The following is a 57,671-nucleotide window of genomic DNA, read 5'->3' on the forward strand; positions in this document are numbered from 1 at the left end:
ATCCAGCGAAAGCGGCCCGATGGCCGCTTTTTCTTCGCCGACGATGCAGGCCACGACCTTGCTGTCTTGCCGTCGCCGCAGTTGGCCGCTTGCCGCCTACCTGCTTTTCAGCCCTGTTGCCATGATGCCTGTCAGCCCTAGCTTCGCAGCAGCGGGTGGGCCGCAGATTCAGCGCCTGAGCCTGGCAGCCGGCCAGGCTCAGCAAGAGCTTTTGTTTGAGGTCACGGGTGAGCCGGGCGGCGGGGAGAGTCGCCTGGTCTTCGCCGCCTTGCGCAGCACCGTGGCCTTGGCCGCGATCGAGTTATTGGACCCTGAGCAGCGTCGCGTCTGGCGCCGCACGCCTGCTCAGCTGGGCTTCACGCCGCAGGCACTGGCCCAACACCCCGAGTTGGGTGATGCGATCGGCCTGCCCGAACTGCGTCGGCCCCAGCCTGGCCGCTGGCGATTGAGGCTTGAGCGGGCCCAGCCCTTGCGCCAGGCCGGGCAGCTCTTGTTTTCGTTCCGTCAACTGCCCCGGTTTGAGCTCAGCCTCACGGCCCTCAGTGCCGAGCCGGCCGTGGGCCAGGTGCAGAACTATGTGCTGCGCCCGGCCGACTTTGGGGCGCCGATCTTGGGCCTGGGTGCCCTGGCCCTGGTCTTGCAGGACGCGGCCGGACAATCGTTTCCCGTACCTGCTGCACAAGAGCAGCTGCGCAGCCCGGCCGGGCTTTTGATCAGCGACGAGCCCGGCGCCTATATCAGCCGCTTCGCTTTGCCCGCTCCTGGCGAGTACCGCGTGCGAGCGCGTCAGCAGTTCCCTGGCGGCCAGTTCGCCGAGGCCGAGATCAAGCTGGTGGCACGCGGCGTTGCGGCCTTGGCGGGCTCACCCCTGCGTTTGGAAGGCATCCGTTTTGAGCGCCAGGCGGGCTGCTTGCAGGCCGCGGTGCTGGAACTCGGCCTGGACATCGCCAGCCCCGGGCTGTATGCCGTGACTGTGCAGTTGGTGCTGGGCGCCAACTCGCGCCAGCTCAGTCGCTCCGCCCAGCTGCAAGCCGGCAAGGCCAGTTTGCAGCTGGCCCTGCCCGCCAGCACTTTGCGCGAATTGGGTGGCGCGCCCAAGCGCATTGCTCGCCTAGGCCTGCTTCGCTTTGGGCCCGACAAAGCCGGTCCGGTGGCGGAGTTGCTGGACATTGCCCTCAGCGCCGAGCAGCAAGCGCAATTGATATCGCTGTGCGCCGGCTGATCGGGTCTACAAGCCAAGAAGGGTGGCCATGAAAAAAGCCCCTTGCGGGGCTTGCTTCAACTCTCAATTCTTGGGGCAGTTGGGCGCGGTGCAGGCCTTCAGGATCAAGAGTCGGGAGTCCTGCAGATCGATCTTGCCGTCACCGTTGAGGTCGCGCCTATCGCCAGGGATCAGCGGGCTTTGACTGCGGTACTGCAAGAGCAGATCGCGGTCGGCCGAGTTGACACTGCCATCGCCGTTCAGGTCACCGGTGATGGTGGGAAAGATCTGCCAGCGTGACAAGCTGCTGCCGCTGACCGGGATGCGTGAGGCCTGGGCCGTGCTGCCGCCACCGACCACCAGCACCGACTCGATGCGGTAAGGCCCATCGCTGCGCTGCAGCTTGTCGGCCATCACGGTGGCCGTCACCCGGTTGTCACCGGCATTGAGGAAGTTGTTGAGGCCGAACTGACCCACTTCCAGGCCTTGAGCGTCCAAGATCTTGAAGGAGACCTGGTAGCTGCCCGCGTTGTTGACGCGGATGGGCAGGCTGAAGTCCAGCTGACCGACAAAGCCCATGCGCAGCACCGGATTGACCGAGGCACCGGCCGCCAGCTCGATCGGATCGGAGCAGAACTGAGAAAGCGTCAGGCCACTGAAACTGGTGGCGGCCTGCTTGCGCATCTCCAAGCGAGGCGATTGGCCCGAGAAAGCCAGCACGTCCAGCGGGTCGATGATGAAGTCACCGTCGGCGGCAAAGGTCTTGCGGATCTCGCTGGCGGTGTAGGACAGCTTGGCATTGAGGGCGCCCGGGCCACTCAAGACCACATTGCTGCGCTTGAGCAGGCTGCCGGGGCCGCCGCTGCTGAGCAAGGTGCCGGCGGTGGAGTAGGTGCCGGCGCTGGCCACTGTGCCGCTTAAATTGACGTCCAGCTGGCGCACGCAGCCCGAGGCCTCGCGTATCACCGTGCCGCTGACCGAGCCGAAGCTGAAGTTGGCCGGCACGATGTCCACAAAGCCGGTGGCGCTGCGCTGGATGCTGCCACCTCCCGGCGCCGGGATGTTGACCTTGCCGTCGATCTGGTAGCGGCCCGTCTGGCCAAAGCGATAGCCTTGGCTGTAGATGCCGTCATCGGCCAGGCCGTCAAAATCGGCCGCCTGGCCGCTGTCCACGGCGGCCAGCGTGGCGACGGGATTGCCGTCCTTGCTGATGCTCAGGCTGGGCGCAACGCCCTTGATCGGCAGGCCTTGGTGTACCACCAGCAAGCCCAGGGGCACGGGCTGGCCCACGCGGAAGGTTTGGCCGCTGATCACCAGGCCGACCTGGTAGGGCGACTGGGCATAGCTACTCAGAATCGCCACCGTGGGCACGGGCGCGGCGGGGAAGGTGGCTTGCAGCGTCCACACCCCATCGGCCGGATTGGCGATGCTGGGCGTGATGAAGACGCCGCCCGGCAGTGGCGGGTTCAGCTGGGCACCGTCCAGAAAGCTGACGCGCGGGTCGTTGGCCGCGATCACCTCCTGGCCTTGCGGGTCCAGTAGGCTGATATGGGCGCCGCTGACCGGCAAGACCAGTTGCAGGCGCAAGTCGCTGAGGGCCGCGACCGGCAGCGGCAGGCGCAGCTGGGTGCTGCCGGCCGCGATGGGCTGGGCCCAGGTATTGGTGGGCGAGGTGTTGATCAGGCCAGAGTTCTGGGCCAGGGCGAGGGGCGTGGGGCCCGCAAAGCCCAGGGCAATTCCCAGGGCCAGGGCGCTCAGGCGCAGGGTTTGGTGGAGTCGAACAAAGCTCATGATGTGGGCTCCTGGCTCAGCGAAGTTTGATCGATTGGTCAAGCAGCTTGCGCACGTTGTCGCCGTTCTTGACCGTCGAGTGATTGGTATTGCTCTGATTGCCCATGGGGGTGCCCCAGCCGGGGTTGGCGCTGTTCAGGCCCACCACCACATCGTTGGGGTTGAGCTGGGCATTGAGCACCGTTTTGTAGGTCAGCACGGTGATGGGGGGCGACTGCGGATCGAGGCTTGGGATGACCTCGAAGCTCAGTTGCACCGCCGAGCTGAAGTTGCAGATGCCCATATAGGCCAGGCGCAGGGCGTTGTAGGTGTAGCTGCCGACAAAAGGCACGCTGGAAACGGGGTTCATGGGGTCGATCTCGCCATCGGTGGGCTCGCGGCTGCAGTTGGGGCCGGCATCCGCACCGATGGTGAAGGTGTTGGCCACATTGCCGCGCAGGCCGGCAGGGATGGCTTCGTTGGCGACCTGGGTGGTTAGGTCGATCAGGCCGGGAGGCTGGGGGCCGGCGCCAAAGCCGCTGGCAATGCCCGCCACCGTGCTGTCGATGAATTTGCGCGCATAGCCATTGGGGTCCTGGCCATTGCCCTCGTAAATCGTGGCCAGGCTGCGTTGCAGCATCGTCAGGTCGGCCACGACCGAGCCGCGGTGCGGGGTCGACAAGGTGCCCAGGGACAGCACTTCGAAGTCCGGTGGGCTCAGCACCGCCAGGGCTTGTGAATCCAGGCCGCCCTTGCTGTGCACGATCAGATTGACCTTGCTGGCTTTGACCGTGTCCAGGAAACCCTTGATCTTGGTCTTCAGGTCCTGGGCATTCGTCATCACCGCGCCGTTCTTGTTGGCGGTGGAGAAGCGATCGAAGAGCACACCGCTTTCATTCATGGTCTTCAACACGCCAGGGGCGGCACCGTCTTCCCAGGTGCTGCGATCCGCCGCGATGCCGTGCGCCAGCACATAGGGGAAGGCAGCGTCGAACTCGATGCCCACCCAGTCCACGGCCATGCACCAGTATTCGCCGTTGCCGACATTGCCGGTGTCGATATCGACCTGGAACTCATTGACCACGCCGGGGTTGCCAGGGCTGGCGAACTTGACCTGGGAGATGTCGACCTCGAAGGAGTCATTCACCCAGGTGTTGTTGAAGCCTGACAAGGTCTTGATGAAGCTGCCGTTCCAGGACAGGCGATCGATCTCGGGCGCGTAAGTGCCGTCGGTCACGGCCTTGTCGTCGATGTCATAGACCGGGAAGGATATCTTCGCCTTGGCGCCCACCACCTTGTCGGCGATCAGCTTGCTCGGGTCCTTCAGTGTGCCGTCGGGATTGAGCTGGGTCTCGTTGACGGGGGCGGGTACCTTGAAGCGCACCACCAGCGGGCCGCCGCTGCGATAGGTGCAGCCGGTATCCAGGCCGCCGCCCGAATTCATCACGTATTTGCCCATATCCTCCTTGGGCGGAGGGAAGGGCGAGCTGGTCTGAGCCTGGCTCCAAAGGCTGCAAACGCCCAGGGCCAAGCCAACGCCGAAGCGAAGCAAGGGTGTCTTCATGATGGTGTTCCTTTTGACTCAGGATTCGGCCAAGGCTTTGGCCGCTGAAGGAGGCTGGAGGCCTGTCTGCCCGGGCCCACTGGCCTCTGCGCAAGCCTTGTTCGTCAAAGCTTGCTGAAGCTGGGCGAGCCGACATGGATGCTGTCGCCCCGGGCTTGCGCCAAACCTTGAATGCGTTGGCCTACCTTGTCGGCACTCAGGGCGCTGGAGGTGGTGATCCAGAACACCCGGCCGTCATCCACCGCCTTCAGCTTGGCTCGGCTGCCCGCAATTTCCAAGACCACCGCATCTATCGGTGTGCCCTTGCTGGTGGCGGCAGGCGTGGGGCTGCTGAGCGTAGCTTGGGCCTGGGTCGCGGTGCTGAAGCTAAGGGCGCCCAGCAGCAAGGCCAGCACCGCCGTCGCACTGCGCAGCAAACCCGCATTCTTTCCCAGACTCAGTCCCATGGCTGCCAGGGCCAGCAGGGCCAGGGCGAGCGCGCCTGGCTCGGGGACTTGGCCGTTGTTGGGGGTGATTTCGACGAAGGCTTGCGTGGTCTGCAACTCGATCGGCAGTAGCGCGCCTTGGCTGTCCAGGAAGAGTAGACCGGGATCAGTCAAATCAATGCTGAACTCCGCGCCGCTGCTGGCAGCCATGGCCGTGAACATCAGGCTTAAGAAGCGGAAGCCGTTGGCCTGATCGGCGTCCAGCAGGGCTGCACCATTGCCGGAAAGTCCGTAAGCATCGATCATCCCGCTGCTCAAGCTCGCATCGCCGACAAAGCCCAGTGAGTCTGGGTCTGGCAAATCGAGCTGATTGAGGCCGCTGGCAGGGTCGGTGAAGCTAAAGCCATTCAAGCTCGCCAGGGCCGGGTTGAGCAAGACATTGATGTCGAAGCCGCTCAGCGAATTGCCATTTGCAGCACTCAAGCCCGCAATCGCGAAGTTGATGGAAAAACTCTCGCCTACATGCACGCTGGACTGTGAGGCGCTGACGATCACCACCGGGGCGGCTTGGGCCGTGACTCCGCCCAGCATGCCGGCCACCAAGCTGCTCGCGCACAGTGCTTGTTTGCACAAGAGACCAAGATTCATAAATCACTCCCTGAACATCAACGATTCGACAATCAAACCCAGGCCAGCCTTCGGCGCCTACTAGAGCGCCAGACGGCCACAAGGTTTGGCGATGAGGAAGGGAACCGCATCCTCAAGGGCAGGCCAATCGCAAGCCCCCAGAGCGAAGTGTTCCGACGCGATCAGTTTGTTCTTGGTGTTAGCACGCAGACCCGCGTGATTCAATCGATGGGCCTGCCGGGGCTTGAGCTTTTCAGGCCAAACTCCTGCTCTGATCTGTCGCCCAGTCTAGGGACGCGGCTCTAGCAGCGCAATTTGGAAGCTAGGGGGGCGCTTGTGTTTTGAGTGCACTGTTTTGACATCAAAAGCTGTTAGCGCGCGGGGATTGCCTGCTGCGGCCAGAGGCAGCCAGGCAGCGCCGATAGAATCAAGCCCAGGCCACGGCCTTTCTTTCAGATCAACCGGATTCCCCATGTCAGGCAGCACCTTCGGCGACTTGTTCCGCGTCACCAATTTCGGCGAGAGCCACGGCCCCGCCATCGGCTGCGTGATCGACGGCTGCCCACCCGGCCTGGCTTTGAGCGAGGCCGATATCCAGCCCGAGCTGGACCGCCGCCGCCCCGGCACCTCACGCCATGTGACTCAGCGCAACGAGCCCGACGCGGTGGAGATCCTCTCCGGCGTTTACGAGGGCTTCACCACCGGCACCCCCATCTGCCTCTTGATCAAGAACACCGATCAGCGCAGCAAGGACTACGGCAACATCCTCGACACCTTCCGCCCCGGCCATGCCGACTACAGCTATTGGCGCAAATACGGCTTGCGCGACCCGCGCGGCGGCGGCCGCAGCTCTGCCCGCTTGACGGCGCCCATGGTGGGCGCGGGCGCAGTGGCGCGCAAATGGCTGAAGGAGAAATTCGGCACAGAGTTCCGCGGCTGCATGACCCATTTGGGCGAGCTGGCGATTCCTTTCGAGGGCTGGCAGCACGTGGGTCAGAACCCTTTCTTTGCCGCCAATAGCAGCAAGATTGCCGAGCTGGAGGCTTATATGGACGAGCTGCGCCGTGCCGGTGATTCGGTGGGCGCGCGCATCCTGGTCGAGGCCACGGGCGTGCCGGTGGGCCTGGGTGAGCCCTTGTTTGACAAGCTGGATGCCGACATCGCCTACGCCCTGATGGGCATCAATGCGGTCAAGGGCGTGGAGATCGGTTCGGGCTTTGATGTGGTGGCCCAGCGTGGCAGCCAGCATGGGGATGAGCTCACACCCCTGGGCTTTGCCAGCAATAACGCGGGCGGCGTCCTCGGTGGCATTTCCACCGGCCAGGACATCGTCGCCTCTATCGCCATCAAGCCGACCAGCTCCATCCGCACACCCAAAGCCTCGATCAACCGCGCCGGCGAGCCGGCCGTGGTCGAGACCTTCGGGCGCCACGACCCTTGTGTGGGCATACGTGCCACGCCTATTGCCGAGGCCATGCTGGCCCTGGTGCTGATGGATCATGCCCTGCGTCACCGTGCCCAATGTGGGGATGTAGAGCTGAGCCAGCCCGCCATCGCGGGCGCAGCGCCACAAGCTTGAGTACGCCCACCGCCGCCAACTCGGCCGAGGCCTCCAGCAAGACTCTGAGTGCCTGCGCGGTCCTGTCCTGCGCCTACTTCGCGGCCATCGGGGGCTTCAACCCGTTTGCGCCGCTTTGGTACAAGGAGCTGGGCTTGCCGGTGGTGGCCATCGGCGTGCTGGTGTCGCTGCAAAGCTGGACCCGTTTGTTTGCGCCCTATGCCTGGGGCGCCTTGGCCGATCGCACGGGAAAACGGGTGCGCATCATCCGCTATGCGGCCCTGGCGAGTTTTATCGTGGCCCTGGGCTTTTTGCTGCCCGTGCATTTTGGCAGCCTGGCCGTGGCCATCTTTTTGATGTTCAGCTTCAACGCCGCCATCGTGCCCTTGACCGAGACCGTGGTGGCGGCCCAGCTGACCACCGCAAGCGGTGGCATGGATGCCAAGCGTTATGGGCGGGTGCGGGTCTGGGGCTCGGTGGGTTTTTTGGCCGCTGTGGTGTTGATGGGCTGGTGGTTCCAGCACTTCGGCATGCAGGCTTTTGCGTGGACGACCTTGGCTCTGCTGGGCGCTGTCGTTTGGGCCGCTTGGCGCCTGCCTCTGCAGCCGCCAGTCATCCATCCACACAGCGATCAGCCCAGCCCCGCCATTCGCGCGGTGCTGATGGAGCCCCGCGTGCGCTGGTTCTTTGCCGGCATTTTTCTGACCGTGCTCGCGCACTCGGCGCTCTACGCCTTCTACAGTCTCTATCTGGATTCTCTGGGCTATGGCAAGCAGACGGTGGGCATGTTGTGGGCCGTCTCGGTGGTGGTGGAGATCATCTGGTTTGCTTTTCAGGGCCGCATGCTGGAGCGGGGCAGCTTGCATCACTGGCTTTTGGCTGCGGCCCTGCTGTCGGTGTTGCGCTTTGGGCTGACGGCGGCCTTTGGCGCCAGCCTGAGCATCTTGTTGCTGGCGCAGCTCAGCCATGCCCTGACCTTTGCGGCCCAGCACACGGCCTGTATCGCCTTGGTCACCCGCTACTTTCCGGGCCGCTTGCGAGGCCGCGGCCAGGCCTTGTACTCGGTGCTGGGCTACGGCTTTTCCGGCGTATTGGGCGGGATTGGCGGCGCCTGGCTGGTTTCGCACCAGGGCTATCCGGCGGTGTTCTGGGCGGCGGCCGTGGCGGCCTTGGGCGGCGCGTTTTGCGCCTGGCGCAGCTTGAAGCTGGACCCCGGCGTCTGAGCCCAAAGCCGATTCTTTGACTGCGGCCAGTCGGTGGCCGCTGCAGCCCAGGCGCGGCTTTCCGCAGTTCGTCGCAGCGGCCCTGGCAATGCCAAAAGCCATCCCTACACTGCGCCCAATTTCAGACCACAGGAATTGGGAGACAAGAGATGGCTGCAATCCGATTGACGAATTCCCGGCGCAAGCTCTGGCTTATGGGCGCCGTGGCTGCCGCGGTCCTGGCAGCGGGCGCCGGTGTGACGGTGTTTGCCAGCAAGGGCGATGAGGGCAAGAAGCCCGACGACAAACCGGGGCAAGCGGTGCTGGAGTTTGTGCCCAGCGAGGTGGTGACGCCCAAGCGGGTCAGCATGCCGGGCCTGATCGAGTTCTCCGGGCCCCTGGTGGCGCCGGGCACGGTGATTGTGCGGGCCAAGAGCACGGGCAGCTTGCTAAGCCTGTCGGTGGCCGAGGGCAGCCGGGTCAAGGCCGGCCAGGTGCTGGGCCAGATCGATCTGGAGGAGCTGCGCTACCGCATCGCCGAGCGCAGCGCGGCGGTGGAATCGGCTCGCGCCCAGCTGGACCAAGCAGAGCGTCATTACAAGGCCAGCCAAGGCCTGGCCGCACAGAACTTCATCGCCTCTACGGCGCTGGACACCTCGCGCGCATCCATGGAATCGGCACGCGCCCAGCTGCTGAGCGCCAAGGCCCAGCTGGACACCAGCCAGGTGACTTTGCGGCAGGCCGCCTTGATCTCGCCCATCAACGGCATCGTGGCCAAGCGCCACGCCTTGCCCGGCGAGAAGCTGGCGCCCGAGCAGCAAATCCTCAGCATCATAGACCTGAGTCGGCTGGAGCTGGCCGGCCTGGTGGGCACGCATGAGGTCAGCCGGCTCAAGCCCGGCATGGCGGTGCAGGTGAGGGTGGAGGGCGTGGAAGCGCCGGTGGAAGCGCGCATCGCCCGCATCGCGCCGGCCGCCGAGCCCGGCACCCGCTCCATCGGCGTGACCCTGGAGTTGAGCAACCCGCAGGAAAGCCTGCGCGCCGGCCAATACGCCTTGGCCCGGGTGCAACTGCCCGACGAGACCCAGCGCCTGAGCCTGCCCGAGACGGCGCTCAGCAGCAATAGCGGCCAGGAGCAGGTCTGGTTGATCGAGAACGGCGCCTTGCTGCGCCGCATCGTCACGACAGGCCGCCGCGATGTGCGTGAGGGTCGGGTGGAAATTCTGAATGGCCTGAACGAGCAAGCCCAGGTGCTGGGCGCGCGTTTCGACAATCTGCGTGAAGGCGCCAAGGCCACGGTGGTGCAGACCAAGAGCGCACCGGCCAAGGTCGCGGCCGCCGCGAGCCCCAAGAGCCAGGCCAACTGAGGATCGCCCCCATGTGGATGACAAAAGTTTCGATTCAAAACCCGGTCTTCGCGACCATGGTCATGGTGGCCTTGTGCGTGCTGGGCCTGTTCTCGTACGCCAAGCTGGGCGTGGAGAATATGCCCGACATCTCCATCCCCGTCGCCTCGGTGGATGTGCGCTACCCCGGTGCCTCGCCCGAGGCGGTGGAGCGCGAGGTGGCCAAGCCCTTGGAAGAAGCGCTGAACACCGTCGCCGGTGTGGAACGGGTGCTGTCGCGCAGCTTTGAGGGCCGGGTGCAGGCGCAAGTCGAGTTCAGCCTGAACGCCGATATGAACCGCGCCATGCAAGATGTGCGCGACCGCGTGGCCGCCGTGCAAGCGGTCTTCCCCAAGGATGTGAAAGCGCCTTCCATCGCCCGCCAGGAGATGGACAACGCCCAGCCCGTGGTGGTGATGGCCTTGATGAGCAAGACCCGGCCGGCGCGCGAGCTGTCCATGATCAGTGAGTTGATCATCGCCAAGCGCCTCTCGCGGGTTGAAGGCGTGGCCCGGGTTGATGTGGGCGGCATGGTTTCGCGCGAGGTGCGCATTGATCTGGACCCCCTGCGTCTGCGCGCCTATGGCGTCACGCCGGCGGAAATCGCCACCGCCTTGCGCGAGGCCAATGCCGACCAGCCTGTGGGCCTGCTGTCCGACCGCTACGCCGACGCCGTCTTGCGTGTCGAGGGCCGGGTGCGCGATCCCAAGCAATTCGCCAATATCGTGGTGGCGCGGCGCGGCAATCTGGTGCTGACCCTGGGCGACTTGGGACAGCTGGTGGAGCGCGAACGCGAGCCCGACAGCATCGCCCGCATCAATGGCGCTCAGGCCGTGACCTTCAATGTCTTCAAGCAGCAAGACGCCAATGTGGTGAAGAGCGGCGAGGCCGTCAAGGAGGCCATGGCCGAGCTGAAGAAGACCCTGCCGGCCGATGTGGAGCTGAACCTGATCTATGCCAGCAGCGATTTCGTCAAAAGCTCGCTGGATGGCCTGACCCACACCTTGATCGAAGGCGCTTTGCTGACCGTGGCCATCGTCTTCCTGTTCCTGCACAGCTGGCGTTCCACCATCATCACCGGCCTCACGCTGCCGATCTCGGTGATCTCCAGCTTCATCGCCGTCCATGCCTTCGGCTTCACGCTGAACTTCATGACCATGATGGCCCTGAGCCTGTGCATTGGCTTGCTGATCGACGATGCCATCGTGGTGCGCGAGAACATCGTGCGCCATGTGGGCCTGGGCAAGAGCCATCGCCAGGCCGCGTTTGACGGCACCAACGAGATCGGACTGGCTGTCATGGCCACCACCTTCGCCATCTGCGCGGTCTTCGTGCCCGTGGCCTTTATGGGCGGCATCATCGGCAAGTTCTTCTACCCCTTCGGCATCACGGTGGCGGTGGCAGTGCTGGTGAGCTTGTTCGTCAGCTTCACGCTCGACCCCATGCTGTCCTCGGTCTGGAAGGATCCGCCGAGCGAATCGCTCAAGCGCGTGCCGGTGATTGGTCACATGATTCGCGGCACCGATCGCGCCATGGACAAGCTGCATAGCGGCTACGAGCGCCTGATCCGCTGGGCCTTCTCGGCGCGTCGCTACCGCGTCCTCGTGCCGCCGCTGCCTGCTTTTGGCCGGCCTTTCGATGCCCAAGGTCAGCGCGATACGGCGCAAAAGCGCCGCCTGCGTTGGGCCACCATCACGCCGCGCGGCCTGGTGATGGCCGCCGGGGGCCTGAGCTTTGTCATCGCTCTCGGCCTGGTGCCTTTTGTGGGCAGCGAGTTCGCGCCAGAAACCGACCAAAGCTTCACCCAGGTGAATCTGCGCATGCCGGTGGCCTCCAGCCTGGAGCGCTCCAACGCCAAGGTGGCGCAGGTGGAGGAGATCCTCGCCAAATACCCCGAGATCAAGATGCTGTCCACCGTGGTGGGCAGCACCGGTGAGGGCATGGCTACCGGTCGCAACCAGGCCTCGCTGAGCATTTCGCTGACCGATCGCAAAGACCGCAAGCGCACCCAAAAACAGGTGGAGGACGCCATCCGCGCCGACATTGCCAAGATCCCTGGCATCGAGGTCAGCGTGGGCTTTAACCGCCCGATCTGGATCACCATCCTGGGCTCCGACCCCGAGGTGCTGACCCGTGTCACCCAGGAGTTCGCCGCCAAGCTCAAGAAGATCAAGGGCGCCGTCGATGTGGACACCACCGTCAAGCCCGGCCTGCCGGCCTATGCGGTGCGGCTGAAGGAGTCCGCCATCCGCGAGCTGGGCCTGACCGCCCCGCAGGTCGCCGCTTCGCTAAGAGCTTATGTCAACGGCGAGGTCGCCACCTACTGGACCACGCCGGACGGCAATCAGGTGGAGGTGCTCTTGCGCCTGCCGCGTGAACAGCGGGAACGCATCGAGCAGATGAACAAGCTGCCAGTGGCTTTTGCCAAGGACGGCTCGCCCATCTCGCTGGACCAGGTGGCCACCATGGAGCCGGTGTTCAATCCCGAGGTGATTCGTCGTCAGAATCTGCAGCGTCGCGAGGCCGTGTTTGCCGGCGTGCAAGGCCGTCCCTCGGGCGATGTCAACAAAGACGTGCAAAAACTCATCAAGGAGACCGAGTTGCCCCCCGGCATCAGCTTCAATGTGGACGGTGCGGGCAAGCAGCAGGCCGATGCCTTCAAGGGCTTGCTGGCGGCCATGGGCCTGGCGGTGATCTTTATCTACATCGTGCTGGCCAGCCAGTTCGGCAGCTTTGTGCAACCCATCGCCATCATGGCTTCCCTGCCGCTGGCCTTGATCGGAGTGATGCTGGCCTTGCTGCTGTGGGGCTCGACGCTCAACGTCTTCTCCATGATTGGCTTGGTGATGCTGATGGGCTTGGTGACCAAGAACGCGATTTTGCTGGTGGACTTTGCCAACCATGCCCGCAAGGCCGGGGCCACGGTGGCCGAGGCCTTGCTGGAGGCAGGCCTGATCCGTATGCGGCCCATCATCATGACGACGGCGGCCATGGTGTTCGGCATGCTGCCCATGGCGATTGCCCTGAATGACGGCGGCGAGATCCAGGCGCCCATGGGCCGGGCCATCATCGGCGGGGTCATCACCTCGACCCTGCTGACCCTGGTGGTGGTGCCGGTGCTGTACTCCTATCTGGTGCGCGATCGCAAGCCCAAGGCCAAGGCGAGCGAGCCTGCCATGGGCGGTGTCGCCAGCCCCGGCAGCGACTTCGACGCGGCCTTGCCAGCCAAGTAAGACAGCGGCCGGCCTCGCTCGGGGCCGGCCCGCAAGCCAGGACGCAAGTAAAAAACCCGTTCGAGGCGCAGGCGTTCAAACGGGTATTTTTTTGAGCAAGGCCAAGGCCAGGTCCAACTCAAAGCTGTCCATGGCCTTTTGAAATGCGGCGACGTCGGCGCCTAGCAAGGCCTGGAAGCGTGGGTAGTGGCTCAGCAGCAGGTCACCCGCAAAGGCGTCGTACTGGCTCAGCAACTCCCGCATACGGGCCAGCAATTGTTCGTCGCTGAGGCCGTCCTCAGCGCCGGCTTCGGCCGACGCCCCAGGCTGAACGGCGTCGCGGACAGCTGAGAAATAGGCTTGCAGCGCCAGCAAGAGCTGATCCAGGTCTTGTTGGGCGGCTCGCAGCGGCAGCTCAAAGCTTTCCAACGCGCTGCCGGACACGGCCAGGCCTTCCAGCAGTTCCGCCGCTTTTTGCAGCTTCAGCAGGCCGACGCTGCCGGCCACCGATTTGAAGGAGTGCACCAGCCGCTCCGCCCCGGCGTAGTCGCCTTCTGTGAGGGCGGCGCGCATATCGGCGAAGACCTGGGCCTGGGTGTTCATCAGTCGGCGCAGCAGGTCCTCCAATAGATCGACCTTGCCCATGGTGTGGCCCAGGCCTTTGTCCAGGTCCAGACTGCATTGCTGAGCCAGCGCCAACAGCCGCGGATGGGGCGGCGCGCCGCTGGGCAGCAGGGCCGGTGGCGCGGGTTCGGGCAGGCCGGCCTCGACCGAGCGTGGCGGCAGATGGCGCAGCAGCTTGAGCCACAGCTCTTCCGGCTGAATAGGTTTGGCCACAAAGTCCACCATGCCGGCCTCCTGGCAGCGGGCCCGGTCGGCCGGCATGGCATTGGCCGTCATGGCTACCACCGGCAGCTGCGCCCAGGCGGGATCCTGGCGCAGGCGCCGGGTGGCCGTAATGCCGTCCATCACCGGCATCTGCATGTCCATCAAGACCAGCTCGTAAGGCCGGCCTTCGCTAAGGCTGGCGGCCAGGCAGTCCAGGGCCTGCTGCCCGTGCTCGGCCAGATCCACGGCCAGGCCGGCATCGCGCAAGAGTTCCAGCGCAATCTGCTGGTTGAATTCATTGTCTTCCACCAGCAGCACACGGGCGCCACGCCGGTCGGCCAGGCGTGCCAAGGCATTCAGGCCGGGCTCCATGCCCAGGCCCGTGGCCCTGCGGTAATTGGGCTGCAGCTGTCGTTCGCCCAGGGCCAGTTGGGCGGCTTCATCGCGAGCCAATCGGGCGGTGAACCAGAAACAGGAGCCCTGACCCAACTCGCTCTCCACGCCCACCTCGCCCCCCATCAGCTCGACCAAGGCTTTGCAGATGGCCAGGCCCAGGCCGGTGCCGCCGAACTTTCGGGTGATGGAGGCGTCGGCCTGAGTGAAGCTCTGGAATAGGCGCGCTTGCTGCTCCTTGCTCAGTCCGATGCCGCTGTCCTCCACCTCGAAGCGCAGCATCAAGCCGGCTTCATCCTCGCTCAGCGTGCGCACCCGCAGGCAGATGCGGCCTTGCTCGGTGAACTTCACCGCATTGGTGGCGTAGTTGATCAGCACCTGGCCCAGGCGCAAGGGGTCGCCCAGCAACTGGGTGGGCAGCTCGGGAGGCAGCTCAAACACCAGCTTGAGCTGCTTGGCCTCGGCCCGGTCGCTGATGACCGAGAGCACATGGTTGATGACGGCATTGAGATTGAAGCTGACCCGCTCCATATCCAGGCGGCCGGCCTCGATCTTGGAGAAGTCCAGGATGTCATTCAGCAAGCCCAGCAGATGCTGGCTGGCTTGCGAGATCTTTTCGAGGTAGTCGCGTTGGCGCGGGTCCAGCTCGGTGCGCAAGGCCAGATAGGCCATGCCGATGATGGCGTTCATGGGCGTGCGGATCTCGTGGCTCATATTGGCCAGAAATTCGCTCTTGAGCTGGTTGGCGTTCTGCGCGGCAATCTCGGCGCGGCGCCGCTCCAGATTCTCCAGCTGCAGGGCTTGGCGGAAGCGGGCAATCCTGAGCTGGGTGACGATGCGGGCCAGCAGCACCTCGGCCTGAAACGGCTTGCTGACGAAGTCGGCTCCGCCGCAGGAGAAGCCCTTGATCACATCGCTGCCATCGCTCAGGGCGCTGAGAAAGATCACCGGGATCTCGGCGCATGCCGGTTCGTGTTTGAGTCGTGTGCAGGTCTCAAAGCCGTCGATGCCGGGCATCTGAATGTCCAGCAGGATCAGCTGGGGCGGGCTGGCCAGGGCGGACTTGAGCGCCATCTCGCCGTTGGTGGCCAAGCGCACGCGCACGCCTTGCTCCTGCAGCACCGAGCGCAGCAACTTGAGGTTGTTGGCGTTGTCGTCCACCACCAGGATGTCTGCGCCGTCCAGCAGGTGCTCGGGCTCGGCCGAAGGGGCCGGGCTCGGCGCAGAGGAGGCTGGGGGAGTGGCAGACACGCCGGCACTCAAGCGGGGGAGGGCGCCTGCATCAGGGTTTGCGTCTCGGCAAAAGCCGCCAAACGGTCCAGCTGCAAATCGTCGAGCAGGGCTTGCAAGCGCAGGCTCAAGTCCTCGTGGCTGGCCGACAGCTTTTGAATCTGCTCCTGGATCAGCTGGGTGTCGCCGCTCAAGACCGCGGTCTGGAAGGGTTGAAGCCAATCCTCGGGCAGGGCCGGCAAGGCGCTCTGGCCGGATGCCAGATCGGGCAGCTGGCTCAGCGATTGAGCCAGGCTGCGGCTGCTGGCGTCGTAGACGAACTCCAGGCCCAGCAAGTCCTGCATCAGGCCGAAGATCTGCGGTTCGCGCAAGGGCTTGAACAAGACCTCATCGCAGCCGCTGGCCAGGATGCGGGTGCGGTCCTCCAGCAAGGCGCTGGCGGTGACGCAGACAATGCGCACGTCCTCGCCGCCGGGCAGCTCGCGGATGCGCCGGGCCGCTTCGTCACCATTCATCACCGGCATCACCAGATCGATCCAGATGAAGTCGGGCTTGAAGCTCTCGAACATCTGCACGGCCTCCTGGCCGTTCACCGCGCTGCGCACCTCAAAGCCCACGGCCGCCATCATGCGTTCCAGCAACAGGCGGTTGAGCAAGATGTCGTCCACCACCATCACCTTGATCTGGCGCTGGCCGGGCGCCAAGCCGGTGACCTGGCGCAGATTGTCGGCGGCCAGGCCGCTGGCGGCCACACTGAGCTTGATGCTGAAGGCAAAGGTGCTGCCCGCCCCGAGCTGGGAGCGCACCGAGATGCTGCCGCCCATCAGCTCCACAAAGCGTTTGCTCAGCACCAGGCCCAGGCCCGTGCCTTCTTGCGAGCTGCGGCCCGCATGGCCTTGCTGGAAGGGGGTGAACAGGCCGGCCAACTCCTCGGCGCTCATGCCGGGGCCGGTGTCGCTGATCTCGCATTGCAGCTCGCCCAGGCCGGCCTCGGCCAGGGCCGAGAAACGCACCCGCATGCGCACCTCGCCGGTCTGGGTGAACTTGACCGCATTGCTGAGCAGATTGAGCAGGATCTGGCGCAGCTTGAGCTCGTCGGTGCGCACAAAGCGGGGCAGCTCGGGCGCGAATTCGCGCACCAGGCGCAGGTCTTTCTTTTCGGCCCGCACCGCGATCATGGAGGCGACGGTGTCCAAGAAGCTGGGCAGGTCGATATCGTGTTCCAGTAACTCCACCCGGCCGGACTCCACCTTGGCCATGTCCAGCACCTCGTTGATGAGGGACAACAGGTGGTTGCCGCTCTGGTTGATGATGCCCACATACTGCGCATTGTCCGGGGACAGCGAAGGGTCGTGCTGCATGATCTCGGCAAAGCCGATGATGGCGTTCAGCGGGGTGCGCAGCTCGTGGCTCATGCTGGCCAGAAAGCTGCTCTTGGCGCGCTCGGCAGCCTCGGCCGCATTCTTGGCTTCTAGCAAGGCCTCGCTGGCGCGGCGTTCCTCGGTCACGTCCCAGTTTGTGCCTAAGAGCCGGCAAGGCTGGCCTTGCTCGTTTTCATACACCTGGGCCAGGCTGCGCAAATAACGCACATCGCCATTGGCGAGCAGAACGCGGAACTCGCTCTCGAAGGCCGCCTTGCCGCTGACCGAGGCCTGCCAGGAGGACTGCACCCGTTCTCTGTCCTCGGGGTGGATCAAGGCCAGCCAGGCCTCGGGCGTGGCCTGAAACTCGCCCGGCTGGCAGCCGTAGAGCTGGTGCATCTGCTCGTCCCAGTCGAAACGCCCCAGCGCTAGGTCCAGGCCCCAGACGCCGATCTGCCCGGCCCTGACCGCCAGTTGCAGGCGTTCGCGGGCCTGCGCCACCTGCTGGCCCAGCTGGTCAATCTTGCGGGCGGCCAGGCGGACTTCCATCTGGTCCATCACCATCTGGGCCAGGCACTGCAGATCCTGCATCTCCTCGGGTGAGACCTCGCGCGGCTTCTGGTCCAGGCAGCACAACATGCCCAGGTTGTAGCCGTCGTGGGTTTGCAGCGGTACCCCGGCGTAAAAGCGCAAGCCCATCTCGCCAGCGACCAAGGGGTTGGTCATGGAGCGGGGGTCGGCGATGGCATTGGTCAGCACATAAGGCACATCGCCCAGAATGCCGGAGGCGCACAGGCCGGGTTCACGGTCGATCTGCTGGGCATCGACCCCGTGATGAGACTTGAACCAGATGCGGTCGGTGTCCACCAGGCTGACGATGGCGATGGGCACATCAAACAGCCGTGCCGCCAGCTTGGTGACATTGTCAAACGCGCCATCCGGCGGGGTGTCAAGAATCTCGTAGCGCCTCAGGGCGGCGAGGCGCCCCTCTTCATTGGCGGGGATGATGGCCGGATCGACGGGCATGCTGAACTCCTCAAGGCCTGTGCATCTGGATCAAGCAGGGCCTGCGATGGGCGATATGCGCACCGCATCCTGAGCCAGAAGTAGAACCGCCGCGCCCCGGCTTGTCTATGCCAGTAACTGCCTAACTGGGCAGTAAAGCCCGCCGTTTCAAGGTTTTTCGGCCACTTGCTTGATCTGGCTCAAGCCTTTCTCAAAGTCCTTGCCCACCATGCTGTCCATGCTGATGAAGACGCCCATCAACTTCGTTAGGAAGTTGGCGGGGCCAAACATGGCCCAAGTCATGCGGGTGTTCTCGCCCTGACGGCTCAGCGTGTACTCGGCGGTGTTGTGGGCCTCGAAGGGGCTGAGAAAGTCCAGCTTGATGACGACCTTCTCCGGCGTGGCGGAGAGGATTTCCATGCGACCCTTGCCCACATCGTCATTGCCCTGCCAGGCATAGATGGCGCCTGGGCCGCTAGGGGCGCCGCTGAACTCGCGCTGCATCTTGGGGTCGAGATGCTCCCAAGGCGACCACTGGCCGAACTGTTTGAAGTCGGTCAGCAGGGGCATGATTTTCTCGGGCGGCGCCTTGATCTCGATCTCGCGCTGCACCCGGAAATCGTCCGGCCGGGTGATGGTGAAAACCAAGAGGGCGGCAAGCAAAGCGCCGACGATCAGAGCCAGTTTCTTGAGCATGATGGGTTCCTCCAGGGCCTGGGGCGAATTCAACGCGCCGCAGGGGCAGGCCATGCTAACCGGGCAGATTGCAAAAATACCTGCGCTGCGGGCCACTCAGGGCATGTCCCTAGGAGTCTGCGCGGCAGAAGGCGTCGATAGCGAGAAGTGGCCCCAGCGAGACCAGTTTGCGCTGGATTTGCAGCCCCATAGCCCGGCTATGGGGCAAGAAGCCGGTGCGAAATGGGCCGCTGCGGCCACTTCGCAGCCGACGCCTCTTCTGCCGCGCAGACTCCTAGGGTGCGCTGGCGGCCCGCAAACGGCTCAGTTTTTCGCTCAAGCTGGCGTGCGAGAGTTCGCCCACACGGCTGAACTGCAGGCGGCCTTGCGCATCAAAGAACAAGGTGGTGGGCAGGGCGCGCTGCTTGAATGCAGTGCCGGCCTGGCCTTTGGGGTCGATCAGCACATGCTGGAGCTGCAATTGCTGGGCCTGCAAAAAACCTTGCACCACTTCGGCCGATTCGCCCTGGTTGAGAAAGACGATGTTCACATCGCGCTGCTCTTGCTGAGCTTTTTGCAGCACCGGCATTTCGCGCCGACAGGGTGGGCACCAAGAGGCCCAGAGATTGATCACCGTGGGCTTGCCTTGGAAGCTTTGCAAATCCACCCACCCGGGGCTTTGCGAGGCCGGGGCCAGACTTTGTAGCTGCAGCTGAGGCATGGGCGCCAGCGCTGGCGCCGTCGCCGCCAGGATGATGGAACCCGCCACCCAGACGGCGCTGGCCAGACCCAGGCAGCTCAGCAAGGGCTTGCGCAAGGCCGGCTGACGCCGCGCGTAGACCAGGGCGCCTGCCCAGGCCGCGATGGCGCCGGCCTGGGCATCCCAGCCGCCGTCACGGATGTCCAGCATGTCCAGCGGATGGGCCAGATAGCTCTGACGGAACTGCCAGACAAAAGCAAGCCGGGCGCCCAGCAAAGCGATCAAGAGCAGGCGAAACAGCTGGGGCTCCACATCGGGCTGGCCGCGGCGGGCCAGCAGCTTGGCGCAGAGATTGGCCAGCAGCACGGCGGCCAGAATCAGCAGCAGGGAGTAGGGCAGGCTCAGAGGCCCGAGCTGCAATGTCTGGCTCATTGACCGCGATTCAGCATTCGACGATGTTCACCGCCAGGCCGCCACGTGCGGTTTCCTTGTACTTGGTCATCATGTCGGCGCCGGTGTCGCGCATGGTTTTGATGACCTTGTCCAGGCTGACGAAGTGGGTGCCGTCGCCGCGCAAAGCCATGCGGGCGGCGTTGATGGCCTTGACCGAGGCGATCGCATTGCGTTCGATGCAGGGGATCTGCACCAGGCCGCCAACCGGATCGCAGGTCAGACCCAGATGGTGTTCCATGCCGATCTCGGCCGCGTTCTCCACCTGCTCGGGCGTGCCGCCCATCACCTGGCAGAGCGCGCCAGCGGCCATGGAGCAGGCCACGCCCACCTCGCCCTGGCAGCCGACCTCGGCGCCGGAGATGGAGGCGTTTTCCTTGTAGAGAATGCCGATGGCGGCGGCGGTCAGCAAGAAGTCGATCACGCCGTCTTCGTTCGCGCCGTAGACGAAGCGGGTGTAGTAATGCAGCACGGCGGGCACGATGCCGGCCGCGCCATTGGTGGGCGCCGTGACGACGCGGCCACCGGCGGCGTTCTCTTCGTTGACGGCCAGGGCGTAGAGATTGACCCAGTCCATCACCTGCAGCGGGTCGCGCAGGGCGGCCTCGGGGTTGGCGGTGAGGTCACGGTGCAGCTGGGCGGCACGGCGTTTGACCTTGAAGCCGCCGGGCAGGATGCCCTCGGTCTTGCAGCCGCGGGTCACGCAGTCCTGCATCACCTGCCAGATCTTGAGCAGGCCGCTGCGGGTCTCTTCGTCCGTGCGCCAGTGGCGCTCGTTGCGACGCATGATCTCGGCAATGCTGATGCCATGGGTCTTGCTGAGCACCAGCAGATCGTCGCCGCTCTTGAAGGGGTAGGGCAGCACGGCCGCATCGGGGGCAATGACTTTTTGCTTGGAGCCGTCGGCGGCGATCTCGTCGCTGACCACAAAGCCGCCGCCCACCGAGTAATACGTCCGCTCGGCGATCTGTTGATCATTGGCGTCAAAAGCGATGAAGCGCATGCCGTTGGCATGGAAGGGCAGGCTTTGGCGGCGGAAGAAGACCAGGTCTTTCAGCTCGTTGAAGCCGATTTCCTTTTCGCCCAGCAAGCTGATTTTGTTGCCATCGCGGATCGCGTCCAGAATCGCCGGCACCTGCTCCACATCGACCGTGTCCGGCTCATGGCCGGCCAGGCCCAGGAGCACGGCCTTGTCGCTGCCGTGGCCCTTGCCTGTGGCCCCCAGCGAGCCGTAGAGCTGGGAGACCACACGGGTGGTGGAGGCCAGCAGGCCGTCATGCTTCAGGCGCAGAGAAAACAGGCGGGCGGCGCGCATAGGCCCCACGGTGTGGGAGCTGGACGGGCCGATGCCGATCTTGAACAGGTCGAAAACTGAGACGGCCATGGGGCCTCCAATGCTGGTTGATTGGGTCTAAAAAAAGCCGGCGGCGCGGTGGATCAACACGCACGCGGCCGGCTGTCGGGTTCAGCTGAGCTCAGGGCTTTGAGGGGCCCTTTGCCAAGCTCACTCGTAGTCGCTCATCGGAGGGCAAGAGCAGGACAGATTGCGGTCGCCCCAGACGTTGTCCACCCGACCCACCGGCACCCAATACTTCTGGCGGCGCAGCGAGGCCACGGGGTAGGCCGCCACTTCGCGGCTGTAGGCGTGGGCCCAGTCGGCCTTGAGCAGGCTCTCAGCCGTGTGCGGTGCGTTCACCAGCGGATTGTCGGTCGCGGTCCAGGTGCCGGCCGCCACTTGGGCGATCTCGGCGCGGATGGCCAGCATGGCGTCGCAGAAGCGGTCCAGCTCATGCTTGGATTCGCTCTCGGTCGGCTCCACCATCAAGGTGCCGGCCACCGGGAAGGACAGGGTGGGCGCGTGGAAGCCGTAGTCGATCAGGCGCTTGGCCACGTCTTCGGCGCCGACGCCGGTGGCGTCCTTCAAGGGGCGGATGTCCAGAATGCACTCGTGCGCCACGCCGCCGCCCTTCACGCCAGCGATATTGCCGCTGAAGTGAATGTCGTAGGCATCGGCCAAGCGGGCGGCCACATAGTTGGCGGACAGAATCGCGGTCTCGGTGGCGGCGGTCAGGCCGTCGGCACCCATCATGCGCACATACATCCAGCTGATGGGCAACACGGCCGCATTGCCCAGGGGCGCAGCGGAAACAGCGCCGATGGCTGTTTCGCTCTCATAACCCGCCGAGCGATGGGCCGGCAGGTACGGCACCAGATCGGCCACCACGCAGACTGGACCCACGCCCGGGCCGCCACCGCCGTGCGGGATGCAGAAGGTCTTGTGCAGGTTCAGGTGCGAGACATCGCCACCGAACTCGCCGGGCGCGGCCACGCCGACCAGGGCGTTCATATTCGCGCCGTCCACATAGACCCGGCCACCATGGCTCTTGACCAGGGCGCAGATTTCCTTGACCTGGGTGTCAAACACGCCGTAGGTCGAGGGGTAGGTGATCATGATGGCGGCCAGATTGGCGCTGTGCTGTTCGCACTTGGCCTTCAGGTCGCCCAGATCGATATTGCCTTCTTTGTCGCACTTGGTCACGACCACGCTCATGCCCACCATCTGGGCGGAGGCGGGGTTGGTGCCGTGGGCCGACTCGGGGATCAGGCAGATCTTGCGATGGCCTTCACCACGCGACTCGTGCCAGGCCTTGATGGCCAGCAGGCCGGCGTACTCGCCTTGCGAACCGGCATTGGGCTGCAGGCTGATGCCGGCATAGCCGGTCGCTTGGCACAGCCAGGCGGTCAGCTGCTCGTTCAGCAGGGCATAACCCTTCAACTGATCGCGCGGGGCGAAGGGGTGGACGCCTGCGAACTCGGGCCAGGTGATGGGGATCATCTCGCTGGTCGCGTTCAGCTTCATCGTGCAAGAGCCCAGCGGGATCATGCTGCGGTCCAGGGCCAGGTCCTTGTCGGCCAGGGCGCGCAGATAGCGCAGCATCTCGGTTTCCGAGTGGTAGCGGTTGAACACCGGGTGGGTCAGATAGGCACTGGTGCGCTGCACGGCGGCCGGGATCAGGGTGGCGATGCCCTTCTCGGCGGCGTCAAAGGCGGGCAGGGCTTGGCCGTCGGCGAACACGGTAAGCAGCGCTTGCAGATGCTCGCGGGTGGTAGTCTCGTCCAGCGAGATGCCCACCGTCGTGGCCGAGGCATGGCGCAGATTCAGGCCGGCGGCAATGGCCTTGGCGTGAATGGCCGCGGTCTTGCCCTCGGTCTGCACCTGCAAGGTGTCGAAGGCGCTGGTATTGACGATGCCGTAACCCAGGGCCTTCAGGCCTTGGGCCAGCAGGGCGGTGAAAGAAGCCACGCGCAGGGCGATGCGCTTCAGGCCTTGTGGGCCGTGATAGACGGCGTACATGCTGGCCACCACGGCCGGCAGCACCTGGGCGGTACAGATATTGGAGGTGGCCTTCTCGCGGCGGATGTGCTGCTCGCGGGTCTGCAGGGCCAGGCGGTAAGCCGGGTTGCCATGCACGTCAACGCTCACGCCCACCAGACGGCCGGGCAGATTGCGCTTGTACTCGTCCTTGCAAGCCATGTAAGCGGCGTGCGGGCCGCCGTTGCACAAGGGCATGCCGAAGCGCTGGGTGGTGCCGATGGCGATGTCAGCACCCAGCTCGGCCGGCGCCTTGATCAGGGTCAGGGCCAGCAGGTCGGCAGCCATGATGACCACGCCATTGCTGCGGGCCTTGTACTTGGCGATCCATTCGGCGTAGTCACGCACTTCGCCATTGACGCCGGGGTATTGCAGCAGGACGGCGAAGCTGTCGTTGTTCAGCGCCTCATCACCGTTGCAGACGCGCACCTCAAAGCCCAGGGGATTGGCGCGGGTGCGGATCACTTCCAGGGTCTGGGGCAGCACATCGTCGGCCACGTAGAAGACCTGGCTCTTGCTCTTGCCCACGCGGGCGGCCAGGGTCATAGCTTCGGCGGCGGCCGTGGCTTCGTCCAGCATGGAGGCGTTGGCGATGGCCATGCCGGTCAGGTCGGTGACCATGGTCTGGAAGTTGACCAGGGCTTCCATACGACCTTGCGAGATCTCGGCTTGGTATGGCGTGTAAGCGGTGTACCAGGCGGGGTTCTCAAGGATGTTGCGCAGGATGACGCCGGGGGTCAGGGTGTCGTAATAGCCCTGGCCGATATAGCTCTTGAGCACCTGGTTCTGGGCGGCCACGGTCTTCAGCTCGGCGAGGGCCTGGGCTTCGGTCAGGGCGGCGGGCAGGTTCATGCCGGCGGCGCGCTTGATGCTGCCGGGCACGATGGCGTCGATCAGGGCGCGACGCGAGGCCGCGCCGATCACCGACAGCATGCCGGCCTCATCGGCGGCATCCGGGCCGATGTGGCGGGCGTGGAACTCAGTGCTGTTTTCCAGCGAGGCGAGCGTGGGCAGGGCAGACATCAACATGGCAAATCCTTGGGAGGCGAGGCGCTTGTGGCGCCTGCAAGCCGGAAACTTTTTTCAAACAAAAGGTGCAGCTCGGGGCTGCACACAGCCGGCGGGCTCTTGTTGGAGCCCGCACCGGCCGCTTGGGACTTAGCTGTTGGCGACGAGAGCGTCGTAGGCAGTGCTGTCCATCAAACCGTCCAGCTCAGCGGCATCGCTCAGCTTGACCTTGAAGAACCAGCCGGCCTTCAGCGGGTCGCTATTGGCCAGCGAGGGGTCGTCGCGCAGGGCTTCGTTGACCTCGACGATTTCGCCGCCGACGGGCATGTACACATCGGCCGCGGCCTTGACGGACTCGACCACACCGGCCACATCCTTGGCGGCGAAGCTGGCACCGATGGCGGGCAGGTCCACGAAGACCACATCGCCCAGCGCGTCTTGGGCGTGAACGGTGATGCCCACGGTGACGATGCCGTCAGCTTCGATTTGGACCCACTCGTGGTCAGGCGTGTACTTGATATTGCTCATGCTGTGCTCCGTGAAAAATGGGGCGGAAGGAATGGGGGAAGGACAAACAAACGGACTAAGGGCCTCGCCCAATTTTGGATACGAGGCCTTTGTCAGATCAAACCATCAGCCGCGGTAGTAACCGTTGGGCGTGAAGGGCGTGCTGCTGACGGTCATCGGTGTGCGCTTGTCACGCACGATGGCAAAAATCTCGGTGCCCAGCGCGGCATGTTCGCGGGCGACATAACCCAGGGCCACCGGCTTGCCCACGGTGGGGCCGACGGTGCCGCTGGTGACGACGCCGATCTCCACGCCCTCGGCGGTGACCAGCTTGGCGCCTTCACGCACGGGCATGCGCTCCGAGCTGACCAGGCCGACGCGCTTGCGCGCGGCGCCATTGGCCAATTGCTCGTCGATCACGGCCGCACCGGGGTAACCACCGGCACGGGCGCCACCGGCGCGGCGCACCTTCTGGATGGCCCAAGTCAGCGAGGCTTCGACGGGGTTGGTGTCGGTATTGATGTCGTGGCCGTACAGGCACAGACCGGCTTCCAGGCGCAGGGAGTCGCGCGCACCCAGGCCGATGGGCTTGACTTCGGGCTGGGCCAGCAGCTTGCGGGCCAGGGCGACTGCGTGATCGGCGTGGACGGAGATCTCGAAACCGTCTTCACCGGTATAGCCCGAGCGGGTCAGGAAGGTGTCGATGCCGTCCAGATTGAAGAAGCCGCCGGTCATGAAGGTCAGCTTGGCGACCTCGGGGTTCAGGCGCGAGAGCGCGGTCACGGCTTGCGGGCCTTGCAGAGCCAGCAGGGCTTGGTCGGGCAGGGGGACGACCTCGCACTGGCCGCCGATCTTGGCCTGCATATGGGCGATGTCTTGCACCTTGCAGCCAGCGTTGACGACGACGAAGAGGTCGTCCGGGCGGCGGGCAATCATCAGGTCGTCCAGGATGCCACCGGCTTCGTTGGTGAAGAGGGCATAGCGCTGCTTGAACAGGCCCAGATCGATCACGTCCACCGGCACGATGGTTTCCATGGCGGCGGCTGCATTGGCGCCCTTGAGCAGCACCTGGCCCATATGCGAGACGTCAAACAAGCCGGCCGCCGCGCGGGTGTGCTTGTGCTCGGCCATCACGCCCATGGGGTATTGCACCGGCATGTCGTAGCCGCCGAAAGGCACCATCTTGGCGCCGAGTTCGATGTGCAGAGCGTGCAGGGGGGTCTTGAGAAGTTCGGCGGAGGACATGGCGGCTTTCAGGTCGAGGGCAATGTGGGGCCCACCCATTTCGGGCGGGGATATGCCCTCGCTGTCCGCTTTACCTGAGAGATTGGCCGCCGGCATATGGCCTGCAGCTTGCCCCTTCGGTGGACGAATTCAAGATTCGCCTCTCTCCAGTGAGGAACGCTCGGTTTTGAGCGTTTTGTCAGTCCTTTTGCCTGAGCGTTTGCAGCGTGGGATCACCAGTGCCACTGCGCCTTCGGCGGCTTTGCAATGAAAGCTCTCTCCTGACGGGAGCGGATTGTAGCCACGGAATGGGCGGCCGAGAACGGATTTAAGTCGGCTTTAAGTCTGGCCGGGGCGAGGCGTGGAGAATCCTGGCTTTGGCGAGGAGGCTAGAGCGATGCGCTTGCTGCTGGTGGAAGACGACAAGATGATTGGCGAGCAGTTGCTCGATCTGCTGCGGGCCGAGGGCTATGCGGTGGACTGGGTGCGCGACGGCGAGCTGGCCGACACCGCCTTGGCCGCGCAGAGCTACGATTTACTCATCCTCGATCTGGGCCTGCCCAAGCGCGACGGCATGCAAGTGCTGCGCGGCTTGCGCGCCCGCAAAGACCCGTTGCCGGTCTTGATCACCACCGCCCGCGACGCGCTGGAGCAGCGCATCGCCGGCCTGGACGCCGGGGCTGACGACTATGTGCTCAAGCCTTTTGAGCTGGACGAGTTGTTGGCCAGGGTGCGCGCACTCTTGCGCCGTGCCCAGGGCCGGGCCGAACCGGTTTACGAGCACAAAGGCGTGAGCATCCGGCCGGCCACCCGCGAGGTCTGGGACGCGCAAGGCCAGGCGGTGCAGCTCTCCGCCAAGGAATGGGCGGTGCTGGAGCCCCTGCTGGCACGGCCAGGCCTGGTCTTGTCGCGCCAACAACTGGAAGAAAAGCTGTACGGCTGGAAGGACGAAATCTCCAGCAATGCGGTCGAGGTCTATATCCATGGCCTGCGCAAAAAGCTGGGGGCGGAACTGATCCAGAATGTGCGCGGCGTGGGCTACCGGGTGCCCAAGGAATGAGCAGGCTATGAATCGCAAGAAGGCCGGGTTTGATTGGGCGTGGCTGCCGCGCTCCCTGCGCGATCGCCTGATCGTGTTTCTGCTGGCCGGCATGAGCTTGGCCGCGGTGCTGCAAGGCTTGAGCGCCTACCACACGGCCTTGCGCGAGACCGATCAAATCTTCGACTACCAGATGCAGCAGATGGCCTTCTCGCTGCGCGGCGGGGTCGGTCGCGGCACGGTCTCGCTGCCCTTGGCCCAGGATCAAAGCTTTGACTTCCTGGTCCAGGTCTGGGGTGTGGACGGCGCCTCCTTGTTCCGCTCGCCCGGCGAGTTGCTCCTGCCGCAGCGAGCCTTGCTGGGCTTTACCGAGCTGAGCCAGGGCGGCAAGCGCTTTCGAGTCTTTTCCTTGCAAACGCCGTTCCAGGTGGTGCAGGTGGCACAAGACCTGGCCGTGCGCCAGCGCATGGCCGGCCAGCTGGCCTGGCGCACAGTGCTGCCCATCGCCTTGATGTGGCCTTTTCTGGCCCTGCTGGTCTGGTGGGTGGTGGGCCAGGCCCTCTCGCCGGTGCATCGCATCAGCGAGCAATTGACTCGGCGCAGCGCCGATGACTTGGCCCCGGTGCCGGCGCAAGATTTGCCCAGTGAGTTGCAACCCCTGATGCAGGCTTTCAACAAGCTGCTGGGCCGGGTCAGCCAGGCCTTTGCGGCCCAGCAAAGCTTTGTGGCGAACGCGGCGCATGAGTTGCGCTCGCCTCTGGCGGCGCTGAACCTGCAGTGGCAAGGCCTCAAACGCGCCGGGGGCGACGAGGCCGCCCGAGCCCTGGCGCAGGAGCGTCTGGGCCAGGGCATTGCCCGCGCCACCCGTTTGACCGAGCAGATGCTGCAACTGGCACGCCAGGAAGCGCAGGGGCCGGAGATGCAGAGCGTCGATCTGGCCGCGCTTTGCCGCGAGGCGGTGGTGGAGGCGAGCCTGGGCGCCGAGCAGGCCGGCGTGGATCTGGGCCTGAGCCATGCCGATGATTTGCAGACCCAGGGGCGGCCCGAGGCCTTGCGGGTGCTCATGCGCAATCTGCTGGACAACGCCATCAAGTACAGCTCGCGCGGTGGCCGGGTGGACCTGAGCCTGCAGCGAGACGGCGGCCACGCACTGCTGCGCGTGGAAGACAGCGGCCCGGGCATCCCACCCGAGCAGCGCGAGCGGGTGTTTGAGCGCTTCTACCGCGGCGACAGCACCGAGCAAGTACAAGGCAGCGGCCTGGGCCTGGCCATTGTGCAGAGTGTGGCCAAGGCCCACGGGGCCACGATCAGCCTGGATAAATCCGAAGGCCTGGGCGGCTTGCAGGTGTTGCTGGAAATTCCTCTGGCTTAAGTCAGTTCTAAGTCTTGTCCTGCAAAGTTCTTTCATCGCAATCCTCTTTGCACAAAGGAGCACATCGATGGACTCGACAAAGCAGAAGAACAGCAAGACTGAAATCATGGTGCCTCTGCGCCGCCTGGTGTGGGCTCTGGTGGCCAGCGGCGTGCTGGCCGCTGGTGGAACGGCCGCGGCCTTGCAGATGGCGGCCTCCGGTAAAACCGAGGCCGCGCCTGCGGCGCCAGCGACTCTTGCTGCGCCCATGCAAACTTCGACCGCGGCACCAGCTCCGGCAGCAACTCAAGCCCTGCCCGACTTCGCCCAGATCGCCGCCACCCAGGGCGCGGCCGTGGTCAATATCAGCGTGAGCGGCAGCGTCAAGACCGCGGGCCGCGTGGCAGGGCCGCAGCTGGATCCGAACGACCCCATGTTCCAGTTCTTCCGGCGCTTCCAGATCCCGGGCATGCCCGGTGGCCCCGGTGCGCCCGAAGGCCGCGAGATGCCCACGCGCGGCCAGGGCTCCGGCTTTATCGTCAGCAGCGATGGGGTGATTCTGACCAATGCCCATGTGGTGCGCGGCGCGCAGGAAGTGACGGTGAAGCTCAACGATAGGCGCGAGTTCCAGGCCAAGGTGCTGGGCAGCGACCCCAAGACCGACGTGGCCGTACTCAAGATCGAGGCCAAGAATCTGCCCGTGGTGACCCTGGGTAGCACCAGCACCATGCGGGTCGGTGAATGGGTGTTGGCCATCGGCTCGCCCTTTGGCTTTGAGAACAGCGTCAGCGCCGGGGTGGTCAGCGCCAAGGGCCGCGCCCTGCCGGACGAAAACTTTGTGCCCTTTATCCAGACCGATGTGGCCGTCAACCCGGGCAATTCGGGCGGTCCGCTGTTCAACACCCGGGGCGAGGTGGTGGGCATCAACTCGCAGATCTTTAGCCAGACGGGGGGCTACCAGGGCTTGTCCTTCGCCATCCCCATCGAGCTGGCCAACAAGGTCAGGCAGCAGATCGAGAAGACCGGCCATGCCCAGCATGCCAAGCTGGGTGTCAGCATCCAGGACGTGAACCAGGCTTTTGCCGATTCCTTCAAGCTGGACAAGCCCGAGGGCGCGCTGGTGGCCAATGTGGAGGACGGTGGCCCGGCCGCCAAGGCCGGTTTGCGCTCCGGCGACGTGATCCTCAAATTCAACGGTCAGCCGATTGTGGCCAGCAGCGATCTGCCCGCCTTGGTCGGCCAGTCGCAGGCGGGCGACACGGTGAAGTTGGAGGTTTGGCGTCAGGGCAAGCACGAGACGCTGAGCGCCAAGCTGGGCGACGCTGCGGCCAAGGGCCAGCGCGTTGCCAGCGAGGAAGAGGACGCCAGTGGCGCCCCGCAAGGCAAGCTGGGCCTGGCCCTGCGGCCCCTGCAGCCGCAGGAGAAGAATCAGTCCGGCATCCGTGAAGGCCTGGTGATCGAACAGGCCAGCGGCACTGCTGCCAAGGCCGGTGTGCGGCCAGGCGATGTGCTCTTGGCCGTCAATGGCTCGGCCGTCAGCTCGGTGGAGCAGGTGCGCAGCGTGGTGGCTGGGGCCGAGAAGTCGGTGGCCTTGCTGGTTCAGCGTGGGTCGGACAAGATTTTTGTCCCGGTGAAATTAGGCTGAAGAAGGGGCGAGCATGTAGGCAGCTGCACTTCTGATGATCATTGGCCAAGCGTCCTGGGTAGCGTGTGGGCCAGGCTGCGCCAAGCCCGACCTGCGCCCAGGGCTCGGCTGGCCAGCGAGGGTGGGCGTTGGTAGAAGACGCTGCCGCCCAAGACGATGTCGGTGCGCCCGTCGCCATTGAGGTCGCCAAACTGGATGTCCCTAGTACCGCCGTCGCCCGGACTGCGGCTGAACTTTTGAACCGCAATAAACTTGGCGTCTTGCCCTTGGCGCAGCAGCAAAAGTGTGTCGGCGGTGATGGCCAAGAGGTCTTGCTTGCCGTTGCCGTCCAGATCGAGGCTGCGCAGCGCGTCGATTTGTGAGTAAGTCTCCAGAGCCAAAAGCGTGCCGGGTGTGAAGCTGCCGTCGGGCTGCTGCAACTGAAGCTCGACTTGGTGAGAAGCTTGATTGCTGGAGGTGGTGAAGGCGATGTCGATCAAGCCGTCGCCATTGATGTCTATTGGGGTGGCTTGCGCATAAGCTGACCACTCGGGTTTGGCCTGACGCACAAAGCTGCCATCCGCTTGCTGCAGATACAGCGCCGGGCCGCTGACTTGGTCGGTGTAGATGCCCCCCAAGACCAGCAGGTCTTCACGGCCATCGCCATTGAAGTCTGCGACGGTGGGGGCGTTTTCGGCGTGGCCACGGGGCATGGCTTGCGGTGCTGCGAACACGCCCGGCGCTGTTTGGCGGATGAGCACGCGCACGTAGTCGGTGCCGTTGAATTTGTCGGCCACCACCGCCCGCAAGCCGCCATCGACAGCCATGCGTATCCAGGTGCCGCTGAGCAAGGCGCCGTAGTCAGGCGCACTGGGTGTGTTGACCAAGGCCAACTTGCCGACCTCGTTCATGCGCCATTGCTGGAACCCACAAGGGCCCGCCCGCAGCACTTCAACGCCGCGCTGTGCGGGCAAGGGGTTGGCTAGCAAATCGCCCATGCACTCCTTGCCATCGTCCCATTGCCCAGCAAGCAGCAAGCTGCCGTCGGCCTGTTGCACAAAGTATTTGAGTGAGGTCTTGCTGTCGACATACGGGTTCTCCACCCATTGGTAGAGCAGGTCGGCGCGCCCGTCGCCGTTCAGATCTGCGACCAAGGCACGGTAAGGCTTGACCGGGGCCAGCTCCATGCCCGGCATCAGACTCGGTGTGCCGAACAAGCCCGGGTCGGTGGTGAAATAGATAGACGTCCCGATGGCTGCCTCGTTGCCTGCGGTATCTTTGATCACGCGTATGTTGATCAAGTATCGATGGGCGGGCACCAGCAGGGCGCGCGGTTTGAGCGTAACAATTGAACCCTCGACCGTGATGTCTGCGGCTATGCCCGCGGAATCGGGGCCATACAGTGCAATCCCGGCTTGCGCAGTGGCGGCATCCACCGGCTCGTTAAAACGCAAGGTGATGGCGCTGTCCAGAGGCACATCTTTGGCGTCGGCTGCGGGGCTAACGCTCAGCAAAACCGGGCCGTCCTTGTCGATGCGGAAGGACCAGGCCTCGGCCGCCACAGGGTTGCCGGCCAAATCTTCGACGCGATTGGCCAAGCTAATTTTGTAGTTGCCGGAGGGCATGTCCATGGTCGGAGAGAAAGCCAAGCGGCGCTTGTCATGCCAGACCAGATTGCCGGTGATCGCACTGCCTGAAGCGTTTGTGACCAAGAGCGCATCGGCCGTGCTCGACAAGGGGTCCATGTCCTCGTCGAACGTCACTTCGATGAGGCTGAATTGCGCCGCACTGTCGGGTGCGGGGCTGCGCGTCAGTACCTTTGGGGCCACGCTGTCGCTGCGCCGTGTGCCTGCGTGGTAATGGCTCAGGGTTTGCTCGTGCCGCTCGACCTGCCCGTCGGCAAAGGTGTTGATGCTGCTGGACTTGAGCAAGCCCACGCCCTGCGCATACCAATCGTCAGACACCAACACGTTTTGCCCGCTCTTGCCGTTGGCACCAGAAGTGATGGTGAGGGTGACGGTAGATTTGACGTGCACCACCGTCTCAAACGTGCCGGCGGGAACGCTCAGGCTTTGCACGTCCGCCACGCTGGCTTCGCCCAGAATCTTGATGTTGTCGGGCTTGCCGTCGCCGTCAACGTCTTGGCTGATGGTCTTGTCAATCAGCTTGAAACTCTTGCCTGCAACCAGCGGCAGTTGCAGCAGAGTGACGCTGCCCACCGCCGCTTCCAGCGCACCGGCGTTTGGGCCGGGCAGGAGGTTGACGCTGTCCCCCAGTCGCTCCAGGTACTCATCCGCATCGCCATTGCTGTCTTGCGTGCGCCGCAGCATGGTGTTGTGACCGTCCACCAGCGCAGCGCTCAAGATGCGCACATGGGTTTCACCGTCGGTGCTGGACTGGTAGGTCCAGCGATCGCCCACGGCCAGGGGGAAATCGCTAACTGACGGAGCGGCAGGTGCCGGGCTGCTATTGCCACCACCACCACCGCCACCGCCACCGCCACAGGCCACGAGGCTGGCGGCCAGCAACAAGCTGACAAGGTGCTTGCGGGGGTGCTGCGGCATGTTCAATCTAGACATGAAGAAAGTCACTGGTGAAGGAGTCATGAGTCGGTCAGGCGTTGAACGCCATGCGCGCGGGTAGGGCGTCCAATACTGTAATGGCGCAGGAAGGGCCTATCCATCCAGCTTTCCCCTTGCAGGACCTGCTTCTCACTTCGCGGAGGCGCTCGGCGTGCTGCAAGCAGCAAGGTGGCGCACAAAAAAATCCCTCTATTTGGCGGAGAGGGTCAAGATCAAGCAGATCCACCAGTGAAGGCCGAAGGTTTGCTCATGTATATAGCGGTCTCACGCAGCGCTTGCCCCAGCAAATCAAGGCCTTGGTCGATCTCCGCTTCGGTGATGTTCAGGGCCGGCATCAAGCGCAGCAGATGGGGGCGTGGCGCATTGAGCAACAAGCCCGTGGGCGCCAGATTGCGTGCCGCGCTGACGACTTGCTCTGCATGATTGCCGGGTAGCACCAGGGCCCGCAGCAGGCCGGCGCCACGCTCACCGAGGAGGCCGTGCGTCTTGACTAATCTTTGTAGGCCAGCGGCCAGGTAGCGGCTGCGCTGGCGCACCGCGGCCAGAAACTCGGTCTGGCAAACCTCGTTCAAGACGGCCAGGCCTAGGGCCGCCATCAAAGGGTTGCCGCAAAAAGTGCCGCCTTGGTCACCCGGCTCAAAGCAGTTGAAGCGTTCTTTGCAAAGCAGGGCGGACAAGGGCGCGCCGCCGCCTATGCCTTTGGCGAGGGTGAGCAAATCGGGCTCGATGCCGTACATCTCGTAGGCGAAGGCGTGGCCGCAGCGCCCGATGCCGGTCTGCACCTCGTCGGCGATCAGCAGCAATTGCCGCTCCTCGGTCAAGGCACGCAGTTCCCGGACAAAGCCGGGGTCGGCCAGATTGACGCCCGCCTCCCCTTGGACGAACTCGATCATGACGGCGACGCTGCTTGGCGTGATCGCGCGCGCGACGGACTCGATGTCATTGAGCCTGGCCTTGGGGAAGCCCGTGGGCATGGGCGGGTAGATACGGTCCCAGCCCGGCTTGCCCGAGGCACTCATCATGGCCAAGCTGCGGCCGTGAAAGCCCCCCTCAAAGCCGATGATCTCGTGCGCACCCTGGCGCTGCTTTTGCCCCCAACGTCGCGCCAGTTTCACCGCCGCCTCATTGGCCTCGGTGCCCGAGCTGCCGAGGAAGACCCGGTCGAAGCAGCTCAAATCGACCAGGCGCTTGGCCAGATCCAGCATGGGCCGGTTGTAGAAGGCCGGGCTCGGATTCGTCAGCCGGCGGGCCTGCTCTGAGAGCGCTTGGGCCAGCACTTCCGGGCTATGCCCGAGGCTGTTGACGGCCCAACCTTGGATCAGATCGAGATAGCGCTTGCCGCTCTCGTCGATCAGCCAAGAGCCTTGACCTTGGGCGAACACAATGTCGGGTCGCTGGGTGATGGTGATGAGGTCTTGGCCCAGCTCAGTCATGCGGCTTTTCTCCTGTCGCTTGTTGGGTTGAAACAGTCGGCAGTTTGCTCAAACGACCGAATGTCAGCAATGACGCTGTTCCCACTTTTTCTGCCATGCTTGCTGGTGAGGACTGCTGTCAAAATTCGGCATGGCCTGCCGCATCGTTTTCCTCGTCTTCCCCGGTTTTCAGCAATTGGATCTGGCCGGGCCTATGGCCGTGTTTGAAGTGGCCCGCTTGCAGCAGCCCGGCAGCTATAGCTGGCGGCTGGCGGCCAGCGCCCCTGGTAGCGTGCGGAGTTCGGCGGGGCTGGACTGGCCGGTGCAGGCGCTGCCGCGCAGCGTGGGTGAGGGCGATCTGGTGATGGTGATAGGCGGCGATGGCGTCGATGCCGCCTGCCAAGATCGGCGCTTGTGTCTCTGGTTGCAGCGCGCGAGCCGCAGTGGCGCGCGCCTGGCCAGCATCTGCAGCGGCAGCCTTCTGCTGGCGGCGGCGGGTTTGCTTGACCAGCGTTGCGCCACCACCCATTGGTCCAGAAGCCGGCAGTTTGAGCTGGAGTTTCCTGCTGTTCGCCTGCAGCCCGAGCGTATTTATGTGCGTGAGGCGGCGGTCCGCGAAGCCAGCGGGCGGCGACCCGAGATCTGGACCAGCGCGGGCATGACGGCTGGCATCGATTTGTGCCTGGCCTTGGTCGCGCACGATTGTGGCGAGAGCGTGGCGCGTGAGGCGGCGCGCCAATTGGTGGTGGAGCGCCGCCGCCCCGGTGGGCAGTCTCAGTTCTCGCCCCTGCTGGATCTGCAGCGGCCCGAGGGGCGCTTTGGCGACTTGCTGGAGTGGCTGCGCCAACATCTAAACCTTGATCACCGGGTCGATGATCTGGCCGCAAGAGTCTGCATGAGCCCCCGGCATTTCGCGCGCTGCTTCCGTGCTGAAACGGGGGCCACGCCCGCCCATGTCATCGAGCGTTTGCGGGTAGACGCTGCACGCGCCGCGCTGGAAGGCGGCCAAGCCTCGGTGCAGCGTGTCGCGCAAGACTGCGGCTTTGGCAGCGCGGAGCGCATGCGGCGATCGTTTCAAAGGCTGTTGGGGCGGCCGCCGGCGGCGTTTCGGAAGACTTAGAAAACACCCCGTCCTGCTTCAGTCGGCGCGCTGGCAGGCGCGCCGTCCTTCGATGGGCGTCGGACAAGCCGCAGGGCTTGTCCTCGGTCCCAACTCAGCCTGGCCGCTTGTCGCGCGGCCAGTCCTTCGGAAGGCGTCGCAAGCCTTGCTTGCTCGGTCCTTCCTCAGTCCTCGCCATGTCCGTGCCCATGGCCCAACATCTCTTCGTCGATAGAGACGTCGGCATTGACGCCTTCAAAGAAGAAGGGTTTGCGGGCTTTGGCGCGGGAGACGACTTCGTTCATGCTGGGCACGGCGTAGAGGCGGCCGTTTTGCATCACATGGCTGATTTGGTCGCTCTGGCGTATGTCTTTGAGCACATCACCGCTGATGATGAGCAAGTCCGCCAGCTTGCCGACTTCCAGCGAGCCGAGGTCTTTGTCCAGGCCCAGATAGTGCGCAGGGTTGGCGGTGGCCGAGCGTATGGCTTCCAGCGGCTTCATGCCGCCGAGGCCAAACATCCACATTTCCCAATGCGCGCCCAGGCCTTCGCGTTGGCCGTGGGCACCGATATTGGTTCGGACGCCGGCACGCTCCAAGGCGGTGGCAGTCTTGGCGACGCGCACGACGTTGAAGTCCTCCTCGGGCGCGGTGAGGCGGCGCACGCTACGGGCTTCTAGCAGGGTGCGGGGCACGAATTTGGAGAGGATGGGGTGCTTCCACACATCCGTGTGGGCGTACCAGTAGTGCTCGCCGTCCAGGCCGCCGTAGGCCACGTTCAGGGTGGGGGTGTAGCCCACTTTTGTCTGCGTCCAGAGCTGGGTGACATCGTCGTACACCTCGGCCACCGGCAGGGCGTGCTCGATGCCGGTGTGGCCGTCGATGACCATGCTCATATTCAGCTGGAACATGGAGCCGCCCTCGGGCACCACCATCATGCCTGTTTGCCGCCCGGCCTCCAGCACCTGCTGGCGTTGCTCGCGGCGTGGCTGCTGGTAGCTCTTGACGCTGATGGCGCCGGCAGCTTTTTGGCGCTTCAGATGGGTCAGCGCATCGTCCAAGTTATTCACCACGGCCGTCACGCCGGCCTTGGCGCCGTAAAGAATGCTGCCGGTGGAGTAGATGCGCGGGCCGACGACCAGGCCTGCGCGTTGCAGCTCGGCCTGGCTGAAGATGTCGCCATTGCGGTTGGAGGGGTCGTGAATGGTGGTCAGGCCAAAGGCCAGCGAGGCGTAATTGATCCAGCTTTGCTGCGGGATGATTTCGCTCTCACCCATGCCACCATGCCAGTGCGCGTCGATCAGGCCAGGGATGATGGTCTTGCCGGTGGCGTCCACCCGTTTGGCGTCGGCCGGAATCTGCACCTGGGCGGCCGTGCCAATGGCCGCGATGCGATTGCCGTCCACCACGATCACGCCTTGCTCGATGACCTCGTCACCCTTCATGGTGGCGATGCGGGCGCCGGTGATGACGATCTTGCCGCTGGGCTTGTCGCTGGCCTGGCTGAAGCCAATTTTTTGCCCAGCCTCGCTGGGCTTGAAGGCCTTGGCGGCTTCTTCGCCTGGGGCAAAAGCGGCGGCCAAGTCGGTGCTGAACAACTCGTCGCCGTAAGAGAAATGCACCCGGCGGCTGTCGCCACTCCAGTGCATGGCTTCACCCGCATTCACGTCGAGTTTGCGCACCGGCAGGCCGTCCATCTTGGGGCCCACGCTGATGGTCTTGCCGACCCGAGGCAGGGGCGCCACATAGGCATGGGCGCGCTCCACAAAGCCCAGCCATTGGCCGTCCGGCGAGACACTGAACTGGCTGACGAACTCGCCCTTGGCGACATCGGTTTCGCTGCGATCATTGAGGTCGACGCGGATCAACTTTTGCTGTGAATCCACCTCGCTGGTCATGCTGGAGCGAGTCAGGTAGACGGCATCGTTGCGCTCGGCAAACTGTGGCGTGTCACCGCTCTTGGCGATGCGCTTAGGCGCCGTCTTACCATCCGCCGCCACCACAAACACGCCGGTCTCAAGACCATGCCAGGGCGTGGTCAGATAGCCGCCTTTTTCCTTTTTGAAGACAACGGTCTTGCCATCAGGCGAGAACTGGGGCGAGAGGTATTTGCCCGGCGCCTGGGTCAGCAGAGTTTCGCGGCCGCTGGCCAGATCGAGCTTGCGCACGCTGCCGAGTCTTTCGTCGTTCCAGGTGGTGTAGACCAGCTCCCGGCCGTCGCGCGAGAAGCTGGGGAAGAATTCAAACGCCTCTTTTTGAGCCGTGATGCGCTTGGGCGCGCCGTTAGGCAGATCTTTGACGTAGAGCTGACCCAGAGCGGAATAGACCACCCGCTTGCCATCCGGCGAAACGTTCACCCAGCGCAGCTGTTTGACGCCGAATTGATCGGGCGCCACTTCCTGGGCAAAGCGCAGGGCCTCACGCACCTCGCGCGTGTCCTTCACATGGAAGGGGATCTCGCTGGCCTGTTTGGCTTTGTCGGCTGCAAAAGGGTCAACCCGCCACAGCTTGCCCTTGGCCCAAACCACAATGGCCTTGGCGTCCGGCGTCCAGGCGAAGGCGGGGTAGACGCCGTAGACCGACCAGGACTCTTGCAGATCGCGCTCCAGCTCACCCCAGGCCGGGGCTTCGCGGCCGGTCTGCAGATCTTTCAGGAACAAGGTGCTTTGGTTGCGCACCCGGCGCACAAAGGCCAGGTATTTGCCGTCGGGCGAGGGCGTGGGGCGGATGGCGCCACCGGGGCCCTGCACGAAAGCCTCGACGGAGCCATCGCTCAGGTCCTGGCGGAAGATCTTGAAGATCTCCTTATTGCTGTCCTTGTTGTACTCAAAGCTGCGGCCAGGCGTGGTGTCTTGCGAGTAGTAGAGGAACTTGCCGTCGGCCGAGAGCGCGGGCTCGCCCAGGTCCTTCTGCCAGTTGGGTTTCTCGTTCAGCTGCACGCCCTTGTTGCCGGCGGCTTGGCCGTCCACGTGATAGAGCCAGATCTCGCCCGAGCCGGCCGAACGGGTGCCGGTGTAATGCTTGCGGGCGGCGATGTATTTGCCATTCGGGTGCCAGACCGGGTTGTTGAGCAGGCGGTAGTCTTCCTTGGTGACGGCGTGCGCGTTCGAGCCGTCAACATTCATCACCCAGATGTTGTCGCCGCCGCCGGCGTCGCTGACGAAGGCGATTTGCTTGCCATCGGGCGAGAAACGGGCCTGGTGCTCCCAGGCGATGGAATGCGTCAAGGGCTTGGCTTCGCCGCCGGCCAGGGGCAGCAGATAGAGGTCGCCCAGCAGGTCAAAGACCAAGTGCTTGCCGTCCGGGCTGACGTCCACACTCATCCAGGTGCCGGAGCGGGTGTCGATATTGACGGTCTTGGCCTCGCCGGGCGGCTTGTTCACGTCCCAGGCCTTGGCAGCGGGCTTGGGCTCAGTCTTGGCCGGGGCGGCTTCGGCCGCGACGCTGGTGTTGAGGGGGCTGGTGCAAGCCAGCAGCAGCGCGAGGGTGGCTGCAAAGACAGGGGTGTGAGAGTGATTTCGCATGGCCACCGAGCTTAAGCGCTGGTGGCTGATTGCCGCTCGGTGTTTGCACCTGCAAAGCCTTTGTTCATCGGCGTTTGCAGGGTTTTTTGGGCCGTTTTTGGACGGTTGTGCCCGTCACATGCCTAAAGTCACGCCAAAGCGTGGGACTGGATCACAGCCACTCAACCAGCGACACCCCTAAGCCCAAACGTGTTTGGCGGAAGTTGTAGTCGATCAGGCTGTCGCCATAACCGCTGAAGAGCTGCACATAACCGAAGAGCTGGCCGGCCAGGGGATAAGCCCATTCCAGTTGCAGCGAGCCGCGCGATTTGGCCCCACCGCGCAGGGAGTGACGGGCCTGCAGGGTCAGCACCTTGCCGCCAGCGCCATAGCTCAGCAGCACTTCACCACGGCCGATGTAGTCGCTGATGGCGGGGTTGTCGTCGGTGGCGGCGCTTTCAGGGATGCGCCACCAGGGGCGGATCTGCAGGGTCCAGTCGCCTTTTTCCAGACCGAACTCGGCAATCACCCGGTTCCAGCTGCGCGAGAGCGGGTCGGCCCGGCCATTGGACTGGTGGGTGAGCGAGAGATTGCTCATACGCCCCTTCCAGCCAAAGATTTCATAGGGCGTCTTGAAGGCGAAGATGGCCTCGGGTTCGTAATTGGTTTCGCGGAACGGCCGGGACATGGCGCCGTTGTAGACCTGCCAGCGCGAGCTTTGGGTGTAGCCAAACCAGAGGTCGCCATGCGAGGCGATCAGGCCATGCCAGACGCGGGTTTTCAGGCTGAGCTGGAACTTGCTCTCGGCGCTTTGCAGATGGGCCGACTCTTGATTGGTGTCCACGCCAGCGCCGACCCGGGCTTGCTCACTGAAAGGGGCTTCGTTGATTCGATTGGTGACCGATAGAGGCAGGACGTAGACCGGCTTGTGGGTGCGCGGAATGAAGTCATGCGGGCGCAAGTCGTCCGTCATATCCCAGCGCTCCAGCATGCTGCGCTGGCGGTGGCTGGCCAGCGAGGACGAAGGGCGGTCTGTGGGCGCGCTGAGCACGGGTGCAGTTACGGGTGCGGGCGCAAGCACAGGCGCGGAATTGACCACTGCTGCCGGCTTGGCGGCACGGCCGCTGGCTTGGTCAAAGCAGGCCAGGCGGGCCCGGTCATCGTCGATATCGCGGCAGTCTTGCGCGTTTGAGGCGGATTGGGCGAACGCCGGCCAGGCGCTGGCCAAGGTCAAGGCATAGACCGAGGCCAGGCGGAGGCTGTGCTTGTTTTTCATAAGCCTGTGATCATTGGTTTTGTAGGCCCCACCAGTTGGGCAGGAGTTGCTGCACCTGGGGGCTGAGGTAGCGATCATCCATCAAATGGATCACCCCTTCGTCGTCCACCGTGCGAATCACCCGGCCGGCGGCTTGCACCACTTTCTGCAAACCCGGAAAAACATAGGTGTAGTCATAGCCCTGGCCCAGCAAATCGTCCAGGCGCTGGCGGAATTGTTCGTTGACCTCGTTGACTTGTGGCAGGCCCAGGGTGGCGATGAAGGCGCCGATCAGACGCGCGCCGGGCAGATCGACGCCCTCGGAAAAAGAGCCTCCCAGCACGGCGAAGGCAATGCCCTGGCTCTCGGCGCTGAAGCGATCGAGAAAGGCCTGCTGCGCGCCTTCCGACATGCGGCGTGATTGCGCCCAGGTGGGCAGTTCGGGATGCTGCCGCTGCAGGGCTTGCAAGGCCTGCTCCAGATAGCTGTAGCTGCTGAAAAAAGCCAGATAGTTACCCGGCCGGGCCCGGTATTGAGCCGCCATCACCTGCACCAGGGCTTGCAGTGAGGCCTCGCGGTCACGGTAGCGGGTGGAGATATGGCCGGCGATGCGCAGCTGCAGCTGCTCGGCCCGGAAAGGCGAGGCCACATCCATCCAGGCGGTGTTCTCAGGCAGGCCCAGCAGGTCCAGATAGAACTGGGTGGGCTGCAAGGTGGCGGAAAACAAGGTGATGGCCTGCGCCGTCTCAAAGCGCTCTTTCAGGAAGGAGGCGGGCACCACATTGCGCAGATGCAGGCGCAGGTTTTTCTTGTTGCGTGAGAAGGCCCCAGGCTCGGCCGTCTCCAAGGTGGCGTCGCACAAGGCATGGGGGCCGAAGGTCTCGGCCATGCGGGTGAAGTGCAAGGCCTCAAAGTAAAAGCTCTGCAAGGCCTCATCGTTATCGGCAGGGTGCTCGACCCAGTACTCGGTGATGCTGCTGACCGCCTGCTGCAAGGCCGTCAGCAGCGGCGCCGGGATCTCGGCATGGACCTGGTAGGGCTCGGTCTGGGCCTTGGCCAGCTGAGCCCAGGCTTTTTTGACCCGATCCAGCGGCTTTTTGAGCGCGGCCGGTGCCGTCTTGCTGAGCCAGTTTAGGGCTTGCTGATCCAGCTCGGCGGAATACATTTTGCGGGCGCGTTCGACCAGGTTGTGGGCCTCGTCCACCAGCACGGCGAGCTTCCAGCCATAGGCTTGCGCCATGCCGTGCAAAAGCGCGGTTTGGTCAAAGTAGTAGTTGTAGTCGCCCACGATCACATCGGCCCAGCGCGCCAACTCCTGGCTGAGGTAGTAGGGGCAGACTTGGTGTTCACGCGCACAGTCTTGCAGGGCTTGGCGGTCCATGCTTGGCAGCTGAATGGCGGCCACCCGGGCGGCGGGTAGGCGGTCGTAAAAACCTTGGGCCAGGGGGCAGGACTCGCCGTGGCAGGCCTTGTCGGGGTGCTCGCAGGCCTTGTCTTTAGCGACCAGTTCCAGCACCCGCAAACGGGCCTCGGGCTGATGCGCTTGGAGTGTTTCCAAGGTATCTAACGCCAGGCCGCGGCCCGAGGTCTTGGCGGTGAGGAAGACGATTTTGTCCAGGCCTTGCGCGGGCGCGGCCTTGAGCAAGGGGAAGAGGGTGGCGATGGTCTTGCCGATGCCGGTCGGCGCTTGGGCCAGCAGGCAGCGGCGCGCCACCGCCCCTTTGTAGACCGCCTCGGCCAGGCTGCGCTGGCCGGCGCGGAACTCGCCATGCGGGAAGCTCAAGCGCGTCAAGGCCTCGTCGCGGGTCGCGCGATGGGCAGTCTCCAACCGCGCCCAGCCCAGGAAGAACTCGCATTGCTGTTTGAAAAAGGCTTGCAAATCGAGGGCGGTGGCACGCTCGGTGAACACCGTCTCGGTCTGGCGATTGACATCGAAATACACCAGGGCCAGCTCGATGCTCTCCAGCTCCAGGGCCTGGCATTGCAGGGCGCCGTAGACCTTGAGCTGGGCCCAGTGCAGGGCGCGGTGATTGGCGGGCATGGATTCCAGGCGGCCCTTGAAGGTCTTGATTTCTTCCAGGCGTTGGCGATCCGGGTCGAAGCCGTCGGCGCGACCTCGCACCTGCAAATCTTCAAACTCCCCACTCAGACTGACTTCGGACTGATAGCTGGCCGGACGGCGCCCCACCACCAGGGCATGGCCTTCAATGCCTTCCAGCGCACTGGGTGCGGGTGTGAAGCGCAGATCCAGGTCGCCGCGCTTGGCACTGAACTCGCACAGGCTTCGCACGGCTACGGTGTAGGGCTTCACGGCGCGTGCTCGTCTTGCAGATGGATTTGCTCGGGCCCCGCGTCTTGCTCATCCAGGTCTGAGCGAAAGGGTGTGGCCTTGGCCAGGGCCAGCCAAACGGGGAAGGGCAGCTCACAAGCTTGGTGCTGAGCCGGGCGGGCCAGCTCCAGCCGCGCTTGTTCGCCCTCGCCCACCAAGAGCCAAACGCCGAATGCCTGCGGAACCTCCTCGAGCTTGGCGATGCCGGCCGGGAAGACGTAATAGACCTCGCTGCACAGCCATTGGTAGGACTCACGCTTGGCCGGGTTGCGCAGATCGGACTGCAGATCGGCCCGGCTGACCTTGATCTCATGCACAACCGGGTGCAGATAGCGCTGCACCGAGCTGTTGCGCAGGGAGAAAACATCGGGCCGTGCGATGCGCCATTTGGCTTTGGCCGCGGGTGGCGATTCGCCAGCCAGCTCTTGTGGCTCCAGCAAAGCTTGCTGCAGCTGGGCCGCACTGGCGTTTTGCAAAGCCGGGTCGGCCTGCACTTGGGCCCGCAGCGACAACTCGCGCCAGACGATGCGCCCGGCCGCTTGCAGCTGCTTGGCCACTTTCTCGGCCAGCTGGTCATGGGCGCTCAAAGCGCGTTTATTGAGCTGGCGCGAGCGGGCCAAGACATCGACTCCGGCGGCGCTCAACCTCAGCTGGCGGGGTCGGTCTTCATGGCCAGGGGCTTGCGGTGCCCATTCCAGCCAGCGCGCGGCCAGCAATTCCAACTCAATCGGGTCTTGGCAAGGCCAACCGGCTGATCGCCAAATCTTCAACAAGCGGCTCAGATGGACGCGGCTTGGCTTGAGCTCGAGTGGAGGGCAGGGCGCTTCTTGCATGACTGTATAAGTGTACAGTGCGCGTCGCGGCAAAAATTTAGATCCGGTGGTGATCCGACTTCAGGTACCACTCGTGAATGCCCTGGCCGTCCCAGCGCAGGGTGACGTGCTCGGCCTGCCTAGCAGGCGGCTGGGTGGCTTTTGGGTTGAACAGGCCCAGGCATTGGCCGCCCGCATGGCGCACGCTGTCCCAGACCAAGCCCAGGCTACCGCTCTGGCGCAGCTGGGCGCCTAACTGGCGTGCGGCACCGTAGTTTTCAGAATCGAACAAAGCTTGGTATTGGGCCTGGGCTTGCAAGCCGCGCAAATCATGCAGCAGGGCGCGCACGCTGACCCGGTAGCAACGCATGTCCACATCGATGGCCGCCTCCTGGGTGCGGGCCAGAAAGCGGGCCTGGTGGTAGCTGACCTCGGCCACGGCGGTTTCCAGCGAGGCGGCGGCGTAGTAGATGCCGTAGCTGCCGTCCGAAAAGCGGCTGCCTTCGGGGTTGAGATGGGTGAAGGCAGCCATGATGGGGCTGCAGCCGGGGCCGCTGATGCGCTGCTCCGGCGGCACCAGGACCAGATCACCGGCCTCGTCGCGCAGGCGCGGGTTGCCCAATGACTCGATGGCAAACACGACCTCCAGATCGGCCGGGTCGCCGACCCGCTCGAACAAGGTGATAGGTGGAAAACGGCTGGGCACCAAGCGGCAGGAGTCGGCCCAGAACAGCTCCTGAAGCGCCAACCCGGGACCTTGGCTTCTATTCTTAGCAGCAGGCATCAGGCCACACCGCCGCGCTGAGCATCCAGATACTGGCGCACCACGAACAGATCCGAAACCTGGCCGGCCAGCATGCGCTCCAGTGCGCTGCGGCCACCAAACAAGGGTGCGGTATTGGGCTTCTTGACCCAGGCATCGGCCCGTTCGGGGATGGGCAGAAGGATTTGCAAGCCAGCGTAGATGCCAAAAATATGGGAAAGCCGCTCCAACGTGGCGCCGTCCAGTCCCGCCTTGATGCGGCCGGCCTTCCAGTCGAAGAAAGTGCTGCGGCCACAGCCTAGCAGTTTTTGCTGTTCCTCATTGCTCAAGTCCCAGGCCTGGACGATGCGAAAAAAGGTACGCAGCGCCGCCTCGGCGGCCGCCGGGCTGTGCAGATCGCCGGAGGCAGTCCTTTCCTTGCTGGATTTGCCGGCTTTGCTGGGCTTGATGGCCTGGGCGCTGAGTGACATAGAAACTCCTGAAACAGATCAGATGCTGGGTGGGCATGGTTGGGAGTCTAAATCCAAGACTGGATCAAATCAAGAATTTAGTCCGATAGCGTATTTGCATATCGGTAAATGATCACTGCCTGCGCAAGAACTTTTTCATTGTGACCAAGGCGGAGCTGAGCGACCAAGGGCTGTAGAAGCCTGGGCCTGGGCAGCGCTTGACTCCTTGCTATTGGATGTGAAATGGCAAGCGCCAATGAGCGGTCTGGGGCGTGAACTTGCAAGCAAACAAAGGCGGCAGTCTTTTCTTTGATTGTGTGGGCGTAGCTCGTTGCGCCGGAGAACTGTTGGCATTGGAGGAATGAGGGTGCGTGGCGACAGTAGTGAAAGCGAATCTTGCGACTGGCGCGGCCAGAAGACTCAATGAGCCGAGGCGACTGGCTAGCTTCCTGCTTGCGCACTAGATTATCGACAATGTGTATTATGTAAAATAACGGAAGAACTGAAACCTCCCTCAACGTCCCAAGTGCGACAGAGAGTCAGAGGTTCAAACCGTTGAAGAGCTTCGCTCAGTCCAGGCATGCAAGACCCAAGAACAGATCGCTGAGCTCCTGCAGGACTCAATCCATTCTCCGTTTGGTCCTGCCTGATTTTGGGCTGGGTGCCGGTGCAGGCACAGGTTTGAACTGCTCCAGCAAGGTGCGCAGCGTTTGCGCTTCGCTTTTGAACTGCGTGGCTTGCTCTTGCGCAACCAGCAGTCGCTGGGCCTGCTCTTCCGCGCTGGCCTGGAGGCGGCTGAGGCTGAACTTGGCGGACTCTAATTCGGCGCTGATGCGGCTGTGTTGCGTGGCCAGATCCAGGGCCTTGGCTTGCGCCTGGCGTTCCGCCTCTGCTTGTTTGGTACGCAAAGCCTCCAGCTGCTTTTCGGCATTTGCGCGCGCGACTCGTTCGCGGTCGACTTCCAGCAAAGCGCGGCGTTCGGCGCCCACGGCGCGTTCTTCGCTGGCGGCGATCGCGGCGCGGCTTTTGTCCAGTTCGGCAGCGAAATCGGCGCGAGTCCGCTCTTGTTGAAACATCAGCTCATTCACTTGGCGCTGCAATTCGTCGGCGCGGGCCAGGCTGGCGGCGTGTGAGCGCCGTTCGCTTTGCAAGTCTTCAATGAGGGCTTGATGCTCCGCCCGCAGATCAGAAGCAGCCGTCCGCAGATCAAGGATCTGGGTTTGCAGGCCTTTGTTGCTTGCCTCTTGCGCGGACAGTTCGGCCAAGGCTTGATCGGCGGTGGATTGATGCTCCAGGCGCAGTGCCGCTAACTCAGCGCGGGCCAAGTCCGTTGCCTGACTCCAAAGCGTTTGCACGGCATCGGCCGCCGCTTGCTTGAGGGCATCGGGCAGATCGGGATGATCGATTTGCACCCGGGCCTTGCCCCTCAACTCCTCCCAAAACTTGGCCAAGGCCTCGGCCGGCACATTCATCGAGCCTTTGCGTACGTACTGATAGAGCTTGGCCGCCGTGGGCGCGATGCCATGCCGGAAGAACAGCAAGGCGCAAACCTCCCGGTACAGGGCCTTGGTTTCGCTGAACTGGGCCTTCAAGGCCTCGATTTCGGCCTGAATCATGGCCTGGGTCTCGGTTTCTGTACGCATCAATAAATATTACAACGTAAAACGTATAATTCAAAGACTTTCAGATTAGTCTTTGGACATAATTACCATAATGTCCACAATTGGCAAGAAGCTCCCTTTGGAAACCATCCTGTGTCAGAAATCGTCTCTCTTGAAGTCCTGAAGCCCTCTTCTGCCCTGGACGGCAGCCACGGCGTGAACCGCGGCAGCGGGCCCATGCAAATCGATGCCCAAGATGACCGCTCGGCCATCCTGGCCTGGTTGGCTCGGTTTGCGGATTCCCCGGCGACGCTGAGCAGCTATCGCAAGGAATCCGAGCGCCTGCTGCTGTGGTGTGTGCTGCAGCGCGAGCTCGCTCTTTCGAGCCTGCGGCATGAAGACATGTTGGCCTACCAGCACTTTCTGGCCGACCCCTCCCCTGCACACATCTGGGTGATGGCACCTGGGCAGAAGCCGGCACGCAGTTCGCCGTTGTGGCGCCCTTTCGCCGGGCCTTTGAGCCCTCAAAGCGTGCGCCAAGCTCTATCCATCATCAATAGCCTGTTCAGCTGGCTGGTGGCTGCGGGCTATCTGGCGGGCAATCCCCTCGCCCTGGCGCGGCGCAAGACCAAGCAGCGCTCGCCACGTGTCACCCGCTTTCTGTCCATGGATCAATGGAAGCAGGTGCGCATCACCATCGAGTCCCTGCCCCAGGAAACCGAGAGGCAGAAAGCCCAGGCGGCGCGGGTGCGCTGGTTGTTCTCCCTGCTCTATATCGGTGGGCTGCGGGTCAGCGAGGTTTGCGACGGAAAAATGGCGGGCTTTTTCTGCCGCCCCGGCGCCGACGGCAAGGACCGCTGGTGGATGGAGGTGACGGGCAAAGGGGAGAAAACCCGGCTGATCCCAGCGACCACCGAACTGGTCAGCGAATTGATGGCCTACCGCCGCTCCCGCGGCCTAAGTCCCCTCGCCTCCCACGATGAAACCACGCCCTTGTTGCTGCCCTTGATCGGCGCGCCCAAGCCCATGGCCAGAACAGCGGTGCATGAGATCGTCAAATCCGTCATGGAGGCCACTGCGGCCCGACTGCGCCTCAGCGGCACGCCAGAGGCCGCGGCCGCTGCCGCCCATATCGAACAAGCCTCCACCCACTGGATGCGGCACACGGCGGGCAGCCATTTGAGTAATCAGGTGGATTTGAAAGTGGTGCGAGACAACCTGGGCCACGCCAATATCTCAACCACCAACACCTATGTGCACGCCGAGGACGACAGCCGCCACGACGCCACGGCCGAGGTCCACAAGGCGGGTTGGACATTGCGCTGAACATGCGCGGCATCGGTCTGCCCGCGCCGGCCTGATGTCGCCCCTTTTTACCCCCCGCCTACAATGGCGGTTTGCTCGGTATTCGCCCATGTCTGACTCTGCTGACAGCGCTTTGCACGTCAAACCTTATGTGTATGAGGCCAAGGGACTCAAGGCCCTGCACTTCTCTATCCACGAGATCCAGAGCAGCATGCAGACCGCGCGGCCCTTTGCGCTGGAACTGGAGTACACGCGCGCCATGATGGCGTTTCTACTCCTGATACCGGCCCCGGCCACGCTGGCGATGATTGGCCTGGGCGGCGGCTCGATGGCCAAGTTCTGCCACCGCTTCCTGCCGCAGACCCGCATCAAGGTGCTGGAAATCAATCCCCACGTCATCGCTCTGCGAGAGGCCTTCGAAGTGCCACCAGATGACGAGCGCTTCTTGATACGCCGGGCAGACGGTGCGGAGTTTGTTCGGCTGCCACCTTATCGTCAGGATGTCTTGCTGGTCGATGGCTTCGATGACCAGGGCCAGCCACCGGCGCTTTGCTCCCAGCGCTTCTACGACGATTGTTTTGAGACCTTGTCCGATGATGGCCTGATGGTGGCGAATCTGCATGCGGGGCACAAGCATTTTGATGCCCATCTGGCCCGCATCGAGCGCAGCTTTGGGCCAGACCAGATGCTCTTCATCAAAGACAGCGAGCGCTCCAATGCGGTGGTGTTCGCCAGCAGAGGCCCGCAATTGCAGAGCTTCAAGTCAGCGCCACTGCGCCAACCCGCAAATTTCGACGCCGAAACTTGGGCCGACATGATGCCGGCCTTCGCCCAGTTGGCTGCGGCCGTCAAGGCCAAGCAGGCCTCGAGCGGCGAGCCAAGCTTCAGGCCCTGAGATCGAGCAAAGTGCCCGGGCCCACGGGGGCTGGTGTGGGTGCCGGCGCAGGAGCCTGGACGACACCGTTTTGAGCTGGCCGGGGGCGATCAGATTGTTCGCCAAGCAAGGCAGGCTGCGCTTGCTTGCCAGGCGCGCCGGCTTGAGCCCCTGTCAGAAGGCCCTTGGACTTGGTGGCCCCCTTCTCGTGGGAGGGCAAGCAACCGCCCGGGCCGCGGCTGAAGCCGGTGTTGATGGCCATGCTCATGGTGAACTCCAAAAATGTCCAAGGGGCTGATCTTGCGACCGTGAATGGCGCCAGAAGCCGGGAAAAGCAGGCCCAGAGTTCAGCTTCTCTCAATTCATTAAGGCATCAGGGCAAGGGGTGAGCCCGCGCAGCCAAATACAGGCGGTACCAATCCGCGCGACTCATCGTCAAGAGCGCGGCCTGCGCACAAGCACGTATGCGTGAGGGATCGGCACTGCCTACAAGCGGCTGAATGCCGGCCGGATGGCGCATCAGCCACGCCAGCAGCAAGGCCTCGGCAGACTGCTTCTGCTCTGCCGCCATAGACTCCACGAGTGCAGCGCATTGGCGCTGAGCCTCAGTGGCATCTTTTGGAAGACGCCCACTGAACATGCCGCGCGCCAAAGCCCCCCAGGCCTGCAGCTGAACACCGGCCGCGCGGCAATAATCCAGGGTGTCCAGCCAATCGCCTCGCCCGGCGCGTTGGGCAGACTGCGGGTCGTTGAAGCTGACGCCTGCCTCCAGCCAGTCCAGCTTGGCCAAACTCATCTCCAACTGGTTGACGAGCAAGGGTTGATCCAGGCTGGCTTGCAAGCTGCGCAGCTGCGCCGCCGCCATATTCGACACACCCAAGTGCGAGACCTTGCCTGCCGCCCGCAAGCGGGCAAAGGCGGCCGCCACCTCATCGGCTTCCATCAAGGGGTCGGGCCGGTGCAGCAGCAAGAGGTCCAGATGCTCGACCTGCAGGCGTCGCAGAATCGCCTCCACACTGGCTTCGATATGGGCAGCGCTTAGGTCGTAGCGGTGGGGGCCAGCCTCATCGGCGGGTCGGATGCTGCATTTGGACTGCAGGGTGAGGCGCTGGCGCAAGGAGGGCTGACGTTTGAACAACTCGCCCATGCATTGCTCGGCCTTGCCGCGGGTGTAGATATCGGCATGGTCCAGCTGCGAGATTCCACTCTCCAGGGCCGCCTCCAGGGCGGCATGGGCGGCGGCGATATGGGCCTCTTCCACGGGTTCGGCATTCCAGCCACCGCCCCAGCCCATGCAGCCCAGCACCAGGCGGCTGACCTTGGGCAGATGGGCGCGCAGGGGGAAGGCGGGCTTGGGGGTTTGAATCGTCTTGTCGTCCTGCACTTTGAGGTCCTGAAGCCACGGGGGGCTCTATTGAACCTCAATAAGATGCAGGCACTTTGAAGACAGGAGCACGCATGAGCACGGACAAGCTGAGGGTGATGATTTCAAGCCGCTGCAAGCCTTACCAGACCGAGGCGGGTGCACTCTTTCCCTTGGATCGTTTGCGCCAAAGCATCCAGAAAACACTGAACGAGACCGAACTGCTGGGCCAGCCTCTGTTTGAGTGCTGGATCAATGAGCGAGAACCGGCCAAGCCCGCCACCCTGGACGTTTGGGACGAATGCATGAAAGAGGTGCGGCGCGCCCATATCGTGATCGCGCTTTACAACGGCGACGCCGGCTGGTGTGCGGAAGGCGGCGATGGGGGCGAGTTGGGCATCTGCCATGCCGAGCTCAGCACGGCTTTGCAGTCCGGCCGCGACCGTGTCTTCATGTTGAACCTGCCAAACGCAGCCGAATGCGGCGAGGCCAAGGACCGTCGCTTTCAAGCATTCGTCCAGCAGGAGCTGAGCTTCAACGGGCCACCCGCCCAAAACGAGGCCGAGGCCCTGGCCAAACTGAGCCAGACCCTGGCCGAAGCGGTGACCCGCTTGGCGCGCGAGGGCAGCAGCCAGTTGCGCAAAGGCAGTTATGCACTGGGCCAGGCCCTGGCCTGGAGCCGTATGAGTTTTGCCCAGCGCAAGCAGGAGATGGAAAACACCGTCAGCCAGGCCTTGTTGGAGCGTTTTGAGTCGGCCTCCACCTGCTCGCTGGGCGAGTTCGACGCCGGTGGCCTCAGGCTGCTGCTGCAGATCGAGGGTCAGGTCTTGCTGATGACGGTGCATGCCGTCCCTGCACCGATGACCACCGCCGCCGCGAGGGAGATGGTGGGCCGGCCTTTTCTGGCTGACCACCAGGTGATGACGGTGGACGAGGCCTTATTGCCTGTCAGCAGGATTGGCAAGGCGCTGAAGTTCCAAGGCCCGGTGCATCTGATCGCCTGCCATCGCAGCGTGACCGAGAAGCAGGCCACCGATATGCTGGGCTACCCCGATGCGACGGTGGTCAGCACCGGCTTTGGCGTCTATGTGCTGGACCCTGTGCAAAGAGTACAGCTGATCTTGCTGGCCAATTGCCGCGATGCCAGCTCTAGCCGTTATGCGGTGCAGCGGTTTTTTGACTGGCTCAAGCGCTCGGCGCAGGCGCCTGAATTCATCAAGCACGCCCAGGCGCGCTCACGCATCGTGCGGGCGATTCAGAAAGAGCAAGGCTGAGTATCAGCAGATCAGAGGCGAGTCGCCTTCGGCCGAGTCCTCATCCTCGTCCAAGGCTTCCAAGACCTCGACGGCCTCGTCCACCAGATGGTCGAACTCGGCCAGGTCCACCGCCAGGCCCTTGGGGATCAGGGGCTTGTCCAGCGGGCGGTACACGCGGCTGTGCAGATGGGCCAGGCGCTCGGAATGCTCCATGGCTTGAACAACGCTCTCGGGGTTCAGGAGCATGGCGAAGGGACTGACCAGTGCGGGGCTCAACATGTTCATTCTCCTCAGAGGTTTACGGCAACAAGATGTAAACAACTGTAGAGAGCGCCCTGGCTTTGGCGTAGTCGGCCCGCTGCCAAAGGCTTTGTCAGGCAAAGTCCTAGGCGCTTGCTGCTCGGCAGCCTGACCTCTGTCAGGCTAATCGGGAGCCTCAGCGGACGACAAAGCTCAGCGCGCAGCCGCTTCGGCCAACTGTTTTTCGACCCGCTCACGATCGGCGCGGCGGGCAAAGTCCAGGGCACTCAAGCCCTGGGCGTTGCGAGGTGTGAGCTGCGCACCGGCCTTGATCAGCAATGGCGTCAGGTCCAACGCCCCGTAGCCGGCGGCCATCATCAAGGGCGTCGTGCCATTGGGCGCACGGGCCTCGATATCGGCGCCTTGTGAGATCAGCCACTGAGCCACGCCGTTGTCTGGCCCGCTGCAGGCGTAGTGCAGCGGGGTCCAGCCGCCTTGATTGATCTCGGCACCCTTGGCCACCAGCTTCTTGACCCAGTCCAAGCGGCCCTTGATGGCGGCCAGCATCAGCGGCGTCTCGCCCTTGGCATTGCGGGCCTTGATTTCCAGGCCCGGATGGGTCAGCAGGGCGTCGAAGGAGCGATCCGAGTCTTCCTTCATCGCGGTAGCCAAGGCCTGGCGGCCTCGGGCATCCAGGGCGTTTGGATCAACACCACGCAGCAGCAGCCTGAGCACGGTGCGGCCATCATCCATCTCGGCCGCCATCACCAAATCATCGATGTCTGCCGCCTGGCTGGCCAGGGGCAGGCCCGCGATCAAGAACAAGGCCCAGCGACGAGGGATCATGGCGAGGCGCTCCTGCAAAGGCTTACTTCAAAGCAAACAAACGTTGGCAATTGGCCGTGGTCACGGCGGCCAATTCTTCCACGCTGACGCCCTTGACCTGGGCCAGGGCCGCGGCCACATGGGGCACGTAGGCGGGGCTATTGGTTCGGCCTCGATAGGGCACGGGGGCCAGATAAGGGCTGTCGGTTTCGATCAACAAGCGCTCCAACGGCAAGGCCGCGGCCACATCGCGCAACTCCTGCGCATTGCGAAAACTCAGGATGCCGGAGAAGGAGACGTAAAAGCCCCGCTCAATCGCGGCCAGGGCGATCTCCACCGTCTCGGTAAAGCAATGGAAGACACCGCCAGCTTGTTCACCGCCCTCCTCGTCCAGCAGCTTCAAGGTGTCGGCCGCGCTGCTGCGGGTGTGGATGACCAGGGGCTTGGCCGCCTGCTTGGCGGCGCGGATATGGGTGCGAAAGCGTTCGCGCTGCCATTCCATATCGGCCATGCTGCGACCGTTCAGGCGGTAATAGTCCAGGCCGGTTTCACCGATGGCGACGATCTTCTCGCCCTGGGCGGCCTGCACCAGTTCTTCGACCGTGGGCTCGTAGACGTCCTCGTTGTCGGGGTGCACACCGACCGAGGCCCAGAGTTGCGGATGGGCCAGGGCCAGACCATGCACCTCGGGGAACTCCTCCATGGTGGTGCAGATGCAGATGGCCTGCGCCACCTGGGCCTGGCTCATCTCGGCCAGGATTTGTGCTAACTGAGCCTTGAGCTCGGGAAAGCTCAGGTGGCAATGGGAATCAATGAACATGCAGGAGGGCCTGTGGCGCTGAAAAAGACGGGAGCAGCGCGCTCAAATGGTCTGGGTGGGTTTGGAGGAGGAAATCTGGGTGCCCAGGATTTCTTCGATCTTCAGCTTGATCAGGCGGCTCTTCTCGTCGGCCGGGAAGCGCACGCCTATGCCCTGGGTGCGGCCACCCGAGGCATTGGCCGGTGTCAACCAAGCCACTTTGCCGGCCACCGGGTAGCGCTGCGTGTCCTCGGGCAGGGCCAAGAGCAGATAGACGTCCTCGCCCAGGCGGTACTCCCGCGTGGTCGGCACGAACAAGCCGCCATCGGCAAACACCGGCATATAGGCCGCGTAGAGCGCACCCTTCTCGCGGAACACCAGCTGGATCACGCTGGGCCTGGGCCCGCTGGCGGCTTGCGCTGTGTTGAGCGCCGCCGGCGCGGTGAGCGGCCCCATGCCGGTGGGCAAGCCCATGGGCAGGGTTTGGGCCCCGCCGATAGGGAGGGGGCTGGTGGGTTTGTTATCGCTCATGGCTGAAGTGTAGTCATCCCGCCCGGCGCGGGCTGGCCTCGCGCAAGGCTTGTTGGCCTTGCGCGAACAGGGATTCCATCAAGAGCCCGGCATTCAAGGGGTGCTCGGCATGGCGGGCGGCGCGGCGCAGGGCCGCTTCCCAGACCTGCAAGGGAGCGGCCAGTTTTGGCGCGGGCAGGCTTTCGGCCGGGAAAAAACTCGGCGCTGCGCCGTGCGAGACGCGCAGCAAATCGTGGCAAAGACGCTGCAAGGCGTCGATGGCGCGGGGCTGCGACCAGTCCGACAGGGCCGCGGCCTCAGCTCGTGCCAGGCGTTGCGGCAGTTGCTGCCAGGCGGCGGCACGCAAGCCGGCCTCATACCAATCGCGAGCTTCCTGCGGCCGGCCACCGGCGGCGGCCAACAAGACTTCGGCGCCCTCCACGCCCTGGGCCTTCAGCCATTGCAAGCTGGGCGCACGCTCGGGCAGGCCCAGGGGCACAGGCTGGCAGCGGCTGCGTATGGTGGGCAGCAAGGCAGCGGGCTCGCTGCTGGCCAGCACAAAGCGCAGGAGCCCGGCCGGTTCTTCCAGGGTCTTGAGCAAGGCATTGGCCGCCACGGTATTGAGCGCCTCGGCCGGATAGACCACCACCACCTTGGCGCGGCCCCGCGCCGAGGTGGCCTGGGCAAAGCTCAGCATGCCGCGCACCGCCTCAACCTTGATTTCGCGGCTGGGCTTGGTCTTGGAGGCCTTGGTTTCGCCGTCCTTGGCCGACTCGCTCTCCTGGCCCCAGCCCATTTGCTCGCGCAGCGCGTCGGGCAGCAGCAGCAAAAAGTCCGGGTGGGTGTGGGACTGAAACAGATGGCAACTGGCGCAATTGCCGCAGGCCCAGCGCGGGCGCTCAGGCTCTTGCAGCGGCGCTTCGCACAACCAAGCTTGCGCCAGCAGCAGGGCCAGATCGAACTGGCCCACCCCCGCCGGCCCCTGCACCAGCAGGGCATGGGAGCGGGCCGTCGTCAGCGCCTGGCTCAGGGGCTGAGCCAGCCAGGGCAGCGGCAGTATTTGATCGGGGCCTACCATCCGCGTGCCTCCAGATGGCCGTCGATCTGGGTCGCCACCTCGGCCACGCTGAGGCTGGCGTCGATGCGGGCAAAGCGCTGCGGCGCGGCGGCAGCTCGGGCGGCATAGCCAGCACGCACCCGCTCGAAGAATTCCAGGTCTTGCTGCTCAAAACGGTCGGCCTCGCGGGCCGCGGCGCGGCGCTGGGCGGCAACTTCGGCCGGCAGGTCGAACCAGAAGGTCAGATCGGGCTGGCGGCCCTCCTGCACCCACTGCTCCAGCGTCGTCAGCACGGCCAGGTCCATGCCCCGGCCGGCGCCTTGATAGGCAAAGCTGGCGTCGGTGAAGCGGTCGCAGACCACCGTTTTGCCTGCCTCCAGCGCCGGCAAAATGACCTGGCGCAGATGGTCGCGGCGGCCGGCGAAGACCAGCAAGGCCTCGGTCAAGCTGTCCATGCCGCTGTGCAGAAACAAGGCGCGCAGGGACTCGGCCAGCGGCGTGCCGCCGGGCTCGCGGGTGTTGACCACCTCGGCGCCGCGCGCGCGCAGGCGCTGCGACACCGTGGCGATATGGGTGGACTTGCCCGCCCCGTCTATGCCCTCAAAGGAAATGAATCGGCTGTTCTTCTTGCTACTGCTGCTCACTGGCCACCGCGCTGGTATTTGTTGACCGCGCGATTATGCGCGGCGAGATCCTCGCTGAATTGGCTGCTGCCGTCGCCGCGTGCCACAAAGTACAGGGCTTTGCTGCGCGCCGGATGCAGGGCGGCCTGCAAAGAGGCCTTGCCCGGCATGGCGATGGGCGTGGGCGGCAGGCCACCGCGGGTGTAGGTGTTGAAGGGTGTGTCGGTCTGCAGATCGCGCTTGCGTAGATTGCCGTCGAAACTAGCGCCCAGGCCGTAGATGACGGTGGGGTCGGTTTGCAAAGGCATGCCAATCTTGAGCCGGTTGATGAAGACCGAGGCCACCAGACCGCGGTCCGCCGCCGTGCCGGTTTCTTTTTCGATGATGGAGGCCAGAATCAGCGCCTCCTCCGGTGTTTTGAGCGGCAAGCCCTCGCTGCGACCTTGCCAGGCGATGTCCAGCTGGGTGTTCATGGCCTTGAAGGCGCGCTTGAGCACGGTCACATCGCTGACGCCCTTGCTATAGGCATAGGTGTCGGGGAAGAAGCGGCCTTCGGGGGCCAGGCCTGGCGCGCCGATGGCGGACATCAACTCGGCATCGCTCAGAGCAGCTGTCGTGGGTTTGAGCGAGGGCTGCTTGGCCAGGGCGGCGCGCACCTGGCGGAAGGTCCAGCCCTCGATCAGGCGCAACTGCTCCAGCACCTCGTCGCCGCGCACCATCTTGGCCAAGAGATCGCGCGGCGTGGCGCCCTGGTGAATCTCGTAGCTACCGGCACGGATCTGGCGAGATTGGCCCGACCAGCGGAACCATTGATACAGCAGGCGAGCGTCTTCCTGCACCCCGGCATTGACCCAGGCCTGCGCCACCTCGCGCGGCGGCGTGCCGGCTTCCACCGACAACTCCACCGCAGGCGCCGCCAAACGCAGCGGCGTTTGCAACCACCACCAGGCGGCAGCCGCCGTGGCCGCTGCCGCCAGCGTCGCCAAGACCAAGCCCCACACCAGCAAGCTGCCGAGCAGGGATCTGCCGCGCTGTTTCTTCATTCCAAATCCTGTTTCTTTGCCCTTCCGAGTCCGGGTGGAATCGGGCGCTGATGATAATCAAGCCTATGAGCACTTCTAACTCCACCATCACGACTATTTCCGGCGCCCTGCGTCTGAGCGACTGGGGCCTGATCCGCGCCGAGGGGCCGGAGGCCGCCAAATTCCTGCATGGCCAGCTGACCCAGGACTTTGAGTTGCTGGGCCCCGGCGAAGCCAGGCTGGCGGGTTTTTGCACCGCCAAAGGCCGCTTGCTGGCCACGCTTATTGGCTGGAAGAGCGGGGCCGAGACCGTGGATCTGGCCCTGCCGCTGGAGCTCTTGCCCGCTATCTTGAAGCGCCTGTCCATGTTTGTGCTGCGCGCCAAATGCAAGCTGCGCGATGCCACGGCCGAACAAAGCCTGTGGGGCTTGAGCGGCACGGCCGCCCAGGCCTGGCTGGCCGAGGCCGCCCCGGCCCAGCGCTGGGGCCGCCAGCTGAGCAGCAGCGGCGCCAGCGTTGTGCGCCTGCCGGACGCGACGAGCGAGGCAGGCCCCCTGCCACGCTTTCTGCTGGCCCAAGCCGCCGAGGCTGCGGCCCCTGCCCTGCCCGAGCTGCCGGCCGCCGACTGGCAATGGCAAGAGGTGCAGGCCGGCCTGGCCTGGGTGCGCGCCGCCACCAGCGAGGCTTTCGTGCCGCAGATGTTGAATCTGGAATTGCTGGAAGGCGTGAACTTCAAGAAGGGCTGCTACCCAGGTCAAGAAATCGTGGCCCGCAGCCAGTACCGTGGCACGCTCAAGCGCCGTACGCATTTGTTTGAGCTGGCGGGCTCAGCCCAAATCGGCCAAGAAATCTTCCATAGCGAAGACCCCGAACAGCCCGCCGGGCTGGTCGCGGCCGTGGCCCAGCGCGAAGGCCAAAGCCTGCTGTTGGCCGAGGTCAAGATCGCCGCGCTGGAGTCCGGCAGCCTGCATTTGGGCGCGGCCGATGGCCCGGCCCTGGCGGCCCGCGCCCTGCCCTACGCCATACCGCTCAATTCCGAGGTGTGAGCGCGCGGGCCGTGGCGGAGATTTACGTCTACTACAAGCTCGCCAGCGCTCAGCGGCAGGCTGCGCTTTCAGCTTTTGGAGCTGCCTGCGAGGCATTGAGCGAGCCTCGGCCTCGCCTGCTGCTGCGGCAAGATGAGGCACGGGTAGACGGGCTTGAGACTTGGATGGAGATCCACACCGGGCCGCAGGCCCTGCAGACCGAGGCCGCCTTGGCCTCGGCCTTGGCGCCCTTTGCAGAGGGGCAGCGGCATCGCGAAATATTCCTACCGCTGAACTCGCTCACAGGCTCTTGACCATCTCCACATGGCCGATGCCGGCCTCTTCAAACACGGGGCCACGCTGCACAAAACCGGCGCGGGTGTAAAAGCCCGCGGCCGAGACCTGCGCGTGCAGAATGATTTCGCGATAGCCCATCTCGCGGCCCCGCTGCATCAAGGCCTCCAGCACCTCGCGACCCACCCGGCTGCCTCGCATATTGCGCAGCACGGCCATGCGGCCGACCTTGGCCACGCCGGGCACATGTTCTAGCAAACGGCCGGTGGCCAGCGGCTTGCCGAAGCGGTTGAAGGCCACGGCATGCAAGCAGCTTTGATCGGCCGCGTCCCACTCCATCTCGGCGGGGATTTGCTGCTCCTGCACAAAAACCTCCTGGCGGATGGCGCGGGCGTGCTGGCCCAGATCGCTCCAGGGGCCAAGCTGCACCTCGACGACGGACTCGCCCGCTTCGAAGCCTTCCAACAGCTTGCGCAGCACTTGCGGCACTGGTTTGGGGCTTTGGGTTTTGCCATCGGCAAACACATAGATCAACTCGCCATGCACCAGCAATTGCTCGCCGCGAAAAACGGCCGCCGTCATCTGGATGGAGCTGTTGCCGATGCGATCGCAGCGGATGGCAATGTCCAGCAACTCGTCATAACGAGCCGAACCCAGGTACTCCAGGGTGGACTTGCGCACAAACAGGTCGCCGCCCAGGCCGGCCATGGTCTCGGCGTAAGGCATGGCCATGGCGCGCCAGTAGGCGCTGGCGGCGGTGTCAAAGTAGCTCAGGTAGTGGCCGTTGAAGACGATTTGTTGAGCATCGATTTCAACCCAGCGCACGCGCAGGCGCTCGGCAAAGCGGAAGTCCTGCCGGCGCAGGCCTTTTGTATCGGTCATGGTTTGAGAGCCTCTTTCAGGGCTTGTGCGCAGAACTCCAGAGCGGTCAAAGCCTCGGGAATCGAGCGGCCCATTTTGA

At 64.2% G+C, this 57,671-nt stretch carries 44 protein-coding genes and 2 riboswitches (1 of these 46 running past the window's edge); of the genes, 14 read left to right on the top strand and 30 right to left on the bottom strand.

The window, feature by feature from the left end; all coding sequences use genetic code 11:
- Nucleotides 1-124 precede the first annotated feature (124 nt).
- On the top strand, nt 125-1,222 hold the full coding sequence (locus DBR47_RS12810) for a hypothetical protein (RefSeq protein WP_124450615.1): 1,098 nt from the start codon (nt 125-127) through the stop codon (nt 1,220-1,222).
- A 63-nt stretch (nt 1,223-1,285) separates the two neighbouring features.
- On the opposite strand, the gene DBR47_RS12815 is transcribed toward DBR47_RS12810, so the two are convergent.
- From DBR47_RS12815 to DBR47_RS12825, 3 genes are all read right to left on the bottom strand, one after another.
- Nucleotides 1,286-2,992: a dockerin type I repeat-containing protein gene (locus DBR47_RS12815; RefSeq protein ID WP_124450617.1), complete on the bottom strand. Its 1,707-nt coding sequence runs from the start codon at nt 2,990-2,992 to the stop codon at nt 1,286-1,288.
- A gap of 16 nt (nt 2,993-3,008) precedes the next feature.
- Entirely contained in the window at nt 3,009-4,535 is a 1,527-nt protein-coding gene (locus DBR47_RS12820) for a triacylglycerol lipase (RefSeq protein ID WP_124450619.1), read from the bottom strand.
- A gap of 104 nt (nt 4,536-4,639) precedes the next feature.
- On the bottom strand, nt 4,640-5,608 hold the full coding sequence (locus DBR47_RS12825) for a PEP-CTERM sorting domain-containing protein (RefSeq protein WP_124450621.1): 969 nt from the start codon (nt 5,606-5,608) through the stop codon (nt 4,640-4,642).
- Nucleotides 5,609-6,059: 451 nt separating this feature from the next.
- Here DBR47_RS12825 and aroC point away from each other — a divergent pair, with 451 nt between their 5' ends.
- The 4 genes from aroC (at nt 6,060) to DBR47_RS12845 (ending at nt 12,965) form a co-directional block, all read left to right on the top strand.
- On the top strand, nt 6,060-7,166 hold the full coding sequence (gene aroC / locus DBR47_RS12830) for a chorismate synthase (protein ID WP_124450623.1): 1,107 nt from the start codon (nt 6,060-6,062) through the stop codon (nt 7,164-7,166).
- Nucleotides 7,163-8,368: an MFS transporter gene (locus DBR47_RS12835; RefSeq protein ID WP_231512283.1), complete on the top strand. Its 1,206-nt coding sequence runs from the start codon at nt 7,163-7,165 to the stop codon at nt 8,366-8,368. Before aroC ends, DBR47_RS12835 begins: the two co-directional genes overlap by 4 nt.
- Before the next feature lie 149 nt (nt 8,369-8,517).
- Nucleotides 8,518-9,714, top strand: coding sequence for an efflux RND transporter periplasmic adaptor subunit (locus DBR47_RS12840; RefSeq protein ID WP_124450627.1), 1,197 nt, complete (start codon nt 8,518-8,520; stop codon nt 9,712-9,714).
- An 11-nt stretch (nt 9,715-9,725) separates the two neighbouring features.
- Complete coding sequence (locus DBR47_RS12845) at nt 9,726-12,965, top strand: efflux RND transporter permease subunit (protein WP_124450629.1); 3,240 nt, start codon at nt 9,726-9,728, stop codon at nt 12,963-12,965.
- Between the two features lie 75 nt (nt 12,966-13,040).
- Here the strand turns inward: DBR47_RS12845 and DBR47_RS12850 are convergent, their stop codons facing one another.
- The 8 genes from DBR47_RS12850 to gcvT all read right to left on the bottom strand — a co-directional run bounded on the left by DBR47_RS12850 (nt 13,041) and on the right by gcvT (nt 25,719).
- Nucleotides 13,041-15,416, bottom strand: a complete 2,376-nt coding sequence (locus DBR47_RS12850) for a response regulator (protein ID WP_197047037.1) — start codon at nt 15,414-15,416, stop codon at nt 13,041-13,043.
- Nucleotides 15,417-15,424: 8 nt separating this feature from the next.
- Complete coding sequence (locus tag DBR47_RS12855) at nt 15,425-17,782, bottom strand: ATP-binding protein (RefSeq protein ID WP_124450633.1); 2,358 nt, start codon at nt 17,780-17,782, stop codon at nt 15,425-15,427.
- Between the two features lie 147 nt (nt 17,783-17,929).
- Nucleotides 17,930-18,457, bottom strand: a complete 528-nt coding sequence (locus DBR47_RS12860) for an SRPBCC family protein (protein WP_124450635.1) — start codon at nt 18,455-18,457, stop codon at nt 17,930-17,932.
- 274 nt (nt 18,458-18,731) lie between these two features.
- Complete coding sequence (locus DBR47_RS12865) at nt 18,732-19,568, bottom strand: TlpA disulfide reductase family protein (protein ID WP_124450637.1); 837 nt, start codon at nt 19,566-19,568, stop codon at nt 18,732-18,734.
- A gap of 10 nt (nt 19,569-19,578) precedes the next feature.
- Entirely contained in the window at nt 19,579-20,970 is a 1,392-nt protein-coding gene (locus tag DBR47_RS12870; RefSeq protein WP_124450639.1) for an L-serine ammonia-lyase, read from the bottom strand.
- Nucleotides 20,971-21,090: 120 nt separating this feature from the next.
- Complete coding sequence (gcvP, locus tag DBR47_RS12875; RefSeq protein ID WP_124450641.1) at nt 21,091-23,988, bottom strand: aminomethyl-transferring glycine dehydrogenase; 2,898 nt, start codon at nt 23,986-23,988, stop codon at nt 21,091-21,093.
- Nucleotides 23,989-24,117: 129 nt separating this feature from the next.
- On the bottom strand, nt 24,118-24,495 hold the full coding sequence (gene gcvH, locus DBR47_RS12880) for a glycine cleavage system protein GcvH (RefSeq protein ID WP_124450643.1): 378 nt from the start codon (nt 24,493-24,495) through the stop codon (nt 24,118-24,120).
- Between the two features lie 105 nt (nt 24,496-24,600).
- Nucleotides 24,601-25,719: a glycine cleavage system aminomethyltransferase GcvT gene (gene gcvT, locus DBR47_RS12885; RefSeq protein ID WP_124450645.1), complete on the bottom strand. Its 1,119-nt coding sequence runs from the start codon at nt 25,717-25,719 to the stop codon at nt 24,601-24,603.
- A gap of 51 nt (nt 25,720-25,770) precedes the next feature.
- A riboswitch (glycine riboswitch) is annotated at nt 25,771-25,879 on the bottom strand.
- A gap of 9 nt (nt 25,880-25,888) precedes the next feature.
- A riboswitch (glycine riboswitch) is annotated at nt 25,889-25,992 on the bottom strand.
- Nucleotides 25,993-26,095: 103 nt separating this feature from the next.
- On the opposite strand from gcvT, the gene DBR47_RS12890 reads away from it, so the two are divergent.
- The 3 genes from DBR47_RS12890 (at nt 26,096) to DBR47_RS12900 (ending at nt 29,733) form a co-directional block, all read left to right on the top strand.
- Nucleotides 26,096-26,758: a response regulator gene (locus tag DBR47_RS12890; RefSeq protein ID WP_124450647.1), complete on the top strand. Its 663-nt coding sequence runs from the start codon at nt 26,096-26,098 to the stop codon at nt 26,756-26,758.
- A 7-nt stretch (nt 26,759-26,765) separates the two neighbouring features.
- Nucleotides 26,766-28,109, top strand: coding sequence for an ATP-binding protein (locus tag DBR47_RS12895; RefSeq protein ID WP_124450649.1), 1,344 nt, complete (start codon nt 26,766-26,768; stop codon nt 28,107-28,109).
- 67 nt (nt 28,110-28,176) lie between these two features.
- On the top strand, nt 28,177-29,733 hold the full coding sequence (locus tag DBR47_RS12900; protein WP_124450651.1) for a Do family serine endopeptidase: 1,557 nt from the start codon (nt 28,177-28,179) through the stop codon (nt 29,731-29,733).
- Between the two features lie 38 nt (nt 29,734-29,771).
- On the opposite strand, the gene DBR47_RS12905 is transcribed toward DBR47_RS12900, so the two are convergent.
- Complete coding sequence (locus DBR47_RS12905) at nt 29,772-32,291, bottom strand: Ig-like domain-containing protein (protein WP_197047039.1); 2,520 nt, start codon at nt 32,289-32,291, stop codon at nt 29,772-29,774.
- A gap of 215 nt (nt 32,292-32,506) precedes the next feature.
- A complete protein-coding gene (locus DBR47_RS12910) occupies nt 32,507-33,727 on the bottom strand; it encodes an acetylornithine transaminase (protein WP_124450654.1) in 1,221 nt (406 codons plus the stop codon).
- A 130-nt stretch (nt 33,728-33,857) separates the two neighbouring features.
- Between DBR47_RS12910 and DBR47_RS12915 the strand changes: the two genes are divergently transcribed.
- Nucleotides 33,858-34,826 carry a GlxA family transcriptional regulator gene (locus DBR47_RS12915; protein ID WP_124450656.1) on the top strand — a complete coding sequence of 323 codons (969 nt, stop codon included), beginning with the start codon at nt 33,858-33,860 and terminating at the stop codon, nt 34,824-34,826.
- 164 nt (nt 34,827-34,990) lie between these two features.
- Here the strand turns inward: DBR47_RS12915 and DBR47_RS12920 are convergent, their stop codons facing one another.
- The 7 genes from DBR47_RS12920 to DBR47_RS12950 form a co-directional block, all read right to left on the bottom strand.
- Complete coding sequence (locus tag DBR47_RS12920) at nt 34,991-38,329, bottom strand: amidohydrolase family protein (RefSeq protein WP_124450658.1); 3,339 nt, start codon at nt 38,327-38,329, stop codon at nt 34,991-34,993.
- Nucleotides 38,330-38,480: 151 nt separating this feature from the next.
- The gene (locus DBR47_RS12925) at nt 38,481-39,584 is read right to left on the bottom strand and encodes a phospholipase A (RefSeq protein ID WP_124450660.1); all 1,104 of its coding nucleotides are present in this window, start codon (nt 39,582-39,584) and stop codon (nt 38,481-38,483) included.
- Nucleotides 39,585-39,594: 10 nt separating this feature from the next.
- The gene (locus tag DBR47_RS12930; RefSeq protein ID WP_197047040.1) at nt 39,595-41,874 is read right to left on the bottom strand and encodes an ATP-dependent DNA helicase; all 2,280 of its coding nucleotides are present in this window, start codon (nt 41,872-41,874) and stop codon (nt 39,595-39,597) included.
- Nucleotides 41,871-42,662 (bottom strand): hypothetical protein, encoded by a 792-nt coding sequence (locus DBR47_RS12935; protein WP_231512284.1) that lies wholly within the window; start codon nt 42,660-42,662, stop codon nt 41,871-41,873. Before DBR47_RS12935 ends, DBR47_RS12930 begins: the two co-directional genes overlap by 4 nt.
- Nucleotides 42,663-42,762: 100 nt before the next feature.
- Nucleotides 42,763-43,452: an RES family NAD+ phosphorylase gene (locus DBR47_RS12940; RefSeq protein WP_231512285.1), complete on the bottom strand. Its 690-nt coding sequence runs from the start codon at nt 43,450-43,452 to the stop codon at nt 42,763-42,765.
- A gap of 35 nt (nt 43,453-43,487) precedes the next feature.
- Nucleotides 43,488-43,937 carry an MbcA/ParS/Xre antitoxin family protein gene (locus DBR47_RS12945; RefSeq protein ID WP_124450665.1) on the bottom strand — a complete coding sequence of 150 codons (450 nt, stop codon included), beginning with the start codon at nt 43,935-43,937 and terminating at the stop codon, nt 43,488-43,490.
- Nucleotides 43,938-44,536: 599 nt separating this feature from the next.
- Entirely contained in the window at nt 44,537-45,559 is a 1,023-nt protein-coding gene (locus DBR47_RS12950; protein ID WP_231512286.1) for a DNA-binding protein, read from the bottom strand.
- Nucleotides 45,560-45,670: 111 nt separating this feature from the next.
- Between DBR47_RS12950 and DBR47_RS12955 the strand changes: the two genes are divergently transcribed.
- Nucleotides 45,671-46,843: a tyrosine-type recombinase/integrase gene (locus tag DBR47_RS12955; protein ID WP_231512287.1), complete on the top strand. Its 1,173-nt coding sequence runs from the start codon at nt 45,671-45,673 to the stop codon at nt 46,841-46,843.
- Nucleotides 46,844-46,931: 88 nt separating this feature from the next.
- On the top strand, nt 46,932-47,717 hold the full coding sequence (locus tag DBR47_RS12960) for a transferase (protein WP_124450667.1): 786 nt from the start codon (nt 46,932-46,934) through the stop codon (nt 47,715-47,717).
- A gap of 352 nt (nt 47,718-48,069) precedes the next feature.
- Here the strand turns inward: DBR47_RS12960 and DBR47_RS12965 are convergent, their stop codons facing one another.
- Nucleotides 48,070-49,080, bottom strand: a complete 1,011-nt coding sequence (locus DBR47_RS12965) for an aldo/keto reductase family oxidoreductase (RefSeq protein WP_197047041.1) — start codon at nt 49,078-49,080, stop codon at nt 48,070-48,072.
- A 74-nt stretch (nt 49,081-49,154) separates the two neighbouring features.
- Between DBR47_RS12965 and DBR47_RS12970 the strand changes: the two genes are divergently transcribed.
- On the top strand, nt 49,155-50,333 hold the full coding sequence (locus tag DBR47_RS12970) for a hypothetical protein (protein ID WP_124450669.1): 1,179 nt from the start codon (nt 49,155-49,157) through the stop codon (nt 50,331-50,333).
- A gap of 3 nt (nt 50,334-50,336) precedes the next feature.
- Here the strand turns inward: DBR47_RS12970 and DBR47_RS12975 are convergent, their stop codons facing one another.
- From DBR47_RS12975 to mltG, 7 genes are all read right to left on the bottom strand, one after another.
- Nucleotides 50,337-50,594 (bottom strand): hypothetical protein, encoded by a 258-nt coding sequence (locus DBR47_RS12975; protein ID WP_197047042.1) that lies wholly within the window; start codon nt 50,592-50,594, stop codon nt 50,337-50,339.
- A gap of 174 nt (nt 50,595-50,768) precedes the next feature.
- Nucleotides 50,769-51,401, bottom strand: coding sequence for an ankyrin repeat domain-containing protein (locus DBR47_RS12980; RefSeq protein WP_124450671.1), 633 nt, complete (start codon nt 51,399-51,401; stop codon nt 50,769-50,771).
- 22 nt (nt 51,402-51,423) lie between these two features.
- Complete coding sequence (locus tag DBR47_RS12985; RefSeq protein ID WP_124450673.1) at nt 51,424-52,200, bottom strand: TatD family hydrolase; 777 nt, start codon at nt 52,198-52,200, stop codon at nt 51,424-51,426.
- Nucleotides 52,201-52,242: 42 nt separating this feature from the next.
- Nucleotides 52,243-52,635, bottom strand: a complete 393-nt coding sequence (locus DBR47_RS12990; protein ID WP_124451056.1) for a PilZ domain-containing protein — start codon at nt 52,633-52,635, stop codon at nt 52,243-52,245.
- Between the two features lie 88 nt (nt 52,636-52,723).
- Nucleotides 52,724-53,767: a DNA polymerase III subunit delta' gene (locus DBR47_RS12995; protein ID WP_124450675.1), complete on the bottom strand. Its 1,044-nt coding sequence runs from the start codon at nt 53,765-53,767 to the stop codon at nt 52,724-52,726.
- Complete coding sequence (tmk, locus tag DBR47_RS13000; protein WP_124450677.1) at nt 53,761-54,390, bottom strand: dTMP kinase; 630 nt, start codon at nt 54,388-54,390, stop codon at nt 53,761-53,763. Before tmk ends, DBR47_RS12995 begins: the two co-directional genes overlap by 7 nt.
- On the bottom strand, nt 54,387-55,412 hold the full coding sequence (gene mltG, locus DBR47_RS13005; RefSeq protein WP_124450679.1) for an endolytic transglycosylase MltG: 1,026 nt from the start codon (nt 55,410-55,412) through the stop codon (nt 54,387-54,389). Before mltG ends, tmk begins: the two co-directional genes overlap by 4 nt.
- Before the next feature lie 65 nt (nt 55,413-55,477).
- Between mltG and DBR47_RS13010 the strand changes: the two genes are divergently transcribed.
- Both DBR47_RS13010 and DBR47_RS25490 read left to right on the top strand, forming a co-directional pair.
- Entirely contained in the window at nt 55,478-56,437 is a 960-nt protein-coding gene (locus DBR47_RS13010; RefSeq protein WP_197047043.1) for a folate-binding protein YgfZ, read from the top strand.
- An 11-nt stretch (nt 56,438-56,448) separates the two neighbouring features.
- Complete coding sequence (locus DBR47_RS25490) at nt 56,449-56,730, top strand: DUF4936 family protein (RefSeq protein WP_197047044.1); 282 nt, start codon at nt 56,449-56,451, stop codon at nt 56,728-56,730.
- Here DBR47_RS25490 and DBR47_RS13020 read toward each other — a convergent pair.
- On the bottom strand, nt 56,717-57,592 hold the full coding sequence (locus DBR47_RS13020) for a YbgC/FadM family acyl-CoA thioesterase (RefSeq protein WP_231512288.1): 876 nt from the start codon (nt 57,590-57,592) through the stop codon (nt 56,717-56,719). The two genes, DBR47_RS25490 and DBR47_RS13020, sit on opposite strands and share 14 nt — an antisense overlap.
- On the bottom strand, nt 57,589-57,671 hold the 3' end of the coding sequence (locus DBR47_RS13025; RefSeq protein ID WP_124451060.1) for an alpha/beta hydrolase. Its footprint extends 826 nt past the window's final position; 83 of the gene's 909 nt are visible here — the last part of the coding sequence; its start codon lies off the right edge, out of view; the stop codon is at nt 57,589-57,591. Before DBR47_RS13025 ends, DBR47_RS13020 begins: the two co-directional genes overlap by 4 nt.

The organism is Paucibacter sp. KBW04 (genome assembly GCF_003852425.1).
Classification (GTDB): domain Bacteria; phylum Pseudomonadota; class Gammaproteobacteria; order Burkholderiales; family Burkholderiaceae_C; genus Paucibacter_A.

Coding starts and splice junctions, on each gene's coding strand:
- DBR47_RS12925 (WP_124450660.1), bottom strand. CDS start 39,584: ATGAAAAACAAGCACAGCCTCCGCCTGGCCTCGGTCTATGCCTTGACC.
- DBR47_RS13010 (WP_197047043.1), top strand. CDS start 55,478: ATGAGCACTTCTAACTCCACCATCACGACTATTTCCGGCGCCCTGCGT.
- DBR47_RS12980 (WP_124450671.1), bottom strand. CDS start 51,401: ATGATCCCTCGTCGCTGGGCCTTGTTCTTGATCGCGGGCCTGCCCCTG.
- DBR47_RS12815 (WP_124450617.1), bottom strand. CDS start 2,992: ATGAGCTTTGTTCGACTCCACCAAACCCTGCGCCTGAGCGCCCTGGCC.
- DBR47_RS12910 (WP_124450654.1), bottom strand. CDS start 33,727: ATGACTGAGCTGGGCCAAGACCTCATCACCATCACCCAGCGACCCGAC.
- DBR47_RS12855 (WP_124450633.1), bottom strand. CDS start 17,782: ATGCCCGTCGATCCGGCCATCATCCCCGCCAATGAAGAGGGGCGCCTC.
- DBR47_RS12825 (WP_124450621.1), bottom strand. CDS start 5,608: ATGAATCTTGGTCTCTTGTGCAAACAAGCACTGTGCGCGAGCAGCTTG.
- DBR47_RS12960 (WP_124450667.1), top strand. CDS start 46,932: ATGTCTGACTCTGCTGACAGCGCTTTGCACGTCAAACCTTATGTGTAT.
- DBR47_RS12820 (WP_124450619.1), bottom strand. CDS start 4,535: ATGAAGACACCCTTGCTTCGCTTCGGCGTTGGCTTGGCCCTGGGCGTT.
- DBR47_RS12845 (WP_124450629.1), top strand. CDS start 9,726: ATGTGGATGACAAAAGTTTCGATTCAAAACCCGGTCTTCGCGACCATG.
- aroC (WP_124450623.1), top strand. CDS start 6,060: ATGTCAGGCAGCACCTTCGGCGACTTGTTCCGCGTCACCAATTTCGGC.
- DBR47_RS12975 (WP_197047042.1), bottom strand. CDS start 50,594: ATGTTGAGCCCCGCACTGGTCAGTCCCTTCGCCATGCTCCTGAACCCC.
- DBR47_RS12970 (WP_124450669.1), top strand. CDS start 49,155: ATGAGCACGGACAAGCTGAGGGTGATGATTTCAAGCCGCTGCAAGCCT.
- DBR47_RS12900 (WP_124450651.1), top strand. CDS start 28,177: ATGGACTCGACAAAGCAGAAGAACAGCAAGACTGAAATCATGGTGCCT.
- DBR47_RS12890 (WP_124450647.1), top strand. CDS start 26,096: ATGCGCTTGCTGCTGGTGGAAGACGACAAGATGATTGGCGAGCAGTTG.
- DBR47_RS12915 (WP_124450656.1), top strand. CDS start 33,858: ATGGCCTGCCGCATCGTTTTCCTCGTCTTCCCCGGTTTTCAGCAATTG.
- DBR47_RS12870 (WP_124450639.1), bottom strand. CDS start 20,970: ATGGCCGTCTCAGTTTTCGACCTGTTCAAGATCGGCATCGGCCCGTCC.
- DBR47_RS12945 (WP_124450665.1), bottom strand. CDS start 43,937: ATGTCACTCAGCGCCCAGGCCATCAAGCCCAGCAAAGCCGGCAAATCC.
- DBR47_RS12920 (WP_124450658.1), bottom strand. CDS start 38,329: ATGCGAAATCACTCTCACACCCCTGTCTTTGCAGCCACCCTCGCGCTG.
- gcvT (WP_124450645.1), bottom strand. CDS start 25,719: ATGTCCTCCGCCGAACTTCTCAAGACCCCCCTGCACGCTCTGCACATC.
- DBR47_RS12990 (WP_124451056.1), bottom strand. CDS start 52,635: ATGGGGCCGCTCACCGCGCCGGCGGCGCTCAACACAGCGCAAGCCGCC.
- gcvP (WP_124450641.1), bottom strand. CDS start 23,988: ATGTTGATGTCTGCCCTGCCCACGCTCGCCTCGCTGGAAAACAGCACT.
- DBR47_RS12810 (WP_124450615.1), top strand. CDS start 125: ATGCCTGTCAGCCCTAGCTTCGCAGCAGCGGGTGGGCCGCAGATTCAG.
- DBR47_RS12995 (WP_124450675.1), bottom strand. CDS start 53,767: ATGGTAGGCCCCGATCAAATACTGCCGCTGCCCTGGCTGGCTCAGCCC.
- DBR47_RS12860 (WP_124450635.1), bottom strand. CDS start 18,457: ATGCTCAAGAAACTGGCTCTGATCGTCGGCGCTTTGCTTGCCGCCCTC.
- gcvH (WP_124450643.1), bottom strand. CDS start 24,495: ATGAGCAATATCAAGTACACGCCTGACCACGAGTGGGTCCAAATCGAA.
- DBR47_RS12840 (WP_124450627.1), top strand. CDS start 8,518: ATGGCTGCAATCCGATTGACGAATTCCCGGCGCAAGCTCTGGCTTATG.
- DBR47_RS12865 (WP_124450637.1), bottom strand. CDS start 19,568: ATGAGCCAGACATTGCAGCTCGGGCCTCTGAGCCTGCCCTACTCCCTG.
- DBR47_RS12950 (WP_231512286.1), bottom strand. CDS start 45,559: ATGCGTACAGAAACCGAGACCCAGGCCATGATTCAGGCCGAAATCGAG.
- mltG (WP_124450679.1), bottom strand. CDS start 55,412: ATGAAGAAACAGCGCGGCAGATCCCTGCTCGGCAGCTTGCTGGTGTGG.
- DBR47_RS12895 (WP_124450649.1), top strand. CDS start 26,766: ATGAATCGCAAGAAGGCCGGGTTTGATTGGGCGTGGCTGCCGCGCTCC.
- DBR47_RS13020 (WP_231512288.1), bottom strand. CDS start 57,592: ATGACCGATACAAAAGGCCTGCGCCGGCAGGACTTCCGCTTTGCCGAG.
- DBR47_RS12905 (WP_197047039.1), bottom strand. CDS start 32,291: ATGTCTAGATTGAACATGCCGCAGCACCCCCGCAAGCACCTTGTCAGC.
- DBR47_RS12985 (WP_124450673.1), bottom strand. CDS start 52,200: ATGTTCATTGATTCCCATTGCCACCTGAGCTTTCCCGAGCTCAAGGCT.